At 33.7% G+C, this 57,671-nt stretch carries 47 protein-coding genes and 1 tRNA gene; 16 read left to right on the forward strand and 32 right to left on the reverse strand.

All coding sequences use genetic code 11. The features are described 5' to 3' along the window. Positions 1 to 88: 88 nt before the first annotated feature. Genes H0Z29_09190 through H0Z29_09215 form a run of 6 tightly spaced genes read right to left on the reverse strand, consistent with a single transcriptional unit; the run spans position 89 to position 6,433 of the window. Positions 89 to 1,114 carry a sugar kinase gene (locus tag H0Z29_09190; GenBank protein ID MBO8131672.1) on the reverse strand — a complete coding sequence of 342 codons (1,026 nt, stop codon included), beginning with the start codon at positions 1,112 to 1,114 and terminating at the stop codon, positions 89 to 91. Positions 1,115 to 1,134: 20 nt separating this feature from the next. Next, on the reverse strand, positions 1,135 to 1,791 hold the full coding sequence (locus H0Z29_09195) for a bifunctional 4-hydroxy-2-oxoglutarate aldolase/2-dehydro-3-deoxy-phosphogluconate aldolase (protein MBO8131673.1): 657 nt from the start codon (positions 1,789 to 1,791) through the stop codon (positions 1,135 to 1,137). Between the two features lie 24 nt (positions 1,792 to 1,815). Next, positions 1,816 to 2,154: a cupin domain-containing protein gene (locus H0Z29_09200; protein MBO8131674.1), complete on the reverse strand. Its 339-nt coding sequence runs from the start codon at positions 2,152 to 2,154 to the stop codon at positions 1,816 to 1,818. 19 nt (positions 2,155 to 2,173) lie between these two features. Further along, a complete protein-coding gene (locus H0Z29_09205; protein MBO8131675.1) occupies positions 2,174 to 3,451 on the reverse strand; it encodes an MFS transporter in 1,278 nt (425 codons plus the stop codon). Continuing rightward, positions 3,445 to 5,646, reverse strand: a complete 2,202-nt coding sequence (locus H0Z29_09210) for an alginate lyase family protein (GenBank protein MBO8131676.1) — start codon at positions 5,644 to 5,646, stop codon at positions 3,445 to 3,447. Before H0Z29_09210 ends, H0Z29_09205 begins: the two co-directional genes overlap by 7 nt. A gap of 19 nt (positions 5,647 to 5,665) precedes the next feature. Continuing rightward, positions 5,666 to 6,433, reverse strand: coding sequence for an SDR family oxidoreductase (locus H0Z29_09215; protein MBO8131677.1), 768 nt, complete (start codon positions 6,431 to 6,433; stop codon positions 5,666 to 5,668). Positions 6,434 to 6,737: 304 nt separating this feature from the next. On the opposite strand from H0Z29_09215, the gene H0Z29_09220 reads away from it, so the two are divergent. Continuing rightward, complete coding sequence (locus tag H0Z29_09220) at positions 6,738 to 7,055, forward strand: helix-turn-helix domain-containing protein (protein ID MBO8131678.1); 318 nt, start codon at positions 6,738 to 6,740, stop codon at positions 7,053 to 7,055. Beyond that, the gene (locus tag H0Z29_09225) at positions 7,039 to 7,320 is read left to right on the forward strand and encodes a hypothetical protein (protein MBO8131679.1); all 282 of its coding nucleotides are present in this window, start codon (positions 7,039 to 7,041) and stop codon (positions 7,318 to 7,320) included. Before H0Z29_09220 ends, H0Z29_09225 begins: the two co-directional genes overlap by 17 nt. A 687-nt stretch (positions 7,321 to 8,007) precedes the next feature. Here the strand turns inward: H0Z29_09225 and H0Z29_09230 are convergent. Then, a tRNA-Phe gene (locus H0Z29_09230) sits at positions 8,008 to 8,083 on the reverse strand. 106 nt (positions 8,084 to 8,189) lie between these two features. Here H0Z29_09230 and H0Z29_09235 point away from each other — a divergent pair. Together H0Z29_09235 and H0Z29_09240 are read left to right on the forward strand one after the other, a co-directional pair. Further along, positions 8,190 to 9,224: a hypothetical protein gene (locus H0Z29_09235; protein MBO8131680.1), complete on the forward strand. Its 1,035-nt coding sequence runs from the start codon at positions 8,190 to 8,192 to the stop codon at positions 9,222 to 9,224. Continuing rightward, positions 9,221 to 11,629 carry a penicillin acylase family protein gene (locus tag H0Z29_09240; GenBank protein ID MBO8131681.1) on the forward strand — a complete coding sequence of 803 codons (2,409 nt, stop codon included), beginning with the start codon at positions 9,221 to 9,223 and terminating at the stop codon, positions 11,627 to 11,629. The genes H0Z29_09235 and H0Z29_09240 overlap by 4 nt, the downstream gene beginning before the upstream one ends. A 4-nt stretch (positions 11,630 to 11,633) precedes the next feature. Here H0Z29_09240 and H0Z29_09245 read toward each other — a convergent pair whose 3' ends face one another. Both H0Z29_09245 and H0Z29_09250 read right to left on the reverse strand, forming a co-directional pair. After that, positions 11,634 to 12,866 (reverse strand): aminotransferase class I/II-fold pyridoxal phosphate-dependent enzyme, encoded by a 1,233-nt coding sequence (locus tag H0Z29_09245; protein ID MBO8131682.1) that lies wholly within the window; start codon positions 12,864 to 12,866, stop codon positions 11,634 to 11,636. Then, positions 12,853 to 13,827 carry an NAD-dependent epimerase/dehydratase family protein gene (locus tag H0Z29_09250; protein ID MBO8131683.1) on the reverse strand — a complete coding sequence of 325 codons (975 nt, stop codon included), beginning with the start codon at positions 13,825 to 13,827 and terminating at the stop codon, positions 12,853 to 12,855. The genes H0Z29_09245 and H0Z29_09250 overlap by 14 nt, the downstream gene beginning before the upstream one ends. Before the next feature lie 199 nt (positions 13,828 to 14,026). Between H0Z29_09250 and H0Z29_09255 the strand changes: the two genes are divergently transcribed. Then, positions 14,027 to 14,866: a DUF4835 family protein gene (locus tag H0Z29_09255; GenBank protein MBO8131684.1), complete on the forward strand. Its 840-nt coding sequence runs from the start codon at positions 14,027 to 14,029 to the stop codon at positions 14,864 to 14,866. 8 nt (positions 14,867 to 14,874) lie between these two features. On the opposite strand, the gene H0Z29_09260 is transcribed toward H0Z29_09255, so the two are convergent. From H0Z29_09260 to H0Z29_09295, 8 genes are read right to left on the reverse strand one after another with little or no spacing between them, the layout of a single operon-like run. Continuing rightward, entirely contained in the window at positions 14,875 to 15,882 is a 1,008-nt protein-coding gene (locus H0Z29_09260) for a glycosyltransferase family 2 protein (GenBank protein MBO8131685.1), read from the reverse strand. A 48-nt stretch (positions 15,883 to 15,930) separates the two neighbouring features. Further along, the gene (locus tag H0Z29_09265; GenBank protein MBO8131686.1) at positions 15,931 to 18,747 is read right to left on the reverse strand and encodes a DUF2723 domain-containing protein; all 2,817 of its coding nucleotides are present in this window, start codon (positions 18,745 to 18,747) and stop codon (positions 15,931 to 15,933) included. A gap of 8 nt (positions 18,748 to 18,755) precedes the next feature. Continuing rightward, positions 18,756 to 19,136 (reverse strand): DUF1844 domain-containing protein, encoded by a 381-nt coding sequence (locus H0Z29_09270; GenBank protein MBO8131687.1) that lies wholly within the window; start codon positions 19,134 to 19,136, stop codon positions 18,756 to 18,758. Between the two features lie 21 nt (positions 19,137 to 19,157). Beyond that, entirely contained in the window at positions 19,158 to 21,254 is a 2,097-nt protein-coding gene (recG, locus tag H0Z29_09275; GenBank protein ID MBO8131688.1) for an ATP-dependent DNA helicase RecG, read from the reverse strand. Between the two features lie 8 nt (positions 21,255 to 21,262). After that, positions 21,263 to 22,627: a hypothetical protein gene (locus tag H0Z29_09280; protein MBO8131689.1), complete on the reverse strand. Its 1,365-nt coding sequence runs from the start codon at positions 22,625 to 22,627 to the stop codon at positions 21,263 to 21,265. A 10-nt stretch (positions 22,628 to 22,637) separates the two neighbouring features. Next, positions 22,638 to 25,301, reverse strand: a complete 2,664-nt coding sequence (locus tag H0Z29_09285) for a valine--tRNA ligase (GenBank protein ID MBO8131690.1) — start codon at positions 25,299 to 25,301, stop codon at positions 22,638 to 22,640. A 14-nt stretch (positions 25,302 to 25,315) separates the two neighbouring features. Then, complete coding sequence (locus H0Z29_09290; protein MBO8131691.1) at positions 25,316 to 25,852, reverse strand: cyclic nucleotide-binding domain-containing protein; 537 nt, start codon at positions 25,850 to 25,852, stop codon at positions 25,316 to 25,318. A gap of 6 nt (positions 25,853 to 25,858) precedes the next feature. Beyond that, positions 25,859 to 26,995: an ion transporter gene (locus tag H0Z29_09295; GenBank protein ID MBO8131692.1), complete on the reverse strand. Its 1,137-nt coding sequence runs from the start codon at positions 26,993 to 26,995 to the stop codon at positions 25,859 to 25,861. A 131-nt stretch (positions 26,996 to 27,126) separates the two neighbouring features. Here H0Z29_09295 and H0Z29_09300 point away from each other — a divergent pair, with 131 nt between their 5' ends. After that, complete coding sequence (locus H0Z29_09300; protein MBO8131693.1) at positions 27,127 to 28,728, forward strand: tetratricopeptide repeat protein; 1,602 nt, start codon at positions 27,127 to 27,129, stop codon at positions 28,726 to 28,728. A 104-nt stretch (positions 28,729 to 28,832) separates the two neighbouring features. On the opposite strand, the gene H0Z29_09305 is transcribed toward H0Z29_09300, so the two are convergent. After that, complete coding sequence (locus H0Z29_09305; protein MBO8131694.1) at positions 28,833 to 29,987, reverse strand: hypothetical protein; 1,155 nt, start codon at positions 29,985 to 29,987, stop codon at positions 28,833 to 28,835. 38 nt (positions 29,988 to 30,025) lie between these two features. On the opposite strand from H0Z29_09305, the gene H0Z29_09310 reads away from it, so the two are divergent. Genes H0Z29_09310 through H0Z29_09320 form a run of 3 tightly spaced genes read left to right on the forward strand, consistent with a single transcriptional unit; the run spans position 30,026 to position 32,765 of the window. After that, on the forward strand, positions 30,026 to 30,820 hold the full coding sequence (locus H0Z29_09310) for an RNA methyltransferase (GenBank protein MBO8131695.1): 795 nt from the start codon (positions 30,026 to 30,028) through the stop codon (positions 30,818 to 30,820). After that, positions 30,786 to 31,637, forward strand: a complete 852-nt coding sequence (locus tag H0Z29_09315) for a CPBP family intramembrane metalloprotease (GenBank protein MBO8131696.1) — start codon at positions 30,786 to 30,788, stop codon at positions 31,635 to 31,637. Before H0Z29_09310 ends, H0Z29_09315 begins: the two co-directional genes overlap by 35 nt. A 3-nt stretch (positions 31,638 to 31,640) precedes the next feature. Beyond that, positions 31,641 to 32,765 (forward strand): glycosyltransferase, encoded by a 1,125-nt coding sequence (locus tag H0Z29_09320; GenBank protein ID MBO8131697.1) that lies wholly within the window; start codon positions 31,641 to 31,643, stop codon positions 32,763 to 32,765. A gap of 5 nt (positions 32,766 to 32,770) precedes the next feature. Here the strand turns inward: H0Z29_09320 and H0Z29_09325 are convergent, their stop codons facing one another. Together H0Z29_09325 and H0Z29_09330 are read right to left on the reverse strand one after the other, a co-directional pair. Then, positions 32,771 to 33,868 carry a glycosyltransferase gene (locus H0Z29_09325; protein ID MBO8131698.1) on the reverse strand — a complete coding sequence of 366 codons (1,098 nt, stop codon included), beginning with the start codon at positions 33,866 to 33,868 and terminating at the stop codon, positions 32,771 to 32,773. Positions 33,869 to 33,870: 2 nt separating this feature from the next. After that, on the reverse strand, positions 33,871 to 35,550 hold the full coding sequence (locus H0Z29_09330; GenBank protein MBO8131699.1) for a hypothetical protein: 1,680 nt from the start codon (positions 35,548 to 35,550) through the stop codon (positions 33,871 to 33,873). A gap of 60 nt (positions 35,551 to 35,610) precedes the next feature. Between H0Z29_09330 and H0Z29_09335 the strand changes: the two genes are divergently transcribed. The 3 genes from H0Z29_09335 to H0Z29_09345 are packed head-to-tail and all read left to right on the forward strand — an operon-like array spanning position 35,611 to position 37,533. Beyond that, a complete protein-coding gene (locus H0Z29_09335; GenBank protein ID MBO8131700.1) occupies positions 35,611 to 36,141 on the forward strand; it encodes a cobalamin B12-binding domain-containing protein in 531 nt (176 codons plus the stop codon). Beyond that, positions 36,110 to 36,976, forward strand: coding sequence for a radical SAM protein (locus H0Z29_09340; protein ID MBO8131701.1), 867 nt, complete (start codon positions 36,110 to 36,112; stop codon positions 36,974 to 36,976). Before H0Z29_09335 ends, H0Z29_09340 begins: the two co-directional genes overlap by 32 nt. A 2-nt stretch (positions 36,977 to 36,978) precedes the next feature. Further along, complete coding sequence (locus H0Z29_09345; GenBank protein MBO8131702.1) at positions 36,979 to 37,533, forward strand: DUF4416 family protein; 555 nt, start codon at positions 36,979 to 36,981, stop codon at positions 37,531 to 37,533. On the opposite strand, the gene H0Z29_09350 is transcribed toward H0Z29_09345, so the two are convergent. The 8 genes from H0Z29_09350 to H0Z29_09385 form a co-directional block, all read right to left on the reverse strand. Continuing rightward, entirely contained in the window at positions 37,530 to 38,306 is a 777-nt protein-coding gene (locus H0Z29_09350; GenBank protein ID MBO8131703.1) for an ABC transporter ATP-binding protein, read from the reverse strand. The genes H0Z29_09345 and H0Z29_09350 overlap by 4 nt on opposite strands. Then, the gene (locus H0Z29_09355) at positions 38,296 to 39,033 is read right to left on the reverse strand and encodes an ABC transporter ATP-binding protein (protein ID MBO8131704.1); all 738 of its coding nucleotides are present in this window, start codon (positions 39,031 to 39,033) and stop codon (positions 38,296 to 38,298) included. The genes H0Z29_09350 and H0Z29_09355 overlap by 11 nt, the downstream gene beginning before the upstream one ends. After that, a complete protein-coding gene (locus H0Z29_09360; protein MBO8131705.1) occupies positions 39,014 to 39,826 on the reverse strand; it encodes an ABC transporter permease in 813 nt (270 codons plus the stop codon). Before H0Z29_09360 ends, H0Z29_09355 begins: the two co-directional genes overlap by 20 nt. Beyond that, positions 39,819 to 40,787: an ABC transporter permease gene (locus H0Z29_09365; protein MBO8131706.1), complete on the reverse strand. Its 969-nt coding sequence runs from the start codon at positions 40,785 to 40,787 to the stop codon at positions 39,819 to 39,821. Before H0Z29_09365 ends, H0Z29_09360 begins: the two co-directional genes overlap by 8 nt. Next, positions 40,787 to 42,514 (reverse strand): hypothetical protein, encoded by a 1,728-nt coding sequence (locus H0Z29_09370; protein ID MBO8131707.1) that lies wholly within the window; start codon positions 42,512 to 42,514, stop codon positions 40,787 to 40,789. The genes H0Z29_09365 and H0Z29_09370 overlap by 1 nt, the downstream gene beginning before the upstream one ends. Next, positions 42,459 to 44,006 carry a response regulator gene (locus H0Z29_09375; GenBank protein ID MBO8131708.1) on the reverse strand — a complete coding sequence of 516 codons (1,548 nt, stop codon included), beginning with the start codon at positions 44,004 to 44,006 and terminating at the stop codon, positions 42,459 to 42,461. Before H0Z29_09375 ends, H0Z29_09370 begins: the two co-directional genes overlap by 56 nt. A gap of 63 nt (positions 44,007 to 44,069) precedes the next feature. Continuing rightward, entirely contained in the window at positions 44,070 to 45,299 is a 1,230-nt protein-coding gene (locus H0Z29_09380) for a tetratricopeptide repeat protein (GenBank protein ID MBO8131709.1), read from the reverse strand. Between the two features lie 6 nt (positions 45,300 to 45,305). Then, positions 45,306 to 45,908, reverse strand: a complete 603-nt coding sequence (locus H0Z29_09385) for a hypothetical protein (GenBank protein MBO8131710.1) — start codon at positions 45,906 to 45,908, stop codon at positions 45,306 to 45,308. A 202-nt stretch (positions 45,909 to 46,110) separates the two neighbouring features. Between H0Z29_09385 and H0Z29_09390 the strand changes: the two genes are divergently transcribed. The 4 genes from H0Z29_09390 (at position 46,111) to H0Z29_09405 (ending at position 51,787) form a co-directional block, all read left to right on the forward strand. Next, positions 46,111 to 46,701, forward strand: coding sequence for a TetR/AcrR family transcriptional regulator (locus tag H0Z29_09390; protein MBO8131711.1), 591 nt, complete (start codon positions 46,111 to 46,113; stop codon positions 46,699 to 46,701). A gap of 62 nt (positions 46,702 to 46,763) precedes the next feature. Continuing rightward, on the forward strand, positions 46,764 to 49,667 hold the full coding sequence (locus tag H0Z29_09395) for an MMPL family transporter (protein MBO8131712.1): 2,904 nt from the start codon (positions 46,764 to 46,766) through the stop codon (positions 49,665 to 49,667). Further along, complete coding sequence (locus H0Z29_09400) at positions 49,664 to 50,401, forward strand: outer membrane lipoprotein-sorting protein (GenBank protein ID MBO8131713.1); 738 nt, start codon at positions 49,664 to 49,666, stop codon at positions 50,399 to 50,401. Before H0Z29_09395 ends, H0Z29_09400 begins: the two co-directional genes overlap by 4 nt. Positions 50,402 to 50,419: 18 nt before the next feature. Then, positions 50,420 to 51,787, forward strand: a complete 1,368-nt coding sequence (locus H0Z29_09405; GenBank protein ID MBO8131714.1) for a hypothetical protein — start codon at positions 50,420 to 50,422, stop codon at positions 51,785 to 51,787. 6 nt (positions 51,788 to 51,793) lie between these two features. Here the strand turns inward: H0Z29_09405 and H0Z29_09410 are convergent, their stop codons facing one another. The 4 genes from H0Z29_09410 to H0Z29_09425 all read right to left on the reverse strand — a co-directional run bounded on the left by H0Z29_09410 (position 51,794) and on the right by H0Z29_09425 (position 57,495). Then, the gene (locus tag H0Z29_09410; protein MBO8131715.1) at positions 51,794 to 52,447 is read right to left on the reverse strand and encodes a hypothetical protein; all 654 of its coding nucleotides are present in this window, start codon (positions 52,445 to 52,447) and stop codon (positions 51,794 to 51,796) included. A gap of 97 nt (positions 52,448 to 52,544) precedes the next feature. Beyond that, entirely contained in the window at positions 52,545 to 54,740 is a 2,196-nt protein-coding gene (locus H0Z29_09415; protein MBO8131716.1) for a Na-K-Cl cotransporter, read from the reverse strand. A gap of 261 nt (positions 54,741 to 55,001) precedes the next feature. Then, the gene (locus H0Z29_09420; protein MBO8131717.1) at positions 55,002 to 56,123 is read right to left on the reverse strand and encodes an NADP-dependent isocitrate dehydrogenase; all 1,122 of its coding nucleotides are present in this window, start codon (positions 56,121 to 56,123) and stop codon (positions 55,002 to 55,004) included. A 172-nt stretch (positions 56,124 to 56,295) separates the two neighbouring features. Next, positions 56,296 to 57,495, reverse strand: coding sequence for a T9SS type A sorting domain-containing protein (locus tag H0Z29_09425; GenBank protein MBO8131718.1), 1,200 nt, complete (start codon positions 57,493 to 57,495; stop codon positions 56,296 to 56,298). Positions 57,496 to 57,671: the final 176 nt, after the last annotated feature.

The following is a 57,671-nucleotide window of genomic DNA, read 5'->3' on the forward strand; positions in this document are numbered from 1 at the left end:
ACATAACTCTCTGAAGGTATTTACACAACTCAGAAACAGTAAGAAAAATATTCCTTTATCCCATTTACACAAAAATCGGGACACTCCCTCATCGCTGAACCCTACCCGAAACATCACCTTTCATTATATTCAATACTTCATCTTCATACACTAGGTTTACATCACCTGGTATTGTTTGTTTTAAAGCTGAGGCTGCTACACCAAACTCAACCGCTTCCCTTTTACTTGAAAATTTGTTCAACCCGTGTATTAATCCAGCTACAAAACTATCACCTCCACCTACTCTATCAACCAAATGCAAGTGGTATTTCTTACTCAAAATAAATTCATTACCATCATAGAATAGCGAAGACCAATAATTATCAGATGCTGATAGACTTTCCCTTAATGTTATAGCCACCATACTTGCACTTCCAACCTTTAATAACTGGGAAGCTACTGATTTATAATGTTCAACATCCAATTTTCCAGAAATTACATCAGTTTTCTCTGCTTCTATCCCAAATACATCAGCAGCATCCTCTTCATTTGCTATTATCAAATCAGTATATTTTACTATCTCTCCCATTATCTCCCTTGCTTTTTCTCTGTTCCACAACCTCTTTCGATAATTCAAATCACAACTAACAGTTAGTCCCTTCTCCTTCGCTATTTTCACTGCATCTATACTTATCTCAACTAGTGAATCACTTAACGCTGGTGTTATCCCTGATATATGAAACCATATCGCCCCTTTAAATATCTTTTCCCAATCAAAATCCTCTCTCTTTGCTTCACATATTGCAGAGTTTGCTCTGTCATATACTACCTTGGATGGTCTCACTGACGCTCCATGTTCCAGAAAATATATACCGATCCTCTTCCCCCCTCTCTTTATAAAAGATGTATCGACACCTAAACTTTTAAGATACCTACACGCAGCATCACCTAATGGATTATCTGGTAGCTTTGTAACGAATCTAACATGATTACCAAACATAGCCAGTGAAGCTGCAACATTCGCTTCACTTCCACCATAATTCACTTCCAACACATCAGCTTGTAATAGCTTCTTAAAATTTGGTGGCGACAGCCTTAACATAATCTCACCAAAAGTTATAAACACTTTTTCCATACTTTACCCCCAATACCTTTTTATGAATTCAACTCCTTTCTTGCCATTTCTACTGCTTCGGTAAAATCTTTTGCAATCGCTGTTAATGATTTCCAATCTCTGTTCTTTATATATTCTCTATTCAACAATGAAGTCCCAACACCAACAAAACTAGCTCCATTCTTAATAAATTCAGTGATATTTTCTAAATCTATACCTCCTGTTGGAGTTAATTTAATCCATGGGAATGGACCTCTTAAATCTTTAAGATACTTAGGCCCTAATCTTGAAGCAGGAAATATTTTTACTGCATCTGCTCCATTTTCCCAAGCAGTTAGAACTTCTGTTGGGGTAAATGCACCGGGAAACACAGCACAGTCGTATCTATGTGCTGTTTCTATTATTTCCTTCTTGCAAACTGGGCTTACAATAAATTTAGCTCCAGCATAAATCACTGAGCGCGCCGTCTCGGAATCCAAAACAGTCCCTGCACCTATTATAAAACCCTCGGGTATTTCATCAGATAATTTTGCAATAACATCAATTGCCTTAGGAGTAGTCATAGTTATTTCTAATGCCTTAACGCCACCTTCCATCAGAGAATTAATAATACCTGCTATATCCTCACCATCCTTTGCCCTTATGACACCTATTATCCCCTTTCCTTCAAGCGCATTTATTACTTCATATCTATCCATACAACCTACCCCAAAATTTTTATCTTATTTTTTGATAAAATCTTCTCTCATAGGTGAAAAGGTATCGATCAAAGTTCCGTCTTCCACACAAACCGCCCCATGCAACACATTCGGTGGAACTACAAATGCATCCCCCTCTTCAAGAATTTCCTTTTTATTATCTATCTCTACCTCAAATTTACCTCTTAAAACATAAGAAATTTGCTCATGAGGATGTCTATGTGGAGCTCCCACGGCCCCTTTCTTAAAATTAACCTTTACAATCATTAAATTAGATTGATATCCCAGTATTTTCCTCGAAACTCCTCCACCCAGATCCTCCCACTCTACATTCTTTTCTTTAACATGATAATCTGTTACCATTACAAGTCCCCCTCACGTTTCATTTACAAATTCCTTTTTCACATCTTGTTATTTTTCCACCAAAAACGAAAACACAGAGTATACTAACAGGAACCAAAGCAGCGCCCATAACGAAAAACCAGGTATAGGAGGTTTTTGTCAGAAAGGGAACTAGATAAGTTGTAATAATTACTCCTATAGCTGCTGTGGTACCACCTAAACCTGCTACAGTTCCAACGTTTTTCCCAACGTAAAAATCACTCGGTAATGTTTGAATATTATTAATAGATACCTGAAAACCAAACAAAGCAATCGCAATAAGAATAACAGCAATAGTTGGACTACTAGCCAACGAAGTAAGTAATAGAGAAGGTATCATTATAATACCCCCAAGGGTGATAGCGGTTTTTCTAGCGGTGTTAACTGTAAACCCCAAATGCATTATCCTTCCTGCAATCCATCCTCCTGCTATTGCTCCGGTAGCTGCACCAACATAAGGAAACCACGCGAACAATCCTATCTGTTTAATATCAAAATCAAAACGTTCTGCTAAATAAATTGGTAACCAGTTTACAAAAAGCCACCAGATAGGATCTATAAAAAACCTCGACGCCAATACAGCCCATGTCTGCTTTGTAGCAAGAAGTTCAGTTAGGGGTAGAACAATTCCATCTTCTTCGCCTTTCCCATCTATTTTTTGACCTTCAATTATATATTCTTTTTCTTCTTCAGTTATCCATGGATGGTTTTTAGGTAAAGCCTTATTTATAAAAAGCCATGGAACTATCCACAACAGGCCAATAAACCCAAGAACAAAAAATGTAGCACGCCATCCAAAAATCAAATAAAGAAAAGCAATAAATGGCGGCGCAATTATTGAACCAATCGAAGCGCCAGCATTAAATATCCCTTGAGCTAATGCACGCTCTTTTATTGGAAACCACTCAGCATTCGATTTTGTAGCCCCTGGCCAGTTGCCTGCTTCACCCAATCCTAGAATAAAACGGAATACACCAAAGCTATATATGCCACGCGCTATACCATGAAGAGCTGCAGAAATAGACCAAACCACAATTGATATCACAAAGCCCAATCTTGTACCGACCCAATCATATAGCCTTCCAGACAGGCTCTGACTCAATGCATAGGCTATAGTAAAAGATATAGCAATTCTTGAATAATCGATTTTATCAAGCCCTAGATCAATACTAATAGAAGGCCATAAAATAGATAATGCACTTCTGTGAATGTAGTTAATGACAGTTGCCAAAGCAACCAGTCCGATTATCCACCATCTCAATCCTTTAATTTTCACCATATTTTACTCCCGTTCTTTAAGACACTATAATTTCCTTTCCACTTATATACAATTCCATTAAATATCACTTCTCTTTCTCTTTCTTTATCGCCTTCCTCATTTGTAACAATTATGGTCAACTTTTCTTCGTTTTTCTTCCTAAGCTCAACTACAGTTGCTCTTTTATTATTACCAATCACTTTTACTGATTCAAAAGTAGGATAAGGATTATCTGATATTTCTTTCGCTTCACTAAAATATCCATGTCTTTCTACTATAGACGCAAATACTGTTGTATCTCCTTTTATCCTGTATATCAAACCCGGCTCTCTTCGTAAATTAAATTTTGGATCGTTGGCCCCTATTCTTACAAAATACACCTTATCTCCAGAATTCCTATAATCAGTAACGAAAGAATAGTACCGATTACCACTCAACCATGTAAACATAAAATCTTCAGCCCCCTTTGCCTCCGCTTCTTTCCATAAATGCTGATAGCCAAAATCTTTACCAAGCGGTTTTAGTACCCTTGAGTAAGATTTTAATTTCCAATTAGTATTTATAAAATAGCCATTGTAATGGAGACTATAATCATAGGTATGTTTATCCTTCGAAAACAACCTGTATATATCTACTACAAAATAATTCTCAACAGCGTTTTCGGAAATCAAAAACATTGTCCTAATCATCTTGACCCCAGGGTATTGATCCTCTGCAATCGCACTGACAACCTGAATTTCCGGATTGCTTGAATCAAAAAAATGTCTCTTTGCGTAAAATTTTTCAGCTTCTTTCCTATTAGCCCTATTCTGTGATATCATATCAACAACCACAACATTATGGGCCACCGTCTGCTTAGCATATGAACTGTTTTCAGGTAAGTACCTCCCACCGAATTTCGGTTCAATATTTATCCATCTAGCAAAGCCATAATCCGGAATCACCATTTTCATCTGATCGTACAGAATAAAATGTAATTTATCGAAATGGCCATGACCCCCACCCTGAACTCCATACTTCATTAATAACATTATTTCATCACTACCTTTATACCTTCTTAATACACCAAGACCACCCATTTCACCATTGTAACCATCTCTAAATTCTACGCTTGGTAATCTAGGATAACTCACATCTAAGCCATCTCCAAATCTCCTTGCAACTTCATATCCACATTTATTTAGTATAACACTATTCTGATATTTCTTTATACCAAGAATCAACGTATCTATACCATAACGATATGATGCAATGTCAGTAGAAATTGCCATACCAACATCCCTTATGTCCATAGTAAGTGACGCATCATTAATTGGAGGGAAGATCCCATCAGGAAATATTGTCAGGACAGCTGAATAGCAGGCCTTTCTAAGGATACTATCTCTGTATGCAAAAATTTTTAACTCAGGCCTGTTTCTTTCCAAGGCCTCAGCGAAAAAGAAAAAAGGGCGCAATGCATATCTAACATAATAAGGCCCTTCCATATAATAACCATCAGGCGAAAAAAGCAAATCAAGCTGCTTCAAAAACCCACCATTCCCATCTTTTTCTGTTCCGTATAAAGCCATTTGCACAAAATCTTCATTCCCAATAACCAAACCTGTCATACCTACTGCGGTTACTGCCCAGGTACCATGATTGTGTATTCTATTAAACTCCTCTGGATTTTCCAATGATAGCCATTCAGCCATTGGAATAAAAATATTTTCTTCAAATAACTTCCTTTCCTCAGGTTTTAAATAACTATAAATACAATCATAAGATTGAATTGAGTATGTTAACCAAACACATTCATTTAGAGCTTGATGAAAAATTTTACCCGGAGCCTGATTATAAGCATAAGGACTGGGCCCCAATTTAGGATACATTTCCGCATATTTTTCTAACATTCTCTTTATAAACTCAGCATATTCCTTATTGCCAGTAATTTGATATAAGATACCTGCCGCCCACATTTCCCTGTAGTTATCTTTGTGTCGCTCATGTTCATATCCACCAGCTTCACCAGGAGGAGGAACCTCTATAGGCCTTTTCAATACATCATCCATCTTTTTTCTTAATTCCATGTAACTTTTTCTCAACAGAGGAAATTTATCGATCTCACGTTTTATAACTTGAGATTCTTCTTTACTAAGAAAAATACACGGATGTTCTTTAGATATACCCAGGCTAACTACAAACAAAACTGCTAAAATAGCTGAGAATATTTTTTTCATGCATCCCCCAATCATAAAATTATGGCATATAGAGCCCGCCATTAACCTCCACAGACTGCCCGGTCATATAGTCTGATAACTCAGAAGCAAGAAATAGCACAACTCTTGCCACATCTAATGGTGTTCCTACCCTTCCTAATGGAATTAATGAAGGCATTTTTTCGTGTACTTCCTTAGGAGTAAACTTGTTATGAAAATCAGTGTAACCAATAAATCCTGGAGATACACAGTTAACATTAATATTATATGGTGCAAGCTCCTTAGCTAGTGATTTTGTGAAAGTCCAGATACCACCTTTTGATGATGCATATGCGGCGGCACCTTTCCCACCACCATCATGAGTTGCTTGAGATGAAAAATTAATAATTTTACCACTTTTTTGTTTCTTCATATATGGCATTACCAGATGGGACATTAAAAATGCGCTTTTCAAGTTCACATCAATGACAGTCCTAAAGTGACCCTCATCAAATTCTGCAACAGGCACCCTACCAACCAGTCCTCCCGCATTGTTAACAAGAATATCAATTGACTGACCCATTTCTAGAGCAGCGTCTATTAATTTTTGCGCCTGTTCCTTAACCGTAACATCCGCTATAACTGACTTAACATTCGCACCAGTCTCACTGGAAATTTCTTCTGCTACTTTTTTTAATCTTTCTTCATCAGTATGATTATTAATTACTACATTAGCTCCACAAGAAGCTAATATTTTCGCAGTTTCCTTACCTATTCCCTGAATACTTCCAGTAATTATCGCTGTTTTGCCTTTCAAGGTAATTTCCATTTTATCCCTCCTAAGATTAGTATTACGTATTACATATAACTTATTTAAATATATTAACTATCTGAGATTGTGTCAATGAATTTTTGTAAAAAACTGGGAAAATCCATGAACACAATGGTATAATAGAATTGTTAAATTAAGGGTAATGAGTGATGAGAGCATAGCCCGTGGACAGGCTATACACTGTGAGATTTTTGGAAAAGGAATCAAAGATAAGAAGAAAAAACATGACCTATCCCGATTAGGGATCCTACGGATAGTATCATAGCAAATAACAAGTTAAAAGACAATCCCAAGGATCCCTGTGGGAGAAAATATTGTACAGCTTCAGAAAGGAAATGGTTTTCTCAGAGGGTTCCTATGGAAAAAATATTATGAAATCAAGTCATACAGAAAAACAGCCTGTGAGTTTGGTGTAAATGTAAAAGCGGTTCTGAAATGGTTGAAAAGATATCAATGCATGGGACTTACTGGTTTAAGAATTTTACCTCGAAGTCCTAAACTTGCCAGGAATAAACTCTCACAAGAAAAGACTGATTTGATAGTAAAGTTAAGAAAGATAATCCGTAGGGTCCCTAATCGGGACAGGACTTGGAGCAAGAAGATTGAAAAAGGAGTTTAACCTTCGAAAAGAAAAAGAGAGATTAAAACTGTTTGAGGTGATACAGATGGATGTAAAATATCTTGATGATATACCAGAGTTTTTTAAATACTACTGCAAATACAGACTACCAAGATATCAAATCACAGCAAGGGATGTACGCTCTGGAACACTCTTTTATTTCTATACATATGAGAAAAGTGTAACATCGACAATAATCTCTGTGAAATTATTGTTTGAGCATCTCCCGATTAGGGATCCTACGGATATCCAAGCATGGAATTGATCCAGAAAAAATAACAATTCAAGTTGATAACGGCTCTGAGTTTAGTGGGATAAGAATACATCACAACAGAGGATTTAAAAAATATGTCGAAAAGAATTGGAATGCTAAGGTGAAATATATACCTCTCCCGATTAGGGATCCTACGGACACATTACCCCAATGCTAATGCCGATATAGAATCTTCTCACAGATTAATCGAAGACGAATTCTACTGCATAGAATCATTCAGCTCAGTAAAAGATTTCCTTGTTAAAGCTTCATCCTACCAATTCTATTTCAATTTCCTGAGAGAAAACTCATATAAAAAATTCAAAACCCCGGTAAATATCCTGAAAGATTATAAAATATCCCCGAGTATAGCATTCATGCCTCCTCTCCCGAATAGGGATTCTACGAATAATAGTCGATAAATTACTCGGCAAAAATCCATTAACCTTTCCGCTTAACCTTAACTATGGCCTGTACCACCATGTACCTGAACCTCCCGATATCCCAGCGTATAATTGCACAAATCAATATTACTAAATATGATAGTAATAATTTATGCAATTAGTATGGACAAATTACTTCAACTTATTGATTATCTATTTATTTACCTCATCGGTAAGAGACGGAATCCTTTAAACGCATCTATATGAAAGTCAGCCACAAATGTTCTTTTCAGGATAATAAATATTTAATGGATTTTGGTGGCGGGGGACGGAATCGAACCGCCGACACAGGGATTTTCAGTCCCCTGCTCTACCGACTGAGCTACCCCGCCTGACCAGCTCATCTTAAAATAAGCATCGAAATTTATCACAATGAGCAAAAATTTGAAATAAAAATTTTTCAATATTATCTTATCGAACACTTTTTTAAATTTAATTGTGTTTAATCAGCATAAAGATGACAAAGAAAATAGGGAAAAAATTCCGAAAATAAATTTTAAAATTATTGATAAGACAGTAGCTGTAAAGTCCATTAGAAATACGGACTATTTATTACCACTATTACAATTAATAATTTTATCTGGTAATATCCTTGGGTACACCAACATAAACTATCTTGGATGCGCACTAACTCTATTTGGAATCTGGAACCTAATAAAATTAATCAACAATGATAAAATATTATTCTATAGCTTGCTACCTAAAAAAAGTGTGAAAGTACCTGTAACTATCAAAATAAAAAATGACGATGAAAGTATAAATAGGAAAACTTTAGTGTATATATTAAATCATCTGAAAAAATCCGAACTGATCCATAATAAAGCTTCCAAAATATTCCATCAAAAATCCTTTATTCACATAACCATAAACTTTATACTCGTAGTCTTTATTTTCCTTAAAATTCACTTTAAAAATCAGGATATATATGGCATACTATTGAGTTTTTTCCTTGTTTACAACGTATTCTCCTTAACAGTATCCCTTGTATATATCAAAAACCTCAGTTACAATGCTGATTCATCATTAAAGAAATTCAAATCAGAGCTGATAAGGGAAGCTGAAAACATTGAAAATGGGACAATAAACATCCTGATAATTGAAAATGTAAGCTTGCAACCTTATGAGCTTCTGGATGCTATAATGGAAATTGATGAAATACGAATTAATAAAAGAGAAACAGTTTTTTTATCTATTCACCAAACTCAATCTGAAAATTTTATACTCATCCCAAATGAAGGTTATCTTTTCAATATTAGATATGATAAGCGTATTTTGGATATTTTTAAAAATGAAATAGAATTAATAGGCTCAAGTTATGAAATAATGGATAGGGAAAGATTAACATTCAATAACTATTACCTTTTAAAAAAGGGTTATACATGCTTCTCAATTTTCATACCATTTAAAAACTTCGAATCAACTGCCAGAATGATAATTAGTTGCACAAACAAAATAAAAAAGACAGTGGAATGAAGAAGAAAATATTAATAATCTCAGCACTAACTATCTCAATAACAATAATAATTCTGGTTATCTACGCTATTAGCTATTTCAATTACAAAGAGTACAATAGTTCTATTGTAGACACTGGTAAATTATACGAACCAGTAGAAGTATTCGTCGATAGCTTTGGCGTCCCGCATATTTTCGCAAACAATAACCATGACTTGTTCTTCGTTCTCGGTTGGCTACATGCAAAAGATAGACTGTTTCAGATTGACATGAATATTCGTGCTTCACTTGGTAGATTATCTGAAGCATTCGGCAAGAAAACATTAGATATTGATAAGTTTTCACGCATCATTGGTTTCTATCGGATTGGTAGAAAAATATATAGGGACCTCGACGACGAATCCAGAGCGGTATTAGATGCCTATGTCGATGGTGTAAATACTTTTATAGAACAAGCAGGGGATAACCTGCCCATAGAATTTAAAATCCTTCGATATAAACCGATAAAATTACACCCGGAGTTTTGTCTTGCCTATCTAAGAACAATAGGATGGACACTTTCTCCATCATGGAGTATTGAACCATCTTTATTTATTCTATCAAAATTTTATAGCCGCGATAGAATAGAGGACTTATTAAACTTATACAGTGATAAGTGGCCTATTACAATAACAAACCCTGAAACAGATAAAAAACTTACAGAGGGCATTAAAAATTTTCTCGAATATTCGGATAATTTCAGGAAAACAATAAAAATAGGAGGCGTAACCTCAGGAAGTAATAACTGGGCAGTCAGCGGTAAAAAGACCGTTGATGGCTACCCAATCTTATGTAATGATCCTCATTTAGGATATTCTCAACCTTCAATATGGTATGAGGTACATCTGGTTTCTCCAGATTTTGATGTTTATGGAGTTTCATTTCCAGGGTTACCCGGTATCGTAATAGGTAGAAATCGCTTCATCGCATGGGGTTTAACAAACATGATGCTCGATGATGTAGATTTTTACAGGGAAAAGCTTGGCCCTGATGGGAACTATTATTTACATAACGGGAATTGGCATAGAATTACAACAATAAGAGAAATAATCCCTGTTAGAGGTAGAAAGAGTGATCAAATTGAAATTAAACTCACTATTCACGGTCCCATAATAAATGATATAAATGAAGCTTTAGAAGAAACAAAAGAAGCTCTATCAATCAAATGGACAGGGTTTGATATATCAAACGAAATAAAAGCAATGCTTCAGATAAACAGGGCAAAAAATTTTAAAGAATTTGTAAGCGGAGCATCTCTTTTTAAAATACCTGGACAGAACGCTGCTTACGCAGATATTTATGGAAATATAGCTCTTGTCCCAATGGGAGGTATTCCCAGAAGAAATCCTGGCAACTATATACTTCCAGTTCCAGGTAATGACCCATATTACGACTGGGATAACTATATTCCCTTTGAAGAGATACCTTATGAATTTAATCCACCATCTAATTTTGTTGCATCTGCGAATGCAAAAATATTTGATGATAGATTCAAATATTATATATCAGCACATTACGAACCTCCTTACAGACTTATGAGAATAAGGCAGTTTCTTTCAGATAGCAGAAAGTTCAATATTGATGATATGAAGAAGTTACAGCTTGATGTAAAATCACTCTTTGCACAGGACTTCCTAGATATATTCTTTAGTATGGTTAAAGAAGAAGACATCAATGAAAATTACCTGCAACCCTATAAAATGTTAAAAAACTGGGATTATCTAGAAAAAACTAACTCTATCGAGGCTACAATATTCAATTTTTTTCTCATAAAAATTATTGAGAATATTTATAAGGATGAAATGGATCTTGCAGGCGAGAAAATATTCGATAAGTTTTTATCATATACAAATTTCAGTATAAGAAATTCATACCTGCTGATAAAAAAGGGCAATTCAAAATGGTTCGATGATATAAATACAAAGGGAAAGATAGAAACAGCTCAGGATATCCTTATAAAATCATTTGAAGAAGCAGTGGACTGCTTAAGAAACAATTACGGAAAATCCATCGACCAGTGGGCATGGGGAAATATCCACCGGCTAAGATTAACGCATCCAATCGGTGAAAATTGGTTCCTGAACTGGCTATTTAAACTAAATATTGGCAATTTTCCTGCTCCAGGGTCACAAAATACCGTCAACTGTGGAGCTTATGAAATACAAAATCCTCAGACAGATAGCATCGGTCCTTCCGTCCGATTCATATTCCCCTTCGATGATGTAGAAACAGTCTACTCTGTAATCCCTGGTGGACAAAGTGGCAATCCAAAAAGTAACAATTACGCTGACCAGATTGAGTTATATCTTACTGGAAAATATAAGAAGGAAACAATCGATAAATTAACAATAATAAGAAAATGTAAAAACTCTATGCTTTTCCGATAGATTTTTAGCTTACTTTTGCCTTATATCGCCTTAATACATCAAGCACATAGTCTATATCAGTCATTGTGTGTTCACAGGATATCTGGAATCTAATTTCTTCATCACCTTTAGGAACCACAGGGTAATTTAACCCGGTTACCAGTATCCCATTCTCAAACAGGAAATTAACGAGTTCTTTTGTTTTTTCCGTATCTCTTATCATTACAGGAACTATCGGATGATCACTTTCTATTATTTCATAGCCTATCTTTTTCAATCCATTTTCAAATCTCTTTGTCAACGTCCTTAATCTTTCCAGCAATCTTATCCCCTCATCTGAATCGATTATATCAATAGCTTTTATTGCTGCCGCCGCTTCTGAAGATGTAATTGGATTCGAATAAATATAAAAAGGTGACTTTTCTCTCAGGTATTCAACCAGCACAGATGATCCAACCAAATACCCTCCATTTACACCAAAGGCTTTGCCAAGGGTACCAATAAGAATATCTACCTTTGTACCTGTATACTCCTCAGTACCCCTGCCCGTTTTACCAAAAACTCCTACCCCGTGGGAATCATCAACTACCACTATAATATTCCCAGAAAATTTGTCATCATACTCAATCGCCAAATTCATTATAACATCTAATGGTGCGTAATCACCACGCATACTGAAAATGCCATCTGTAATTACAATAACCCTACTACACTTTCCGAGCGAACTTTTAATATGATTTTCCAGCTCTTCCATATCAAGGTGTTTATAAATCAACTTCTCCCTGGGACGTGACAATTTAATTGCGTTGATTATACAATTATGGTTTAGCTCATCACTTATCACAATCGTATCAGAAGTTATTATTGGACTTAATATACCCATAACTGTGGAATACGCTGAGCTAAAGATTATACAGTCATCTCTTTTGTGAAATCTGGCAAGTCTTTTTTCAAGTTTTTTATGATGGATGTATGTTCCACTTATAAATCTAACAGCACCCGGTCCTACCCCAAAATTTTCGGCTACTTCTTTTTCCTCCTCAATTAGCTCATCCCTTAAGCTCATTCCAAGATACGAGTTTGAATTCATTCTAATAAATTCTTTTTTATCATTATTCTGTATATAATATCTTGCTCCCTTATCAACATATCCTTTTTTTATACCAACTACAACTTTCTCATCTCTCTTTGCCCTACCAGAAGATTTTAGTTCATTCAATTCACACTCCAATGCTTTTAAAAACCTATCTAGGGACATTGCTTCCCTCCATTTTTAATTTCTTGCTAATTTTCTCGAGCATATCGTCAGTCATAGCGTCAAGATCATAACGAGGTTTCCAGCCCCATTCTTCTCTCGCGGCGGTATCATCAATAGAATCTGGCCATGAATCCGCTATATTCTGCCTTTGCTTATCTACCTTATACGTAACCTCAAACTCATTAATTTTTCTCTTAATGGAATTAGCTATATCTTCAGGTGTTACACTCATTGCAGCTATGTTATAGGCATTTCTATTAACTAATTTATCTGAATCTGCCTCCATTAGCTCTATTATCGCTCTTATTGCATCAGGCATATACATCACATCCAATCTTGTATTCCTACGTAAATAACAGCGGTATTTACCATCTCTTATGGCAGCATAATACATAAATACACCATAGTCAGTGGTACCACCTCCCGGTAAAGTTTTATAGGATATTAAACCGGGGAACCTTAAACCCCTCGTATCCACATTGTGTTTGTTAAAATAGTAATCGCACAACAGTTCTCCTGTAAGTTTAGTAATCCCATATACTGTTATGGGTCGCTGGATCGTAATCTGCGGAGTATTTACTTTTGGAGTGTGAGGACCAAACACACCTATACTGCTGGGGAAAAATACAGCACATTTCTTTTCTCTTGCTATCTCAAGTATGTTGTATAATCCATTAATATTTATTTTCCATGCTAATTGTGGATTTTTCTCCGCAACCGCCGATAATATCGCAGCGAGATGAAAAATGATCTCTACATCGTAATCAAAAACTACCTTTCTGAGTTTAAAAAAATCCAGCACATCAACAGTATTATAATTCATACTACCAATTTCTGAACATTCAACTTCACTTTTTACATCAACACCAATCACATTATCAATACCATACCTATTGACCAGTGCTTGATATAACTCCGACCCAATTTGACCTAACACACCCGTCACCAACAATTTTCCCATTTCACATCTCCTTACAATAAATATAAAAATTTCATATATAAAATAATCGGCATTAAAAGTAAATAATTTTAATAATAATAGGCAAATAATTAAATTATTACTAACACATAAATCAGTGGAAATTGAACTAGCATAAAATCTTACTATTGAAATTTCTTTAAAAAATGTTATATTTTGCTAAGAACGTATGAGGTATTAGATGAAAATCATTAAATCTGTCTTAGCAATGCCATTTTTAACATTATTACTTTTCGCTCAATTTGTGGATGTACAGGTAGAGATAACTTCAGACAAATTACCTGAGCGAGAAAGAGCGGATCTTTTAGTCTTAGAACAGCAGCTTCCCTCTTACTTTGAAGACTACGACTGGATCGAAAACAACTTTGGTATAGAGATCCCTTTGAGGATTAAAATTTATCCACAATCGGTTAACAATAGCGGATTCCAGAGATCTTTTTCAGGACAGTTCTACATTTACAATGAATATGGTGATACAAGATTTCTGGAAAAGAATTTCTTTTTCGTCTACAACACAAATCAACCATTAATACATTTAGAAATGACTGATCCACTAACAAGTCCCTTTGACTTTTATGCATATCTATTTATAGCCTGTGAAATGGATACATACGATCCGCTGGGCGGTAATCCATACTTTGAAAAAGCCCGGGAAATTGCATCACGAGCATTAATCTCAGAGTGGCCTCAAGGATGGCAAGATAGAATCAAAAGACTGGATGAGGTAAGGAATTTAAGAGACTACAGGATGTTTAAATATTATTACTGGCAAATTGTGGATCTTATCGACCAGGGCGAAGTTGAACAAGTTCCCGAGATAATAAATAAATGCCTATCTTCTCTAAAAAAAGTTTTTGAAGTTAATGAACGAGAAATATATACCCACAGGTTTCTTGATGCACACGCAAGAGAATTTATTACCTTTCTAAAAAAATATGGAAATGAACAGCAGATAAAAACACTCTTAGAACTTGACCCTGATAACAAAGAAATTTATAATGCTATATTAGAGGGGAAATAAAGGTTAGTCTATAATAACTGAGAATATTTCTTTTTACCCAGTAGATAATACATAATAGAAACAGGGAATTTTAACATTCTCTTCATTACAACTCTGTCTTTCACCTGCCTTATAAGTCGCACCCTTTTCCTGCCTTTAGTAATGCTTAATGGATGTGTTATAATCCAAAAGTGTGCATTAATTATTGCTATAAATCTTTTTATATCCAAAGAAAAGATGGAAAAGACCAGCGATAAAAAATCAAGAAATAATCTTATTGGATACAGATAAATAATAGTAAAAAATCCATAATTTAAAATAATTGTTAAAAGGCTATTGCGATGATTCAGGTATTTTTTTAGATAAGTTTCTTTATCAAGAGTATAACCAGACCTATGATAAATGACAGCTTCTGGAACAATTCGTATCTCATATCCCATCAGATGCATTCTCCATTGCAGGTCAATCTCTTCCATATGAGCAAAAAAGGTTTCATTAAAATATCCGGCTTTTTCTATAACTTCTTTTCTAGCTAACATACAGGTGCCGGATGCCCAGAATATACTATCATGTAAATCATCATATTGGCCATAATCATACTCAATAGATTCAAATAGTCTGCCTCTTGCGAAAGGGAAACCAAAGATGTCAATTTCTCCACCACATGCACCGGAATAATCAAATTTTTCTTTTTCATAGAATGATAGAATTTTCGGTTGAACAGCTGCTACCTCTCTGTTCTTTTCAATTACTGTTAGCATTTTTTCTATAAATCCCGATTCATGTATAGTGTCATTATTTAAAATGAGTATATAATCAGCACACGCTTCCATTATACCGGCGTTACATCCTCCCGCAAATCCTCTATTTTCATTTAGTCTTACAATTTTAACAAACGGGAATTTATCTTTTATGAATTCTATACTGCCATCTGAAGAAGCATTATCAACAACAATTATTTCTAGAGGAGCTTTTGTTGACTTAATGAGTGAGTTTATACAATCGAAAATTATCTCTTTACCATTATGATGAGGAATTACAACGGATACTTTTACATTATTATTCAATTTACCCTTTTTGTATAATTACTGTACTAAGGTATCCTTTTGCGCTGATTTCATCATTGAATCGAATTTGTCTCTCATCTTTCGAGCGGTATCATCTTCAGGATGTAACCGTAGCCACTGATTAAGTATAGCTACAGCGTCCTTGTATCTACCTGCTATTTCATATGACTTTACAAGAAGCCCGATAACATCTGGATTAGATGGGTTTTGCGCTATTAATCTCTCCAGGATATCAATCGCATTATCATGATCATTTAATTGATACAAATATATTGAAGCGTATTTTATCAAATCATTAGCAGTTACATTCTTTCTGTTCCTTAAATTTTCCAATCTTCGGTATAGCTCATCAGGTCTCCCACATTCACTGTATAAAATACCAAGCTGAATATATACTTCCTTATTTGTTATTGGTATAATCTCCTCTGGCATTTTTGCCTGCATGGAATCGAGAACTGTAACAACTGAATCCCTTTTACCCTGATAATAATACTCAAGTGCTAGCTGGAAAAAGCAGGATCTATAATTACCTAACAGTCGAATTACATCGTCATTGTAATAAACAGTTGGATCATCAAGATTTCTATATTTATAAACGTGAAATAGATTATGTTTTGTTCTTTGTATGTCTATTCTTTCTTTTACTTTATAAGGATAAACTCTGAATGCTAAACCCTCAAGTTTCATGTAATCATCAAGACCAAGCTTATTCTCTGGACTCACCGTTATAGCAAAATATATTGGCTTCTTCCATTTATTAGCCTCAAGTATTTGTAGTATCATGATATCTTGCACACGTAGAGCTCTGCCCAAAATAGTTGGCTTTAGCTCCCATTCAATTGGCGGCAAGTCATTACCTGGTGGGGGAGATATTTTGACTTTACGTGCTTTCCAAGGTATTACTGTTAATTTTTCTATATCTTCGTCAGTTAGATTACCTATTGGGACTTTTGGCTCCATATCACGAAGCTGTTTTATGTACCAGTGGGTATTCAATAAACTAAGATTTACAATTCTTACATCCTTTCGTATCTTTTCTACCTCCTGTAAATACCAGAGAGGAAATGTATCATTATCTCCATTCGTAAAAATTATTGCATTAGGAGAACAGGTCTGTAATATGTTGTATGAATAATCCCACGGAATATAATTTCCCGATCTGTCGTGAGTATGATAGTTTGCTCTTAAAACATTTATCGGTAGTACAAGAATGAGTACAACAGTTGTTACATATACAAGTGCCTTTTTCAGCTTTTCTTTTTTAACTGCCTCGGCTATTTGAGAGATGATAGCAGTTGCACCTACACCTATCCAGATAGAGAATGCAAAGAACGATCCTGTGTATGAATAATCCCTCTCTCTCGGTTGTGGATCTTCTTGATTAAGGTATAATACTATCATTAATCCTGTAAATAGAAATAACGCAAGCACGGCTAAAGCTTTCTGTTTATCTTTTTGGAAATGTGTTAAAAGCCCGTATAATCCGATCAAAAATGGAAATGGCAGGATAAATTGAAATGGGTCGACTCCTGATTTGTATCTACCAATGAATTGCCAGTTAAAATACCTAATATACATTTTATTAATCTGATATTTCCAGAAAAAGTCCCATCCACTCTTATAAAAACGTTTTGTTTCAGCTGTCCATCTTCTTCTATCGAAGATATCTGTGAAACTTCTTTGACCATATTGCTCTCTTTTTAAATATGCAACAGCCTGTTTTGTAGTCTCGGGGTCATTTTCATCTATAGCAGGGTCTTTTGCACTTCTTATAAATATAGTTGCATATGTTGAGTATCCCACAACAATCAAAACCATGGATACAAGAGCAAGTGATATCAGATTTGTCTTTCTTCTTGCCACACTACTTGCCGCCGCAATAAATAGCAAAGATACAAGAACCACAACAGTTGCAAGACCAAATCTGTTTGCTATTTCTGGTAACCCCTGTATTATACCAGCATTGATTACAAGAAATATAATAGATGCAATGTAACCCATCAGGACATTTCTGGCATGTTCAACAACCCTTTCTGATCTACTCTTCTTATATAAATACCAGTATAGTAAGGTAAAGGAGGCAAGTGTTAAAATTGCCTGGATAGAAAAAGGTCCACCGAACAGTCTGAATAAAAGAAATAGTAAGCCAGCAACCATTACTCCTATTATTATATCAACTACAAGCCAGCCTACAGTGGAAATCTTGTATCGTTTAAAATAAACTATTAACGCAACAAAAAATATTGTTAAAAGATTGAGTAAATGAACTCCAATTGCAAGACCAATTAAATAAGCAATAAGTAATAAGTACTTTTCATGCCCTGGATTTTCAGACTTTTCCTCCCATACAAGAATCAACCAGACAACTAGCGAAGTAAAGAATAAACTCATTGCATATACTTCAGCCTCTACAGAATTAAACCAATGACTATCAGTGAAAGCAAAGGTTAATGCACCGATAAATGCCCCGGTATAAACAGCAACTTTATGTTCCAGTTTTTTTGGGTCTCCCCATGATTTTAAAAACTTCAATATTATAAGAAATAACATCATATTTGTAAGTGCAGAGACAAGGCAAGAGATGAAATTGACTCTTACTGCAATAGACGAATGTGTGGGAAGCAATGATGCAATTCTACCAATCAGTATAAATAGGGGGCTACCAGGTGGATGAGGTACTCCAAGAATATAAGATGTTGCAATAAATTCACCACAATCCCAGAAAGGAACAGTTGGCTGAACGGTATCAATATAGACAATGAAACTCACTAAAAATATCGCTAATGCCAGCAAAATCTTCGGTCGGTTCTTTTTAAAATAATCTGTGACCACCATATGCATAACTATCCTTTATTTTTATCTTTTTTATTTTTCTCTCCAGATTTTTCTCCCTTTTTATTCCGATTATCTTCTTTCTTTTTCTCTTCTTCCTGCTTTTTTGATGCCTCCTTCTCCTCTTTCAATTTTTCATCAACATAGTTCATTTTCAATTCTGAAATAGTCTTTTCAATAAATAACGACTCCTCATTATCAAGATTACCTTTTGTTTTAATTCTTATCATATCAAGTAAATCGATAGTAAAAGAAGCTTCCTGAAGATTTTTCTCCAGTTTCCCCGAGATGGGATTGATATGCTTACCAAGCTGTATCCAGCAGTTTGCAGCAAGAGACTGCACAAGACTTAAAAATAATGCTTTGTTCTTATCATTGGGATCATTACTCATAGCTGCACCCCTCATAATCCCTTACAATACATCTATGTATTCCATATATTCAGAATAAAATTTTAATAAGTGCTCTCTTATATTGATGTTTTCCTGCCTTCTTAAATGAGGGTCTTCTTCGAGTAATCTAAAAGCCTCTTCCCTTGCCTTTTCCAAAATATCACTATCCTGAATTATTTCAGCAATTTTCATTTTCGGAAATCCATGTTGTTTGGGACCAAAAAACTCTCCAGGACCACGTAATTTAAGGTCTTGTTCAGATATTTCAAAGCCGTTGTTAGTCGATAGCAATACACTCAATCTTTTCTCTGAGTTTTCTGTCCTTTTATAAGGTACTAGTATGCATATCCCTTTTCTTTTACCTCTACCTACCCGACCTCTTAATTGGTGAAGCTGAGTAAGTCCAAATCTCTCGGCATTTTCAATTAACATTATAGTAGCATTGGGATTGTCAATACCAACTTCGATGACAGTTGTACATACAAGTATTTTTATTGTTCCATCCATAAACTTTCTCATCATCTCATCTTTTTCAACCGATGACATTGCACCATGTAATAAGCCCACATTTATATCTCTGAATACTTCGTTTTTTAATCTTTCATACTCAGCCACCGCTGCTTTTAACTCAATTTTATCTGATTCCTCAATCAATGGATAAACTATATATACCTGTTCACCTTGAGCTACTCTTTCTTTAATAAATTCATATACAACATGAAGTTTATTTTTATATACAAGTTTTGTAACTATCTTTGCCTTATTTACTGGCATCTCATCAATTACCGATATATCCATATCTCCATGTACAACCATACTCAAAGTTCTTGGTATTGGAGTTGCGGTCATAATAAGAACATCTGGATTAAGTCCTTTTCCTATTAACCTGCTCCGTTGTGCCACACCAAATCGATGCTGTTCATCAATTATTACAAGAGATAAATTCTTGAATTTCACTCCCTCCTGTATCAGTGCATGAGTACCCACTATTAACTGAATTTCACCTTTCTTGATATCTTCAAGTATTTCGTTTTTCTCTTTTCTCGATTGACCGCCGATTAAAATACCAACTTTAATCCCCACTTTATCACAATAGTTTCGTAATGTTCTGTAATGTTGTTCAGCAAGAATTTCTGTAGGTGCCATAAAAGCTACCTGGTATCCATTACCAATTGCTATACCAGCTGTTAAAAGAGCTACAATAGTCTTTCCAGAACCTACGTCCCCCTGGAGAAGTCTATTCATAATCTCATCAGATTTCATATCATTCCATATTTCTTTTAAAACCCTTTTTTGAGCACCTGTTAATTCAAATGGCAGAGAATCATATATAGACTTAACATAAGGTCCTACCGTCTTATATTTATAAGCTTTTTTATTCTTTTTAATACCTTTTCTCTTTAGTCCGAGCAACAGCTGAAGGAAAAATAGCTCTTCGAACTTAAATCTTGATATTGCCTTATCTAAATCTTCTCTGGAATCAGGGAAATGAATTTGGGCAAAAGCTTTATTTATTTCAGGGAAATCATACTTTTCAAGTATTCCACCAGGGAATATCTCTTTAATCGAATTGTTCAGATTTTCTACTAATGGTTTCATTATTCTTCTGAAGCCACGACTATCAAGTCCGCACTTCTTCAATGTTATTGTGGTAGAATATAAAGGTATTATTCTCGCCGTATGGATGGTATCGAGTTCATCCTTCTCAAGTTTATCAAAGTCAGGATGAGGCACAATTGGAGTATTGTAATATTCTACTCGACCGCTAAATGCAACTGTATCTTGGTTTTTGAAAACATTTTTGATATAATTTATACCATTAAACCAGACGCAGGATATAACCCCTGTCTCATCTCCAACAAGTATTTGGTAATATTCCCTCTTCCTCTTTATAAGACTTTGTGATAATACTTTCCCAATAAAAGTGACTTCTTTGCCTATAGGTAACTCTGAAATCTTTAATAGATTACTTCTATCAATATACTTTCGAGGAAAATAGTATAATAAATCGAGCAGTGTATTGATGCCCTCCTTCTTTAAAGCATTTGCTCTCTTTTCACCTATGCCCTTTAGGTATTTTACTGGAGTATCTGGATTGATATTTATCGTTTTCGCCACTTATCCTATCAATAACTGTGAGTGTATATATATTCTATAATAACTTCACCTTCCCCATTTATTGATAGTGGAAAAATAATTTGATCTTCCTGAGGCTTGGAGTATTTATGAGTTGATGATTTTATATAATTGTTGCCCGGAAGTTGATCTATAATTTCTACCTTCTGTTCTTTTTTACCTCTATTTATTACTTTTATTTGGACAGTTACTGTCTGTGATCTTGGTCCACTTTTAACTTTTTCCATTATTCTTCTATCCAGGCTGACGTCAAATGACTTTCCAGAACTGACAACAAGAGTATCGTTTACAGGTATATTTCCAACATTATCGCTTCCGAGAAATTCAAGCATACCATCTTCATCTTTTTTTAAAACTGATAGCTTACCTGCAGGTAAAGGTATACCAAGCCCTGACGATTTAATATTGTGTATTTTATAATACACATTAAGATTTTTTCTCCCCTGCCAGCTTATGCTATTAAATTCTCTGAGTAATTTATTAACTCTTACTTTTTTATATTCGAAATATGGAATTTCTTTTGTTTCATGTGGTCTTAAACTTATAGGTTTATCAATTTCAAAAATATAATTTTCCTCAATTTCTCTTTCCTCAATCTTAAATGGTTTTTGTACTGATTGCATAGCAAAGGCAGGAAGAGAAGCTGGCATTCTTTCTTCAGCTCTTCTTTCCTTTAAATTAATTAAACCTGCAATTAGCTTTACTTTAGAATTATAAAATTCCATATCGTTACCGTTTTTAATTACAAAGTATGACGAAAATAGCGCATCCTTATCTTCATTAGAGGGAATTTCAAGAAGGTATCTTGCAAACCAATTAACATTTTTTAAAAGGTAACTAACCTCATAAGGATATTCACCACTGACTTCACTAAAAACACGCCATTTTAGAACTGGTTTCAAAGGTAGCTTAGCATTATCCGTAGCCAAGATTATACTTCTTATATTTTTTTTATCTATTATTGAAATTTTCTTATTATCGCATTCCAGTATAAGCTCATTTCCCTCCTTTTTTACCAATTTGGCTTTTAATGACTTGCCTCCAACCAATTCCAGTTCAATCAATTTACCAGTAGCCTCTTCCAATAGTTCATAAATATTTAAAACTCTCTTTGACAAACTTTGCTCAATAAGAAATATATCTTTATTAAGAAATCTAATGTTTATGCTATTCTCTAAAATTGCATCTGTATATTTGTCATAAATAATTTCCATTTCACCTTTTTTAAAGGTCTCTTTTCTTCTCTCTCTGACCATTCCCACATTTTTATTATAGATTGTTACGTAGTAGTCAACTGGTAGTAAAATCGTCGTTAAAATGGAAAGAATAAACATTAAATAGAGAAGTTTTTTCATTTTTTAATCCCTATGAGCTTGTAAGCTCTTGCAGGTGACTTTTTAATCTCCTTAATTTCTCAGTCACTGATATCTCTTTCTCCTTTTCTTTTTTTACTACTTCCTTAGGAGCTTTTTTCACAAAATTCTCATTGGATAACTTTCTTTGAACACTTGAAAGGAAACCTTCAACTCTTGTTATCTCCTTTTTCAGTCTTTCTATCTCAGCTTTGACGTCAATAACGCCTTCAAGCGGTATATAAAACTCATTTCCTCTAACTATGACAGAAGTACATGGCAATGGTTTTCCAATATCTTCAGACATACTGATATCACTAACCTTAACCAATCTTTTTATATAATTCTGTACAGTTTCATCATACAGTATGGATGTATATTCATAATTTTCATCAGTTTTAATAAAAAGTTTTACTACCGTCTGGGGTGGGATATTCATCTCACTCCTGGCTGTTCTCAGTGAAACTATAACTTCTTTCACGAAGTCAAATATTTGCTCCTCTGCCAGATTAATAAAATCACCATTGACCTTTGGCCACTCCGATACGACTATATCCGGCTCATCTGATTTTTTTATTTTCTGATAAATTTCTTCTGTAATGAAAGGTGCGTAAGGATGGAGTAGTTTTAATAAAGTTTTCAGAACAAATATTCCGGTTTTTAATGCTACCTCCCTTTCAAACTCGATTCCTTCATATAGTCTTTCCTTTATTAGTTCAATATACCAATCACAAAAGTCTTTCCATGTAAAGTTATATATTATCCTTGCTACTTCATCAAATCTGTAATTTTCAAGACCTTTATTCACATTTTTTATTGTATTATTTAATCTTGACAGTATCCATCTGTCGGCAAGCTCGAGCCTCTCCAGTGCGATATCAAAATGGTTGTATTTATTTACATCATCAACATTCATTAATAAGAATCGAGATGCATTCCAGAGTTTGTTTATAAAATTTCTGCCCACTTCAATCCTTTCTTCAGAGAATAATATATCCTGTCCCTGAGGAGCTATAAGCATTGTGCCATATCTCAAAGCATCTGCACCATACTTTTCTATGAGTTCAAGTGGATCAGGCGAATTCCCGAGGGATTTGGACATCTTTCTACCTTTTATATCCCTTATAATCCCGGTAAAATATACATTCTTAAAGGGGATATCTCCGATAAATTCAAGCCCAGCCATTATCATCCTTGCAACCCAGAAGAATATTATATCAGGACCGGTAACAAGATCATCCGTTGGATAAAAATTCTTCAATTCAAGTGTTTCATCGGGCCATCCCATTGTCGAAAATGGCCACAACCACGAACTAAACCATGTATCAAGCACATCTGGATCCTGATACACCTCACCTCCGCATTCAGGACATCTCTGTATGTCTTCCATTAGAGCATCATACCAGCTACACTTCTTGCAATAAAATACAGGTATTCTGTGTCCCCACCACAGCTGTCTTGAAATGCACCAATCTTTTATATTTTCCATCCAGTGGAAGTATGTCTTGTACCATCTTTCCGGATAAAATCTTATTCTCTTTTCTTTTACTACCTCTATCCCCGGTTTTGCAAGAGATTTCATTTTTACAAACCACTGCTTGGAGAGGAGTGGCTCCACCATGACGCCAGCTCTCTCTGAATACCCGACATTATGGACGTAACCTTCGACTTTTTCGAGCAATCCCAGTCTTTTCATTTCGTCCACAATTATTTCCCTAGCAGCAAATCTATTCTTACCTTTTATTAGGTAACCGGCATTTTCATTCATCGATGCATCGGGATTCATTATTATAATTTTCTCAAGATTATGCCTCTGTGCAATTTCGAAATCAACAGGATCGTGAGCAGGTGTTACCTTAACAGCTCCTGTTCCAAACTCCGGTTCTACAACCTCATCGGCAATAATAGGAATTACACGATTGACAATTGGTAAAATCGCTTTTTTACCTATATACTTTCTATATCTCCCATCATTGGGATTTACTGCAATAGCTGTATCCCCTACCATTGTTTCAGGTCTTGTCGTTGCGACCACCAGATAGCCATCTTCATCTTTCAATGGATATCTGAAATACCACAGATGTCCCTTTGTCTCCTTATATATAACTTCCTCATCCGATAAAGCTGTCATTGTTGCTGGACACCAGTTGATAATCCTTTCACCTTTATAAATAAGGCTTTTTTTGAAAAGGTCTACAAAAACCTTTCTTACAGCCTTCGATAATCCCTCATCAAGTGTGAACCTTTCCCTCTCCCAGTCCAGTGAGCAACCAAGCTTTTTAAGCTGAGTCGTTATAATATTTTTATGCTTTAATGCCCAATCCCATACAAGCTTTACAAAATTATCGCGTCCAAGATCATGCCTTGTCTTCCCTTCCTGCTTTAACTTCTTTTCAACTACAACTTGTGTGGAAATACCTGCATGATCAGTCCCAGGTAGCCAGAGCGTTTCATATCCTTTCATTCTTGCTCTTCTTACCAAAATATCTTGAATAGTGTTATTTAATACATGCCCCATCGTAAGAATACCTGTAACATTTGGAGGTGGTATCACAATGGAGTATTTTTTCTTTTTACTATTTGGGTCTGCATGAAAATAACCTTTTTCAAGCCAATATTTATACCACTTATCTTCAATGTTTCTGGGATTATATACCTTTTCCATCTTGATGCTCATATTTTCTCCCCTCATTAGGATATTTCGTCAACCAGCAGGCTAAAGGCTGTAGATAATTTTAATATATTCATGTTTGCTTGTTTAAGCCTATCAGTCATTACAGTCGCAATATTCTTTATAACTTTGTAACCGACCTCAGGATTTTTCTCACATATTGAGAAAAAATCAACTTTTGTGATCCTTCCCACTATACAATCAGTCTTTGCTTTAACGGTAGCAGACCTTTTATCATCTTTTGTAAAAAGGCACATCTCGCCAAAAAATGGATATTGACTGCTGGATAGCTTAATCAAACCCTTCTCCCGGGTATCAACATCACTATTATCTATTTTTAAAGTAAGAGCCTGAGATATCTCTACCTCTCCCTCAAGAAGTAGCAATATGGAATGACCAATATCACCTTCTCGCAGTATTGTTTCATCCCTATCAAAGTGAATTAACTTCATTACAGAGAAAAAGGGATTAATTTCTTCTACATTTAATCCGCTAAAGATGAAGAAGTTTTTTAAATACTCTGGCGAATAATCTTCGTTGGCTATAACTCTACTCATATACTATCACTTTAGTATTATTACCTGTTCATTTTTTTTGACTATATAGTCACCATTTGGATTTAGATGCACGGCTTCCCTTTTTTCTTCCTCAAGTTTTTTACCTGCCTGCTTGAGTTTCTTTTCTATAAAAGCATCCAGAAATGATGTGTCTGCTGAGAGAAATTCAGATATCGATATGCTTTCTTTTTGTGTGATGAGACCAAGTGGTAAAATTGCTTCTTTATCAACAAGATAACTGAATAACTCTTTGTAAGGTTTACCAACAAAGCGAGAAGGTATTGATATTATTTCTATTCTATTTTTCGAATCAAAGGTCAAAAGATTATTTAATACTTCAAGCATAGACGGATTATATACCTGACTTGCTATTATAAAGCTTGAGAATTGATCTTTCACAAATACCTGATCCGCCTTTGCTCTTCTCACATGGGGTGCATTTTCTGCATCCAGTATACACGCAAAAACCCTTACTCTTGGCCACGTGGATTTAATGTTTAGTGTTGTAAGAATAGTTTTTTCATCAGCATCCTGGGGATCGCTGCTTATAAGATTTGGAAGTATTATGACAAGCTTTGCCCTTTTTATATTAGTCATCTCAAGCGACGGTATCTTTGTAATGTCACCATGAACAAACTTTATTTCTCTACCAGGGAACCTGCTTATAATACCTGATATCTCATGAGGCTGTAACTGGTTTAAAATAACTACCGGAGTTTTTTCTTCTGTTTTCAATTTAAAAATCATATCAAGAACCTCATCTGCCTTATCATACCATCCACAAATAACTATATGATTTTCCAGCTTTATCTTACCCAACCCTTGATCCTCCCTAATTCTTCTTGCCACAAATATTGACGAAATTGTGGCTGTTATTAATGAAAGGAGCGATATCCCGGTGAACATTATTAAAATAGCAACGATCCTTCCACCTGTTGTTATGGGCTTTATGTCTCCGTACCCCACTGTGAAAACTGTTACTAATGCCCACCATATAGAATCCCAGAGATTTCTATATTCCGATGAATTGTCACCTCTTTCAATTAAATAGACCAATATAGATGCCAGAGTTATAAGACAGAAAAATGTAATAAAAACATAAAATAGATTAGAACGAAATATAACTTTAATATTGTATTTCATATAACCTTATCTAAAATTCTAAGAGATATTAGTTAAATATAATTTGAAAGTCAATAAGGTAGACTTAAGGTAAAGTATTTGATTTATAAAATAAAATTTTAAAATTAAACGGAATAAAAAGTGGAGCAGTTATGAAGAAGGTTATTATATTTTTACTACTTGTCTTCGATTTAGTTTTATTTAGTCAGCAAACAAACAAAACCTTAGATTCAGTAAACACAAAATTAGACAGTATGATAAACTCCTTAATGGGAATAAACGAATACAAGTTCCAGAATTCAGTTGTACGAAAAGCTTATGGGGATGTAAGTACTTTGAGGCAATTCATTATAGACTCGCTGACTCTGGAGTTCCAAGAAGACATACAGACATTCCTTGACTCCATATCAACAGCTTTTCATGATTCTCTATCACAAATACAATCAGCTGTTGATAGTCTAAAGACCCTACTGGATTCACTAAGATCAAAATCCTTAAAAACAATGACTACAACATACTCAAAAGAAATAGAAGAAAAACATTTTAAATATATTGAGGATGTCCTGGCTATAAAATTTATTTCTAAAAGACTATTTAAAAAGTTTTTAAAACCAAAGGAAAATATATATGATTATCAGATTAAACTTATAAACAGTTATCTTGATCATTACTTTCCGATGGAGAATTCGGATAAAGTATACTACATGATGATCAAACACCAGATCGAACAATCAAAATTTGAGGATGCCGGGTTCAATATATTAAAATTTTTATTCATATTTACCGATTCACCTATTTACAGGGAAGCGAAAAAATACTGTGATAAGGTGATCAACTCAGAAAAATATTTCAGAGAATATCTGGTCAGCTACCGCAACTTAATTAAGACCATAAATCCTGAGGAACCTCTTGAGAAAAGATATTATAATTTCCTGATAGGAATATATTCTTTCACTGATAAAAACGTACAAAAACATTTTAAGTCTGAGGTAGATAGATTCTTTAACCTATTTCCCGAGTTAATATACAATTCTGATTTGATTATGAAAAAGGCAAAAATTCTTGAGAAAGAAAAAGCATACAAAATGGCAATTCTTAATTACAAAAAAATCTTAAGATTCTATCCAGATAGCCCCCATTATTCAAAAGCAATGTTTAATATAGCTCTAATATATGAAAAATACCTTGATGCACCTGACCTTGCGATCAATTACTATAAAAGGATAGAAACTCTAACACAGCAGGATAGTATTACAGCACTTGCAATTCTCAGGAAATCACATATTTTGAAAAACGTATACAAGGATTATATATCAGCATATAATGAACTTAAAAAATTAGTAGAGAGGATGCCCCATTCTCCATTTGCCCCAAGAGCCTTAATTGAATGCGGAAACCTGCAAAGTGTCTATTTTGGAGATACAAAAAAAGCTTATGAGGATTACTATATTGTCTATAATCACTATCCTAATTCAATCGAGGCTCCCGAGGCATTATACAATTGCGGGAATCTCCTCTTAAATCAAAAAAATTATTTTGATGCCTTAGAGATATTCCAAATTCTATACACGGAGTATCAAGGCACGAAATACGCATTATCAGGACTAGCAACCTCAGGGGAGATTTATGATAAATATCTAAAAGATATTGATAAAGCTCTTGAAATCTACGCAAAAATTATTACAGACTATCCAGACTCAAAGGAATCAAAACGTGCAATGAAAAGAATGAAAAAGCTGAGTAAAAAGAGATAGCGAATATATTGAGAACTAATGAATATTAAAAATTTTATAATCCTGACTTAGAATTAATAAATCTAACATTTCCAACTGGCAATTTTCAATTTACATTATGATATCTACTTCGATCCTTCCAACATTGTCATGGGATCATAAAACGATTCAGCCAGCATAATAACCTTTGAAAGTCTAAAAATTTCTTTTCCCCATTCACCAGGATTTTTCCATAATTTATAGAATTTTAATTCATTGTCTAAAATTGAAGTTGTACAAAGGTAAACGTTGCGATAATATTTCACAATCTTCTTATAAAAATGCATGCTCTGTTCATAAGAAATAAGACCATCGTTTATACAATGTAAGAGAAAAAAAGGCACTTTACTTTTAAAGTCCTCTCCAGATGTGGATAAATTAGCTAATATATTCATTAAACTTTCCTGATTTGGTTTGAAGTAGTTATAATAAACGCTATCTTCCCCATTGTAAAAGCTTAGAAATAAGTTCTTTTCGTTATCACTCAAATACCTATATTCCTGTAACCCTTTTGCAATATTTCCCTTTAAAAAAGAGAGAACTACACTTTGTATAGATGGAGATAGCTTTATCCCGAGCTCTTTCTTAAAACTATTCAAAAATAGCAACCTATTAAATCTTTGGTTAATGTCGATTCCGTCATCAATTCTTTTTCTTTTAAAATTCCTCATAATTACATTTCTAAAATGTGCATAAAGATCAAAGCACCCACCTATAAAAAATAAAAAACGAAGATTACTCAGGTTTTCTACCCTGCCAAGAGCTTTTATTACAGCGGGAGCAGAATAATGGAATACAAGAATACCGACTTTATAATCGATAAGTTTTTTTAATAAAATCTTTAAACCTATATTTATGTTTTCATAAAATTTTCTATCTATCTTATAGTTAATTGTACGGAATATCTTCGGTAAAAATATTCTGTATCCTTCTGACGCAAGAACATATGCAAGTGTAAACAATCTATTATCAGTAAAGCCCTCCCTGCTAAATCCAGGGATAAGAATTATTGCTTTATCACTTTTCTTTTTTCTATCCTCAAAATAAAAACACTCAATAGGCTTCCCATTATAGCTAATCGAACGAATATCCCTTATGATTGTCGATGTAATACTCTTTATACTTGAAAAACTCTGCAATTTTAATAGTACCCTGACGGAACTGTAAAAAGAAGTGAAGAGTTGTGGATAGTTTCTTATATTATGTGTTATTTTGAGCTTGTTTTCACTATTAATTAACATATATGAATTTATTAAAATTGGATTTAAACAAAAAGGAAATGAAAAGTTCTCTATCAAAATCTGAATTAAAGAAGATAAAAAAATTAGCTCAGAAAAAATACAGACAGATTTATAAGGAGTATATTGCTGAGGGGATAAAAGTTGTTTACGAAGCTTTGAAAGCTAATTCCGAAATCAAGCATATAATAATTTCAAAAAATGCTAAAATTGAAGATAAGGAAATAAGCAAAATAGAAAGTCTGGCTCAAAGTAAATCCATTTCTATTATTACAGTAGATAAAAAAGACTTTAACTACATATCAACAATGGAAAATCCTGAAGGAATAATGGCTATAATTAAGATAGGAGATTATAACAAATCAGGTGTGATAACTCTTCCAGCTATTTACCTTGACAGAATAAACGATCCTGGAAATCTCGGAACAATTATCAGAAATGCAGTATGGTTTGGTATCCCGGCTGTAATAACTTCTCTTGAATCGGTTGACATTCTAAATCCAAAAGTTGTAAGAGCTTCAATGGGAACTATCTTTTTTATTAATTATCTGCAAAACATAAATTTCAACTTTTTCATCAAAAAATATTGCAACAGCGGTACAAAACTTTTCATAGCAGATATAAACGGGCAGGATATATCCGAAGTCAACGTCGATGATAATAACTATTTATTAGTTCTTGGAAGTGAATCACATGGTATTTCAAATGAAATAAAAAAATATCCACATCAAAAGGTTACTATTTCATTACTTGGAAAGGGTGAATCATTAAATGTAGGTACAGCAACGGGGATAATTTTATATGAATTTTCAAAAAAACTCGGAAGAAGAAATTAAAAATCACCAAGGTGATAAGCTACCACGTTTTATAACAGCAATTCTTTTGTCCATTGGAGGAATGGTACTCGGCATAATCTTCTCATTGGTTTTTGTATATTTTATTCTGGAAGATGTATCCGTAGAAAATGCAAACAAAATTGGACTTCTTGTCGGAGAAATTTTTATTCCAGTTCCAATTATAATATGGGCTGCTAAAAGAAAAATAAATTTTATGTACCTTTTCCGCATTAAAACTACCGGCATTAAAGGCAGATTTATTGTTTATACAATAATACTTGGAATTGGACTATCTATAATTACAGATGAGTTAGACAGAATCATTCAGAAAATATTTCCGGCGTCTGCTAAGCTATCCTATATCGAGCAATTTATGAAAATTGATAGTTTTGCAACCGCCGCCTATCTAATCATACTTGCGCTGATTCTGGCACCGCTGATTGAAGAGATGATTTTTAGAGGATTTTTATTAAAAGTATTTGAAAGAAGTTTCCGAGATATTACAAAAGCCGTTCTTTTTAATGCTTTACTATTTGCAATCTTTCATTTTAATCCATGGTGGTTTGTTCAAATATTTGTTATTGGTATATTTATGGGTTACTTAGCCTGGAAAACGGATTCAATCGCTCTATCATTCTTTTTACATTTTTGTATTAATGCAATGTCTCTATTATACATAAACGCTGGCAGTAAGATTATATCTATTTATGAAGTCAATGGTCATGTCAGTCCTGTTTTTCTCGTGATTGGACTCTTGCTAACTTATATAGGAATAAGGTCAATAAATAGTAAAATACCCTATATTGAACGGGGTTAGAATATGGTATATAAAATCGTGCCTATAATTTTTCTGGCTTCACTATTCATATATTGCTTATCTGTTTTGATATACATCATTGGAGCACGAGTTCGTGAAAATAGAAACTTATCTACAAAGACACAGAGAGTAAGCGTGATAGTTTCTCTGAAAAACGAAGAAAATCGAGTTGATAAGCTGGTGGAATATTTAGTCAATCAGGATTATCCCAAAGAATACTACGAAATAATAATCATAGATAACAACTCAACCGATAATACATACAACAAACTATTGAGCTATCAGAACAAATTTCCCAATCTGCGAGTTTTCACAACAAGAAATATAAACTCTAACCTGAGATTCAAGAAACAGGCAATCGACCTAGGAATAAAAAATGCATCAGGAGATATTATACTTTCCACTGATGCCGATTGTCATATCAAAGAAAAATGGATATCCACGATGGTAAAATATTTCAATGACGATATAGGATTTGTCATAGGCTGTTCACTATTAAAACATAAAAACAATCTATTTACCATGCTCCAGTCACTTGATTTTATGCTACTTATGAATGCAGCAAGATCAGTTGCTAATCTTGGTATTCCATGGGCGTGCAACGGACACAATATCGGTTTTAGAAAATCACTTTATGAGAAAATAGGTGGATATTCTAATATAGCAAGACTTGTTGGGGGCGATGATTCTGTTTTTATGAATCTTCTAATAAAAAAAACTAAAACTAAAGCTGTTTTTGCTGATGATAAACACTCATGGATTACAAGTGATACACTAACAAGTCTTAAAGATTTCCTTTTTCAAAGAATCAGGTGGTCTACCGATGCCAATTATATGCACAAAATAAACCCAGTATTTTTTACTGTAATATTAGCAACTTTTTTATCCAATCTATCCTTTTTAATCATGCCAGTATTTTCATCATTTATACCATATTTTATTGGCGGAATACTTTTAAAATTCTTTCTGGAATTCATACACTGTTATCAATCGCTTAAATTCTTTAATGAAAAAGGGTTAGTTAAAGTTTTTCCTCTCTGGTTTATTCTTGAGATTCCGTATATAGTATTTATGGGTATATTAAGTTTCTGGGGCAATAGTATAAGCTGGTACAGGAATCGAAAGTAAGAAATCTATCTCCAAGATGAGAGTCTGAAGATAGAGCCAATAAAAGCAGAGGTTATCATAACTATAGGATATAATACCCAGAGAATAGGGTAATATTTTATCAAATCAGTGGCTTGAAAAATTTTTACTCCTCTATAAACTGGTAAAAATTCAATTAAGAATTTTACCGCTAAACAAACAACTGGTATCACTACATAACCCGTTAGAAAAGAAAGCAATAGAAATAGATGGAACAGGAACGCGTTTGCCGCAAATAAAAAATAATCCATGGGCAAATAAAAGGCTTTGCTATTCCTGCGTAACTGCTGAAAAAAGTATTTTATTCCAAACTTTTCCGGTTCAGTTATTACAAAAGAATCAGGAGATGTATTATAAACAAATTTATAGTTGGTTTTTTCTAAAATGCTCTTGGATAAAAAGAAATCATCACCTGAGGCAATATGTTTATTATCCTCATATCCTCCAACTTCATAAAATACTTTTTTTCTATAAGCCAAATTTCTGCCATTAGAGTGAAACGGTTTATTTATATTAGAGGTTGCCAGAGCCACTATTGACTCACATACAGCATCGAATCTTTGTATTTTATTTATAATACCTCTGCCTTTTCTAACCGGACTATGACCCAGAATCATTCCTACATTTTCATTATCAAAAAATTTTACCATACTGTGAATCCAGCCACGAGGGACTATACAATCGGCATCAGTCGTAAGGATTATATCTCCTTTACACTTTTCTATACCAAAAGTTATAGGTCTCTTTTTTCCCTTTATCGACTTGTCAGTAATTTGATTTCTATAACAGAACCAGTTTGCATTTTTTTTAACATATTCCCTCATAATATCAAAAGTATTATCCTCTGATTCATCATCAATTAATACAACCTCGTATTTATCTTCCGGATAGATGAGCCTTGTAAGACTCTCCAGCAAATTTTTTATAACACTCTCCTCATTCTTCGAACAAACAAGAATTGATATAAAACCATTAAATTTTTTCTCTGTGCTTAATTTAGTACGTTTTCCCGCCAAAAAATAAATAGTCATTAATGTAATAAAGTATAAAGAAGCTGATATAATCAGAAAATAATTTACTATCATTACTAAAAATCTAAAATGAAACCAAAGGAAAAATAATGGTCTATATTAATCTCACCTTTAAATTTACTATTTACCAGTGAATATTTAAAATATAGTATTTTCTGATTAAATATCTCGTAATTATATGAAATATTTAAAATGTTCGTTCTTTTAAGGGAACCCATCAGCCACTTCGTTTTATAATCCAGTTCTTTATCCCTCAGCTCATAATTAATTCTCGGATCACCTCCATAGTATCGTTCCTCAGTGTCTTCTCCATGCAGTACTCGGGTAAAATCCAGATAGACCTGGCTCCTTGGTCCTGGTAAAATCTCAATCATGGAGAATATCACCTGTGAATTTGGTCCATAGGGAAAACCAAGACAATATCCAGCATTTGTATAGTTTGTTGTAATGGTTTTATGTGAATAGGTCCAGGGATGTACTGCTGTATATTCTAAATTCAGATTCACAGGTATCTTATAAATATAAAAGATTTTAAATATTCCAGCTTGTATTGCAAATTTATTTGCCCACCAGTCCCTCATCATATAGTAAAATGATAATTCATCCAATAAAAACGAAAAATAAAATATTTCATTTTTAAATGCCGATATTTTAATATCGAATGAAAGAAGAGCATTATCTCTATCTTGCAGGTGATGCTCAACAGCACGGAAAAAACTAACAGGATTTAGATAACCAAGATCAATATTTCTATCTCCATATACGATAAAGTCGTTCAATCCAATATTTGTCTTCAATACGGGAATAAATATATCAATTCTATGACCGACAAAATACTTTGATCTACTCCTTGTTTCAATCGACGCAGTCCTATAAACGGTGCTATCATTTAACAAAGAGCCATGCATATACGACAATTTCAACTTCTTATATTTAAACTGGAAAAAAATATAGGGCAATTCAGGTACATTTCCTGACAATAATATGCTATTTGACTTTGACACCCCCCATACTGGAGAATGATAGAAAAGTCCTACTTTTAGATTTTTACCATATATTATGAGAGAACTTTTCAAGTTATCGAAATGTCCAATTTTACCCTCAGGATCGGTAGTTTCATATGCCCCTTTTTCTTCAGGCTCCAGATCGGTATAATTTTTATTTATCAGTTTATTAAACGCGCCAAAATTGAGATAAGCATCGATATATCTGAAAAAACCAGCTCGCAATATCCCATATCCTCCCAGGATTGTTCTGAAATTCCCATTTTTCCACTGATTTCTACTAATAAGTCCAAAATCAAACCATATAAAGCTTGTGTCTGTCTCATAAATAAATAAATGTCCTTCCTCCTGATATTTTTTACGAGAAAAGCTACCCTTTAAAAATTTTGAGAAACCTCCGTGCTGGTAGACTGGAATAAAATAATTTGTTTCTTTATTCAAATCAGGATGATAAGCATTTTTTAATTCATATCTATAGTCTGCCATCAATTCTAAAAGCATTTCCTTTTCTTTCTCATTCAACATCTGTGAATTATCAAAGGATTCTTTCAGATATATTGCTATTTCATCACGACTCAATGGCAAAACCCCATCATCAAAGGTCTCTATAATTCCCTTTGCCTCCATCCTTTTAAGAAATACATATACGGGATCACTGATATCCACTGGAATTTGGGAAGCAAAAACTGAGGGTATAAATAATATCAATACCCAAAAAAACAATCTTTTCATGGTGAAAATATAATTTTATGTATCGAAAATAGCACATGATAAATTAACTTTTATATGGATATGAAAACTAAAAGGTGCAAAATACTACTTGTAAATCCATGGATCTCTGATTTTACCGCCTATGACTTATGGTCAAAACCCATCGGTTTATTATATATTGCTAAATTTTTGATAAAATATGGTTATGAAGTAGAACTACTCGATCTAACTGACCGTGCCAGATGGGGCGGTTTAAAGGATAATAGATACAGTGATGGTAGAGGAAAATACTTTAAAACAATAATAGAAAAGCCCGAAGCCGTAAGGCATATACCGAGAAGATTTGGTCTTTATGGAGCAAGACCTGATGATGTTATGAATTATTTAGGAAAAGCTGAAAAGCCGGATATAGTACTTATGACTTCAATTATGACATACTGGTACCATGGTATAATCTATACGGTTAATTTATTAAAACAGTATTTTGGTAGTTTCAAATTAATTCTCGGTGGTATATATGCTACTCTTTGTCCAGAGCATGCGAAAAATGTAATAGTGCCGGATTTTCTTGTAGCACATTATGGTGAAAAAAAAAGCTTTGCAGATAATTGACAGTTTAACGAACGCTGAAAGAGATTATTCAAAAATACCTGAATTTGATGACAGTGGTATGCTGCCATGGTTCTTATATAATAATATTGAATATGCCGTAATCCTAACATCTCGTGGATGCCCTTTCCATTGTTCTTATTGTGCTACTCGATTTCTAAATACTGCATTTACCCGCAGGAATACTGAAGATGTAATTGAGGAGATTGTTTACATAAATAACCATTATGGAGTAAAAGATTTTGTCTTTTACGACGATGCGCTTTTATATAGAAAGAAAGAGCACATATTTCAAGTATTAAATGGATTAAATAAAAGGGGGATAAAGGTTCATTTTCATACTCCAAACGGATTGTTTGTCAGGGAGATTGACCAAGAAACAGCTGAGTTGATGAAAGAAAGTGGATTCAAAACAATAAGATTGAGCGTGGAGACAGTTTCAGAAAAATTTTTACAAAAATCTTGTTATAAGATAAACCGAAATCTTGTTAAAGAGGCTATAGAAAATTTAAAAAAAGCGGGTTACAAAAATTCACGTATTGAGGTTTATTTGATGGTTGGTATGCCGGGGCAAAAATTTGATGACGTAATCGAGAGCATAAAATTTATATCGGATCTCGGTGCAGTTTCTCGCCTATCATACTATTCACCCATTCCACATACTAAGGATTGGGATATTATTCTGGAAAATACATCAATACCGCTCAATGATGACCCAATATACACAAATAACACTGTCTACCCATACTATAATAATGATTTAACCTGGCAAGAAATAGATCAATTAAAACTGATAGCTAACGAATTAAATAAAAAAGCCATTGAGAGTGAGGTATAGCTATGGCAAAAATAAAAGAGTCCCCTTTTGCTCATCCATTTTTCGCAATAATGTATAACAAAGTTGAAGATTTTAATAAAACAGTTTCCAAAGTAAAATCTAAATATGGTGAGATACTTGCGATTGGTGATGAATTCAAAGTCATTGATTTTACTGATTATTATGTAAAAGAATTCGGTGAGAATTTAAAAAAGCGATTTATGATATTAAAAAATGCTGTGAAAATAGATAATTACTATCGAACAAAAATATGGTCAAATGAGCTGGAGTATAACCTGTATGATGAATGGATAAGCGATAAAAGAATAATAAACCTTGATCCGGGCTACTTCACTCCCTCCAAACTCATCCTGTACTCAACTAAAAACTATTCCCATAGGATGTATATCAATGACGGTATATATGCTGAGGTAACACTTATATACGAGCACAATGATTACAAATTTCTACCCTGGACATATCCGGACTATAAATGGGAAAAGAATATTCAATTTTTAAAAACATACAGGAATAAAATAGTCGAGATGTCACGAGATAAAAATTATTCCATATATTAGTAAACATTATCCGGATTAATTAAAGATAACAGCTTGGATATATAAAGATTATCTGTGCTATTTAAAACATATTCCTTTTTACCTGATACTATAATCAGTCCATCCTCAATAATCGAAATATAATCTGAATATCTAAAAGCAAAACTTATATCATGTGTTACCATGAATATCCCTGTATTTTCATTCAGCACAAGTTCTCGAAATGTATTTCCAATTATTTTTTTATCTGCATAATCAATCCCGGTTGTTGGTTCATCAGCAATAAGAAACTTAGGCCTTCTCGAAAGAGCAAGTATGAGCGAAAACTTTTGTGCCTGACCTCCAGATAATTCATAAGGATATTTTTTAAGAATTTCATTGTGGTTTTTAAAACCGAATTTGTCAAATAAAAATTCTACCCATTCGTTATTTCTATAATCAACAAGATCTTTTAAATGGTCCCCACATCTTAGAACTGGATTTAAAAATCTCGAAGGTTCCTGAAAGGATATAGAAATATGACTGCCCCCTATTCTGGAAATCTCTTTTTCATCAAGCAATAGCAAATTAACAAAATTCCCATTGCAATTAAAATTTATATTCCCTTTAATCTTATATCTTTTATCAAGTAATCTCGCTATTGCATGGCAAAGGGTTGTTTTTCCGCTTCCACTTTTCCCAAGCAAAGTTGTAATATATCCAGATTTTATTTTTAGTGATAAATCTTTAATAATTGGTAAATCTCTATCATTTAATCTAACATTTAGATTTTTTATCTTTATTTCACAATTCACTGCCAAAATCCTTCTTAAATTCATCAATAGAGTAATGCTTTTTAATAGCACCATCTTCAATTTGAATAACCCTATTCGCCATTGCTATTATTGTAAATATATCATGAGTTATTAGAAGGTAACTAAGATTGTAGTCTATCCTGATACCATTCAATAGTCTTATCAGTTCTATCTTTGTGAAATGGTCCTGTGCAGTAAATGGCTCATCAAGAATCAACACATCTGGTTCAGATAAGAGAGCCCTTGCAATACAAACTCTCTGAAGCTGCCCGCCACTGAGTTGATAGGGACATTTATCAAGGTAATCTTTTTTGATAGAGAGTTTGATTAATATATTATGAAAATCTTTATCCATATTATTTTTGTATGCATCAAGAAGCTGTTTACCTATTTTCCTTGTAGGATGTAGAGACTGAAAAGGGTCCTGAAAAATTGGTTGTATTTTCCTCATTAGCGAGATACGTTTTTTGCCCCTGATTTGAAAAAGATTGTAACCCTTAAAAAAAACATCACCCGATAACGGTCTTATATGACCAAGTATTATTTTCATTATAGTCGATTTTCCGGCAGCAAGCTTACCAAAGATTGCAAGGCATTCTCCAGAGGATAGCTCAAAGGAAATATTATTAATAGCCTGAAAAAATTCCCTTCGAAAGATTCGACCTCTTCTCGGATAATATGCTGATAAATTATTTACCCTCAACAAGCTATCTTTGAATGAATCCACCAATTTCCTCCTCAAGATTATCAGAAATTTGAGAAAGGGAAATATTAATTAGCAAAATAGTTATACCTGTAAAAATAGTAATCCAGAATGTATTAACAGGATCAATAAGAGTTTGCCTTAATAACGTTCCAAGACTTGCCTCAGGTGATTGAAACCCAAGTCCAAGAAAACTTAAACTGACCTCGACAAGGATAAATGTTGCCAGATTAAGTGTGAAAGAAACCAATATCTTACCCCTGATTAATGGAAAAATATAGTTCATCAATATCTTAATCCTATTCAGTCCAAGCGAAAGAACAGCTTTATAAAATAGTTTCTCTTTAATAATCTTAACTTCGCTCCTTATAACTCGAGCCGTATCCACCCACGAAAAAAAACTTATAAACAGAAAGACTATATAGACCTTACCCCAAAAAATACTCGATAATAATAAAATTATAACTAATTTTGGGAAACCAAGAAGCATATCTACAATTCGCATTATTATCTCATCAAACATTTTAGATGTAAAACCAGAAAGTAAGCCAAAAGTTGTTCCCAGAAAAACAGACATGAACGCAGCAAGAGCTGCAACTTTTAGCGTATTACCTGTTGCTCTTGCCAATCTCGCTAGTAAATCACGTCCATAAATATCAGTTCCAAGAGGATGTGTTTTTGATGGAGTAGATAAGGTTTCAGATAAATTCTGTGTGTATGGACTCTTTTCATAAAAATAAGGAAATATAAAAACAAAAACTAAAATTATAGTTAAAATAGATATTTGGATCTTTAGCCTGGAGAAATTATTACTCATTCAAACCTACTCTTGGATCTATTTTGTACAAAATAATATCAATAAAAAAGTTAATCATAATCACAGCCATGAAAACGATTGTTGTTATAGCCATAATTACTGGATAATCTCTCGACAAAGCTGAGGAGACCAGTAATCTACCCATGCCAGGCAGGGAAAAAACCACCTCAACTGTAACAGCACCGCCTATAATAAATGGAGTAGCAGTGCCAATTAAATTAATAATTGGAATCAAAGCATTTTTAAAACAATATTTAAAAAGTATTCTCTTTCTGTTTATACCTCTTCCAAGGGCACCTACTACAAATGATGAAGAAAGCGATTTGATCATCGATTCGCGAGTGTATTTTGCAAAAACTGCCATGATGGAGAGTCCAAGTGACAAAATGGGTAAGGTAGCATGATATAAGTAATCCATAGTTCTCTCTAATACGTTCAATTGGTCATGATAAAGGCTTTTTAACTGTGATGATGGAAATAATCCTAATGTATATGAAAATATTAATGATAATAGTACCCCGGTCCAGAATGAAGGAAGACTATAAAAAACTATAACGAATATGTTAGATAGTTTATCAAAAATAGTATTTTTTCTAACTGCACTAAAGACTCCTAGTATACACCCAATAACAGTACCAAAAACTAGTCCTGATGTAGTGATAAAAATTGTCGGGAGTAAAGCATTTTTAATCAGTAAAATAACAGGCTTAGAATAAACAAGTGAGTACCCAAAATCTAACTTAAACAGATTTAAGATCCAGTTGAAATATTGTATAATTAAGGGTTTATTCAATCCAAATGTCTCAACTAAATGTTGTTTCACTTCTTCCGGTAAATATGGATTCACATAATTGGAAACGGGATCACCCGGAATAATGTGTATTATAAAAAATACAACTGTTATTCCCGAGAAAAATATTATTATGGAAATAAGGAGTCGCCGAAGAAAATAGGCGACCATTAAAATCTATCCCTTTTTAATCTTTCTCCAACAGGTATCCACCAATCTTCAATATTTATAATTGCTCCACGAACATCAAATTTTGTGTTCTTATACCTTTTATCAATAGCTATACATTGATATTCGTAATATAACCACGTGTATGGTAGCTCATAGGAAAGTTTCCGAGATATTTTATTCCAGTATTTTTGTGATTCCTCGTAACTCATTGCACTAAGCGCCATATCTTCAAGATAATCATATTCTTTAGAAAAATAACCCGTAAAGTGAAATGGGAAAAAAAATGTTTTACTGTGAAATAAAGGTGTTAAATATACTTTTAATCCCACACCCCATCCTATAAGGGCAGCATCATACTGTCTGGTTGGCAAAATATATCCAAATAGATATGCAGGTTCTACAATTTTCGGGATTACCTTGACACCTATTCTGGACAATTGATCCTGTATAATAGTAACCGCCTGTTCACGATTGGTATTCCCCGCATTTGTGTATATTTCAAAAGAAAACTCTAAATCTCCCTTCTCAAGAACATTATCTCCATCCTCATCAATCCAACCTTCTTCTTTCAGAATTTCCTTTGCTTTCTCTGGATTATATTCCCATTTATATACTGCAGTATCATTGTAAACAGGCCAGATGGGCGGTATAGGTCCATCAATTGCTCTTGCCAGTCCCTTTAACACTACCTTTCGAATTTCCTCTCTATTGATTGCCATTGTTAATGCTGCTCTTACTCTTTGACTTGAAAATAGTCTATGGGGTTCTAAATCACCTATTTTTTTGATGTCCTTTTTATTATTTTCATTGAAAACTGTAATATAAGAATCAGGTTCATATAAATTCCAGCCAATAAAATCATATCTTCTACCAAGAATACGCCTTAATTTAATATGCGACCTTTTATTTATGGATAATTTTTCAAGCATTACATAATATCCCTGGCTAAGGTAATATGCCATATCAATTTCTCTATTTCTCAACTCGTTAAAAATAGTTCGTTCATCTGGCAAAATTTTGAAAATGACCTTATCTAGATAAGGTTTATTCTCTTCATAGTAATTCTGATTTCTAACAAGAGTGATTGATTGCTGGAAATCCCACCTTTTAAATACGAAAGGTCCAGTCCCGACTGGATTCTCACCAAATTTTGAATTCCTAATTTCAGAAGGAGTCATATCTTTTAATAGATGTTCAGGTACAATATAACCCTCTACAGCATCCATTAACATTGTGTTATATCTTTTTCTAAAATGATATATAACTGTAGAATCATCTGGAGCTTCTACACTTGCTATATAAGTTTTATAAGTAATACCATTCCAGCCTATTTCCGGATTGGTCTGCAGTTTATGAGTAAAAATAACATCCTTAGATGTAAACCTAACACTATCATGCCAGAAAACGTTTGTATGAAGATGAAAAATAATACTTAAGCTATCTTTTGAAAACTCCCAGCTTTTTGCAAGCCGTGGATGAAAAGTTCTTAAATCTTCATTTATATCAGCAAGTTTATTAAAAATTAGAGATATAATGTCATAGGATAACTGGGAAACTGCTAATAATGGATTTAGGGTCTCAGGGTCTGTCCTGATCCCAATTATTACGCTACCACCCTGCTGAGGTGCGGTCTTTTTCTCCTTTTCTAAGATTTGCTTTCTGTGGCATGAACTAACCAGTGTGATTATCAGTAGTAGAAGCAGACTTATTTTTAGATTTTTTTTCACTCTTTTCTCTTATCCTCTGAACCACCTTCCTTGACGATTCACTAATCACAGATACTAAATTATCGATTGAAAATGGTTTTCTCAATACATAATCGGCATAATCAGTAACTTTTTTATCATCTTCTTCCTTAATATTCCATCCAGTTAATAAAATGACAGTGGTATTTTTATTGATTGATTTTATTTTTCTTGCGACATCAAAGCCTGACATTACAGGCATCCCAAGATCCGTCAGGACTACGTCATACTGCTCATTTTTAAACTCTTCGATTGCCTCCTTTGGATTTTGAAAAGTAGCGACATTGTGTCCAAATTCCAGCAATATATCCCTAATAACCTCAAGAATATATTCTTCGTCATCAATTGCCATTACGTTCAGGGGGATGGTCTCTACCTTTTCTTCTTTTACTATTTTTTCCCTTTCAGTTTTCTTTCCAGTCGGAAGTGTTAAAATTATGGTAGTGCCTTTACCAACCTCACTTTCTATTTCGATCATTCCGTTATGACTTCTTATAATACCATATACCTCGCTCATGCCAAGTCCAGTACCCGCATGTCCTTTTGTGGTAAAGAAAGGATCAAAAATCTTTTCCTTGACTTCATCGGACATCCCCACACCTGTATCTCTAATATAAATCTTAACAATATTGTTAAAATCTTCTGCCCTTATCTCAATAATACCCCCCTCTGGCATCGCATCAACTGCATTGAAAATAATATTTGTAAAGGCGTTCCTGAGGTCTGATTCATCACCGATTACATGTATTTCATCACTCATCTCAATTACTGGCTCAATTATCATTCCTTTTTTATCTGCCAGCTCCTTCCATTTCGGTCGAGTCATCTCTATTACATCAGTTACCAGTTCTTTTAAATTAATTGTTTTGAATTCTTTTGACTTCCTTGTTCTGGAGAATTCCTGAATTTTTGCCACTTTTGATGCCCCATCGAGAGCTGATTTTTCAATCATATTAATTTGTTTTAACAGATTCTTGTCTTTAACAGTTCTTTTCAATAACTGTATCCTTCCAAGGACTCCAGTCAATACATTGTTAAAATCGTGGGCAACACCAGAGCTTATCTGACCGAGGGCAATGAGTTTTTTGGCAAGATATGATTTATTTTCTATTTCTAATGTTGTAGTGACATTTCTTGTAACAATAATGAAACCAACAAGTAATCCATTATCATCAGTAATTGGGTACGTTCTTTCCTCAAAATGCTCGCCTATCTTTTCATCATAAAAAGTTATAGAAACCACCTTGCCAGTTTCATAAGAAGCAAACAAAGGACAATCAACACACGGACTTTCACGACGATGAAAAATCTCATAGCACTTTTTACCCTGGATTGATAATCCCATACCAAAAACAACTGTAGCGGACCTATTTGCCTCAACAATGTATAAATCCATATCCACAAGAGCTATCTGATCAAAAGTCTTATCAAAGATAAATTTATATTTATCTGCTACACTTTCCAGATACTCCATACGAAATATAAGTTAATAAATAATTTGTATTTTAAAATAGTTAATTTTAGAGCAAAGGGGTAATTATAGGAGTTTATTTAATTCTTCAATTCTCTTGTCGGCAAATATTTCCTTGTAATTTTTTATTGCAAGCTCTTTATACTTCTCTTTATTTTCCTCATCACCCATTTTTTTGTATAATTTTGCAAACTCGACGTAAGTTTCTGCAAGATCATAATATTTTTCGTATTCCATATTTATATTTTCAGCAGTATTCAGGAAGGAGAGGGACATCTCATAGTCCCCTTCCTCCCTTTTTATTATCCCCATTATCCTGTAGACATCCGCAATATGAGGTCTATTATTGATCTGGCTATAAATAGCGAAGGAAGTCATAACCAATGCAGTAGCCTCGCTAAGTTTACCGAGATTTACAAGCATTTCAGCTTTTAAGGATAAAGCAAGAGCTTTTAGTAATTTGTTTTTAATTTTACCTGCTATCGATATTGATTCGCCAAGTAACTCTGCTACAATTTTATAATCCTGATTTTTCAGATGAACTAAAGCGAGATTGTAGTATAGCAATCCTTTTGTAAGATGGACATCAGATAAACTACTAATTAGTTTTTTAGATTCATTATAATAATTTAATGCTTCATCCCAATATCCACGTATAACATTTACATTGCCTAAATTTGTCATTATACCAGCATATGATCTTATATACCTTTCATCATCTTTATTAAGATCCTTCAGTAACATTAACGCTTCCTGAGCTAACCTTTCACCTTCATATATTTTACCCATTTCTATATTAACAATTGCCTGAGCATTCACTTGTCTTACTATGCCTAATCTATCATCAATTTTTCTGCATATTTTAAGAGCATTTTTAAAATAGCTTAGCGATTTTTCTAAATCATTTACCCAAAAATATGCTTGACCACATTTATTAAATATATCAGCAATTTCCTTTTCTTCAAAGTGGGATTTATATTTTTCCAACAGTAGCTCATATAGTAATATAGAGTTTTTATACTCAGAATGCATCAGAGATATATCGCCTATTTCCAAAAGTATCTTAGCGAGCTTTGGAACTTCAACTTTGTTCAGAATATTATAGTATATCAAATCAAAGTCAATAGAACGTCTTACAGAAGTTATCAGTTCACTTTTATCAAATAGGTCACTATTCCACACATTATTTAAAAATTTCTCCCTCTCTTCACGAAGTGAATATATAATATTAAGGAATTCTTCCCCTAACTCTCGTTCAATTACTTCTTCTACTGCCGATATGTATTCTTCTTTCATCTTACTTTAAAATATCCATCCAAACTTACTAAAGTGATCCGTATAGAAAATAACCGTCTGGTCTTCTTCATTAACACTTGCGATCGGTACATTATACCAGACACCATCTTCTTCATTGAAGTAGTAAACCTTGAGATCATGAGGGTCTCCACTGAAATCAAGCTCAGCATATGAAAGAGTTACCTTAACTTCCTTGTCAAATTGCTGATTTGGTAAAAATTCAACTACAGCACCTGCATCTTCCCTGTTTGGAAGAACCAGAAGTATTTCCATCCTTTTCTCTTCAGGGAATGCAAATGGAGGAAATTCAACCATATTGCCAAATGTTTTTTCTCCACCAACTACTCCACCTTCCTCTCTTGTCACAATCTTAAAGTCAATACCAGGTAATGTTGATTTACTCAAATTCTCAAATGCCTTAATCTGCTGCAGTCTGGCATTAAACTCTGGTTTCCATTTAACAAATTGAATTTCATTACTTTTTAAACCTTTTTCAAGTGCTAAATTTGATTTTGATTCAACTAATCCTGCATTTTTCTCACAAGCAACGAAAAAAGCAACAATGATTGAAAAAACGATCAATGTGCTAATTAAGGCTAACCTCCTCATCTTTCATCCTCCCTTTTTTATTATTTACATTTTTAATTAAAAATTTCTCATTTCTATTAAATTTTATTCAATATTGTATGATAATACAAAATTTTTTATAATATTATTAAAGTTTATACAGAATTTCATGAGCAAAAACTGTTGACAATAGAGTATAAAAACTATAAATTAATTTGAATATTTGAATAATTTGTTCAAATGTATGAATAGAAATATTTTAGATGCAGGTAAAAAGGATCAGATCTTAAAGGTAGCACAAGACCTCTTCGCTAAATTTGGCCTATCCAAAACTACAATTGAAGATATAGCTAAAAGTATGAGAATGGCTAAGGCAAGTATATACTACTACTTCAAAAATAAAGAAGCTATTTATGAGGAGGTAATAAAAAAAGAGGGAGAGGAAGTTAAAAGAGAAATAACCAAAGCTGTTGATAAAGCTACTACAGCAAAAGAAAAGCTTAGAACTTATATATTATCAAGAATAAACGTTTTTAAAAAAATGGCGAACTATTATACGGTATTCAAAGAGGAGTATCTAAATAATTATCGTTTTGTAGTAGAAGCTCGAGATAGATACACCGATTTTGAATTAAACCTCATTAAAAACATCTTAAAATTTGGTATTGAAAACGGGGAATTTGAAATAGAGAATCCCGACCTGACAGCCGAGGCGATACTAGTTGCTATGAAAGGATTTGAATATCACTGGACTTTTGATATCCCTGACGATCAAATTGAACACAATCTGGACATTCTATTAAATGTTCTTTATAAGGGAATTGAAAAAAGGTAAAAAATTTTTTATACCACTTTCGAACAGAAAACGGAATTGTTTGAAAGTTATAGGAGAATAGCATGAGAAAAGTTGCTCAGTGGGTGGTCAAATTTAGAGTACCTCTACTTATCGCAATCATTATTATAACATTATTCTTTGCTTACCAGATAAAAAATATCAAAATCAATAGCGACTGGTCTACCTATCTTAAGAAAGATGACCCAATTATAGAACTTTTTCACTACGTAGGTGAAAGATTCAATGGTAATGTCACAGCGGCAATTGCAATTGAGACCGAAAATGTATTTTCATACGAGGTTCTAAAGGACATTGCTGACATGACAGAAAAGCTAAAATCCATTCAGGGAATAAATTCAGTTACAAGTCTTGCTGATATAATAGATATAAGAAGTGTAGAAGGAATCCTCGAAGTAAGGAAGCTTATTGATACAGAAAGTATACCTGAAAATAAAGAAAAGCTCGATTCACTAAAACAGTATGTACTTTCCAGAGATATGTATAATGGACGAATTGTTTCAAGTGATTCAAAAGTTACAATAATTATATGTGTAATTAATCCCGGCACTGATGAAGAAAAATTATCCGGCGAGATAAAAAAGATTTGTGATGACTATAAAAACAAATACAAAATCTACTATGCCGGTATCCCGATGCAAATGCTGGAATTGTCCGAAATCGTAAAAAAGGATTTAATCAGGCTGGTTCCATTTGCCATAATTGTACTAATATTAATGCTTTATTTAAACTTCGGCGATTTTAAAAGTGTATCTTTACCTCTAATATCTGTTGTTATAAGCACAGTATGGTGTATCGGATTTATGGTTCTGGTTGGTGTGGAATTTTCCATTATTTCTAATGTTTTACCGGTTGTACTGATTACCGTCGGTTCTGCCTACGGAGTCCATCTTGTTGCACATTTCAGAGAACTAAAAAAGGAAATAAGGGATAGAGAAAAATTGGTTATAGAAACCGTAACCCATGTTGGAATACCTATATTCCTTGCAGCATTAACAACATTGATCGGATTTCTTTCATTTATCGGCTCTTATGTAACAATTGTAACGGAATTTGGAATTTTCTCGGCGATTGGTGTGTTCATTGCACTTGTAATTTCGATCGTGTTCATCCCGATTCTATTGTACTACATGAGCAGGAAAAAATTCATAGAAAAAAGCCTATTCGATAAACCTCTGGAAAAATTTCTGTTACAGATAAAAGCACTTGTTCTAAGGCATAATAAATGGATCGTAGCATTTGCTCTGGCAATAATAATCATTTCTATTATTGGATTACCATTACTGCGAAGAGATAGCAACATAATGAAGTATTTTAAAGAAAACACAGATATAAGAATTGCTGAAAGAGTCATGAAAAAATATTTTGGTGGATCATATACTATACAGGTTCTGGTCAGAGGCGACATGAAACATCCTGCTGTTTTGAAAAAAATGATAGAAGTTGAAAAATATCTCAATTCCATTGAGAATGTAAGCAAAGCTCAGTCAGTTGCCGATTATATATGTGAAATGAATCGTGTAATGAATGGACATTACACTATACCAGAGACAAAACAGGGTGTTTCAAACCTCTATTTCTTCATTGAAAACGAACCGATCATAAGCCAGATGGTAACCAGCGATTTTAAAGAAGGTCTTATTCAGGCACGGATATATACACTAGATACAAAAAAAATAATTCAACTTGTAGATTCTGTTGATAAATATATAAATAGCGAAATAAATAGCAGGTTAACCTATGTTGAAAAAGCACACATTTTAAAGAATTCTCCTATTGACAGCTTCATTACCAAGAAAATAGTTGAAAATATAATATTTGACATAAAAAAGTACTATCCACATAAAAGCATAGATTTTGATGGAGTTTATAAGAACATTATAACTGCAGGTAGTAAAGAAAATTTCCCTTTCAGTAGCTATCTGAAAAAAAGGCTAATAAGTAGACTAAATGACTTTTTCAGTTATGAATCGGCAATTATAATTGATTCCGACAATCTAATAAGAGCACTTACTGATGAATTAACAGAGATTATATCAAATGGCTCTCCACCATTGCAGATAGTTGTTGAAAATAAATTCAAGGAGCATAAACTATACGAACAATTCTCCAAGGAGGAAATAGATGCTACAGTAGAAGCAATACTTGACATCTGGGACGAGTTTTATAAAAATGCAAAAGCGGATTATATCGCAAATGTACTTATATCAAATTATGATCTCGGCAGAAACAATACCGAACTATTTCAGGACATAAGAGATGATCTGTGGATATTAAATGAAGACCATTTTATAATACCTTACTCCCTTTCCCAAAAATTTAATATAAAAGGTGAAGAAATAAATATAGACATGTCGCAAACAGGTACTCCATCGATATTCAAAAGGCTTGACGAGAGTATAGTAAAGAGTCAGATAATTAGCCTGGCTATTGCAATCGCTTTGGTGTACCTGCTCTTGGTGATTCAATTGAAATCATTCATAGGTGGACTATATGCGTTAACACCTATTGTGATAACAATTTTGTTTAATTTTGCCCTGATGGCATTTTTCAATGTACCACTTGATATGGTAACAGTAATAATTGCAAGCATCGCTATTGGAATAGGGATAGACTACTCCATTCATTTCATAAATAGATTTAAAATGGAATTTGATGAACATGGTAGTATTGAAAAAGTACTTGAATCAACTCTACTAACAACGGGAAAAGCAATTATGATCAACGCAATCTCTATAATTGCAGGATTTTTAATACTGGCCTTTGGCGAATTAATTCCGGTTCAAAGATTCGGCTGGCTTATAGCAACAACAATGGTGATCAGTGTGCTTGGGGCAATAACAGTGTTACCATCACTCGTAATTTCAACAAGATCAAAATTTATTGGTGACTTCAGTAGCATGAAGATTTTTAATATGAACTCTTTTAAAATCGGAGGTAAAAAATGAGAGCTGGGAAAATTGTCATTGCTATTTTAATATTTATTTTATACCTATTTCCTGATCAAAAAGGGGATGAAATACTCAAAAAGGTAACTAAAACTGTATCAGCACCGAAGGACATGAAAGCTATTATAACAATTGAGCTAATTGATAAAAATGGAAACAAAAGGCACCGAAAGGCAGAAATGTATACCAAGGAAGATGAAAAGAGAATAATCCGATTTACAGAGCCTGCTGACCAAAGAGGGATAGCATTTCTTGCATTACCTGGAGATATACAATATCTATATATGCCTGCTTTCAGGAAAGTGAGAAGAATCGCATCGCATATTAAAAATACAAAATTTGCTGGCACTGATTTTACCTATGAAGATCTTGCAACATCAAAGTATGATAAAGATTTTAAGGCGAATATTTTAAAAGAGACAGACTCACTTTTTACGCTTGAATTGATCCCCAAACCTGGTGTTAATAAAAGCTACAGTAAACTTATCATGCATGTCCGTAAAGACATATACTTTCCAACAAGTATAGAATTCTATGATAAAAATGGTGAGATTGAAAAAATACTTTATAATAAAAAAATTGATAGACATGGTAACTACTGGCATGCAAAAGAAATGTTGATGGACAATCTGAAAGAAAATCATAAAACAAGGATGATATTTGACGAAGTAACTTTTGATACAAATATAAGCGATGATATTTTTACACAGAGACAACTAATACGATGGAGATAAAATTTGCGGAGGGTGGAAATGAAGAGAATTGTCATTTTTTCAATGATAATTTTTACCAACCTTTATCTCTTTGCTCAGGTTGATATCATAGGTAACTTAGAAACAAAAACAAGATTTGGATTTACCGGGGAGGATAGAATTACATGGAGTAGAAATATCTTGACTTTAAATCTAACAAGCAATATTACTGAAGGAGCTGGATTATTTTCAGACATAAGATTTGTACATGACGGCTTTCCTAAGCAAGAGAAAGTATCCAATTATCTCAAGAATTCTCTTGAATTAACTCAACCATTATCAATAGAATTCCGGGAAGCATTCATTGACTTATATGCATTCCCGCTCCATAATGTAGATATTAGAATCGGAAAACAAAGAATTGCGTGGGGCACTGCTGATAAATTTAATCCCACTGATAATATCAATCCCGATAAACTGGATGATATTTACGAATTTGGAGATCATTTTGGCTCCACCGCATTCAATATTAAATGGTACCCCGGACCATTCACTACACAACTTATTTACATTCCTACATTTACACCGGCAGTCCTACCAAGGGGAGACTGGATAAATGCCTTTATAAATTACAATGTACCTGATACTATTCTACAACAATTTCCACAATATAACCCATTGGATATATTCGATTACATTAATATAGACAATAGAGTTAAAAATACTTCAAGTTTTGCCTTTAAAATCTCTACTATGCTTTTTGGATATGATTTATCCCTGAGCTTTTATAAAGGCAGAGAAGATATCCCTGTTCTCGATTATAATAACGTATATAAATTTTTCGATACTATTTCAAAATACGATCCCAATACTCCTATTAGTTTTGAATACGGTCCACTTTTCTTATATCCTAGGAAATCAGTAATAGGCATTGACTTTGCAGGTTCGATTAGAAATATTGGAATCTGGGGAGAATTTGCCTATACAGACATGCAAGAAGTTTATCATTGGATTCCACTAATCAATCCACAAAAAGTAATAGATGCTGGAGGTAAGTTCATTAAATATGTCCTTGGTTTTGATTATACTACCGCATATAATCTTTATATAAATTTCCAATATATTCATGGTTTTTTACATGAGATGAAAAAAGATAACTTAAACGATTACTTTAGCTTCAGACTGGAGAAAAATTTTCCATACAAGAATTTTAAATTGATTTTACTTAGTGGACTTGCATCTGTATCTGACTGGGATAATATAAAAGAATCATATGGTTTCACTGTAGGACCTGGTTTAGAAATAAGACCCTCTGATGGAGTTGAACTAACCATCGGAACCTACATCATCGATGCAAAACCAGGGTCATTCTTCTATAATGTAAAAGACCTTGATGAAGTATATCTTAATTTTAAGTATAGTTTTTAAATATATCTATTTTTTGAATCTATGCCTGAAAATAGAATATATAGATATCCCATAGAATCGATAAACAGGTTTATTATTTAAGTAAATTGTTGAAATTGCAGGGATTATGTAAGAAGCGTTCCTAAGCTTAAAGGCAATTCCAAATTCAATTGTTCTAAAATATTGTGTATTGATATAGTCATAAATTTTGAAATTCAAAACTTCATTGATATCAAAAGAGTTATAGTAAATTGAGAAATAGGGGACAAATCTATACACTTCCTTGCTAATCGAACCCCCAAATCTTTTATTAAAGAGTTTTATTTCCTGAGAAAAGATATTAATGAAAATATTTTGACCGGCACCAATTGCCATATCAAAAAGGGTAAACTTCCTTGGTGTAACTTGATATCGTAAGCCGAATTCATATAGGTATGGGAAAAGAGAAGCTTTTATGAAGCCTTCAAAGTTATATCTCATTCCGCATGTTAATTTAAGGCTAACTCTAAATGAAGGTGGATTTTTACGATCAAATGTGTCTGCGGTTATATTTTCTACCCCTCCAGTAATTGCTAATTCTCCCCTATCAAGAGTTCTACCCAACTCAAAGTAATTAGTTATACAACGTTTAAATAAAAGTAATAAAATAGATAAAACAAAAATACAAATTTTTCTTTTCATTTTTTGTTACCTCTTATACATATTTAAAATATATAAAATACTGGATTTAATATGTATTATAAATTTTCATCAGTAAACGCTATTCAAAATGTGACTTTTAAACCATAACGCTTTCCTGACCAGAGTCTATAACAAATAAACAAGTAGAATTAATTGTCTCAGATACTTTATGCATAAAATCGCAGTTAATCTCCCGTGGCATACCAAAAATATTTATATCCCCCTTGTCGCATTTTTCTAACACCTCAAAAAACGCTCCCTCATAAATTAGAAGTTCTGTATTGGACGGCATTCGGGCGTAATCAAGAAGTCTGGCGAATATTTTTTCAGTCAATTTTCTTTCTTCCAAATTTTTCACCACTGAGATAATATTTATTATTCCCTCCCAATTTCGCTGAAGTTGAATTGCCAATAACAGAGATAGATTACGATTAGGACTTTTTGTCCTCATCCAGACATTGATCTTCTGCTTTTCACCAAATCCAATTTTTGGATGTAATGAAAGTATGCAAATTCCAAGGCTTTCTCTTTTACATATTGCTATCATCTGCTCCAGTCGCTCATCTTTTGATCTATCACTACTCATGGTCATAAATACCATATTGGGTGGGAAAAACATGCTTTTCAAAGTCTGTGTAATTATAGAAAATCCCTCTAAGAAGTGTTGGCTTTCGATAATACCGTATGAAGTAAAAATACCCTGGCTTTTTATAGGCTCTATTAATTCTTCCATATCTTTTTCAAGTTTTTCACTTTCCCTCAATTCATCATCGTGTATCACAATTTTTTCTTTCTTTTTAAAGTAACTAATTAGAGTTTTAATCCGGCTTTCGGGGGTCTTTTCTATAATATTTATTGAAAATAGCCTGAGTGTGCCACTGGGGAAAACAATATCTTTTATAAATTCCATCATACCTTTCCAGGTTGCAGGATCTTCTATAGGCACCATCATATTGGGTTTCCATGATTTTGCATGCTGAGGCATACGCGAAGCTGCCTTAGCAGCCCACTCAGCAAGAGCATTGAACAGACTTACTCTCACATCTCCCCATGGAGTTACGAGTCCTCTTTTTACCTGAATGATATAGAAAGCGATGATCAACACAAAAGCAATACCAGCAAAAACTGGATCAATCAAAAACATCACTATTACACTCCATATCGATCCAATAAGTGGGAAAATCAAAGGCGCACTAAATTTTGGTCTAAAAGATGGGATTTTTACAAGCTTTTCGATTGTTACAGCTACGTTTATAGTACCGTAGGTAATTAAAAAGAACATAGTCAAAAGGGGTGCTATTGTATTCAAATCCCATAGCAAAAGGCAGGCTTCAATAAAAAGAACAGTAAATATCAAAGAATTTCTTGGTTCACCCCCTTTTGTCTTTTTTGAGAAAAACTTTGGAAATGGTATTATTTTATCTCTTCCAAGTGTCATCAGTGTTCTCGGAGCACCCACAACACTTCCCATCGCTGATGAAAGTGTAGCAGAAAATATTCCTGCCAGCACCAGCTCCTTCCATTTCGCAATATCAAGCATAATCGTATAATTATTAAGTAACTCCTGTTCAGATGCATTCCTGCCAAGAAAAAAAGCCGATACCATATATATAATCATAGTAATAAAAATAGCTGATAATATTCCCAGCGGTAGAGATTTCTTAGCATCTTTCACATCACCTGACATTGCAGCGCCCGCCTCAATACCTGTTACGGCAGGGAAAAACAATGCGAAAACTTGCCAAAATGAAGCTTTTTCAAAACTACCCCAGAGGATTATATTACCATTATGCGATCCCCCTGCAAAAAATGAAATTAAAGATAGTGTAATTACTGCAAATACTATATAATAAATCTTTGCGACAAATTTCACACTGATATAACTTGATATAAAGACAAACAATAGAACCAGAGATGCAACAAGTTTTGCATTGTGATCAGGGAAAATTGATAACCAAGCCTCGGTAAAACCTGTGATATACAGTGCTCCACCCAGTGCTTGGGACATATAAAGTGGCACTCCAATCGCTCCACCTACTTCTAATCCAAGAGATTTCGAAATTATTGCATAGGATCCTCCAGAACCAATCCTCTCATTTGTAACTATTGAGGCAATGCTTAACCCTGTCGTTATTGTTACTACTTTGGCAAGAAGCACTATAATCAATGCACCGACAATACCTGCATTACCGACAACCCAGCCCATTCTTAAATAGAGGATAACGCCTATTATGGTCAAATAGGTAGGTAAAAATATTCCATTGAATGTACCCAGCTTTCTTTTCTCGTTCATTTAATAAATTTCTACCAATAGACAGGTTATTTTATATAAGTTTTTAAACTGTTCAAAGAAAAAGTTTCTTATAACCGATAAGTTTTTGGGATTTGACAGGTATATAAAAGTCTATACATTTCCTTAGGATATATGTTTTTCTATTTAATAAAGCAGAATAGTCTACTCCACTTAAACCTGTAGCAAAAATTTATCCTGCACTCTGTTATGCAAAACATGTATTAGTAAGCGATGAAGTTCTCTAACATGCGAAATATCTCATTATTCTAAATTCTTTATAACCATATCAGCAAATTCACTGGTTCCAAGCCAGCTACTAATTCCTTTCAACTCGGACAGATCTTTTGTTACTAATCCACTATTTATTGTTTTAACTAATGCGTTATAAATTTTTTTACTTGCCTGAAACAGTCCTATATGTTCCAGCATCATACATGCTGTTAGAATCATTGAAGTAGGATTGGCAATGTTTTTACCTGCTATATCCGGTGCAGTACCATGTACCGGCTCAAATAATGCCACTTCATCAGACATATTTACACCTGAAGTTAGACCAATCCCACCGACTAATGCAGCAATAGCATCCGACAAATAGTCACCATTCAGGTTCGTTGTAACAATGACATCGTAATTCTCTGGATGTAAAACAATCTGTTGAAACATATTATCGGCTATTACATCATTTACCTCAACTTTATCCTTTATCTTATCTTTATACTCACTTTCAATCAATTCATAAGCCCACTTTCTAAAGGCGCCCTCTGTATATTTCATAATGTTACCCTTGTGAACGATTGTTACCTTTTTTCTATTATTTTTTAAGGCATATTCAAGAGCTTTTCTAACTATCCTCTGACTGGCAAATCTGCTTATCGGTTTAACTCCAATTCCCGTTTCTTCTCGAAGTGTTATTCCAAAATTTTGCCTCAAAAACTCCTTAACTTTTTTAATTTCCTCTGAATCAGCTTCCCACTCAATACCAGAATACACATCCTCTGTATTTTCTCTAAAAACTACCATATCCACATTCTCTGCTTTTTTTATTGGTGAGGGTACTCCAGGGAGATACTTTACAGGACGAATGCATGCATAAAGATCAAGAACCTGCCTAAGAGTAACATTTAAACTTCTATAACCTTTTCCAACAGGAGTCATCAAAGGTCCTTTGATTGCAATTTTATATTTCTTTATTGTTTCTATAGTTTCAGCAGGTAATAATTCTCCAACTCTATTAAGCGCCTTTTGACCAGCTAATATCTCTATCCACTCGATTTTATGTTCCTTACCATATACATTAGAAAGCGCACTATCTACGACTTTCTTCATTGCGTAAAAGATTTCTTCGCCTATTCCATCTCCTGTAATATATGGAATTTGCATCATTATACCTCCGTATCTATCCTTTCAAAAAATTTAATGGAAAATTTAAAAGTAAATTTTCATATATAGAAAAAGTAAATGGGGATGATATAATATAGTTTTTCAATTATTAATAAAAGAGCCCGATACACCTGGTATCGGGCTTTTATGTTTGCAATGTGGGCTTTAAAATATTTTACTTTAGAAGCAGCATCTTTCCAGTAGCACTAAATTGGTTTGCTATAAGTTTATAAATGTATATTCCCGACGGGACAGCTCTTCCTGACTTGTCAGTACCATTCCATATAACTTCATAGTTCCCCGGAATTGCGTATTCGTTGACCAATGTTGTTACTTCATTACCAAGCAGATCGTAAATAGCTATTTTAACCACACTATTCTCTGGAATATAGTATCTTATTTTTGTAGCTGCATTAAATGGGTTTGGATAGTTATTATAGAGTCTATAACCCATGGGCTTGTCAATATTCTCTTCGAATTTTGTCTCAACCGATTCATCACCTTTCACTACTAGTGAGGTGAAATGTGGTACATTAGAATAGATTCTATTCAGATTAGAATCAACCGTTACGTATGTCAAACCCAACGTATCTAAAGTAACGCTATCATCTTCTATATATGCATAATATAGACTCAGTGTAGATGGATCGATACCCCTTTTATTAATTAGACCTCGTTTGAAAACCACCCCTACAATAATGTCTTTATTGAAATAAAATGGCTCAGCCAATGAATCATCGACAAATACTTTAAAATCAACACCATTAATTACTCCACGAAGCTGAAAAGTCAGACTGTCACCACGGATTTCTGCAAAAGGTGGAATATCTATATGAATCCGAATATCACTGTTTAAACTTTTAATAGGTATATAAATTTTGCTACCGTTCAAAATATTTAGTGGTTTGGGAAGTCCTGAAAGAACCCATATCTCGCCTTCTTGTAATTCTTTCATAACAGAATACCCATCTTTATTAGGCGCTGTTCTTGTTATTGTAACAGTATTTAAAACTGAATCAGCACTTGCAGAATCATCCACAATAACAAAAGCTGAACCTCTCAAATCCCCGTACTTAGCCTCAATAACGGCATAACCGTAGCCGGAAGCTTCTAAGGTACCTTCATCGGATAGTGTTCCGACATTCATACCTTTAATAGACCATGTAACTCCAGAATCCAGATTCGTAAAGGTGTGAGTGGAATCGCAATATTTCAATGCCTGAAAATGAAGATTCGAACCTATTACAATGACAGTATCCTGTGGAATAATCTTTAAACATCCATTTTCAACATAAACCGAGTCGTCTACCTGAGCGGTTAATGCTAATGAGAATAGCCAAACAACTACTAACCAAAGTAACAGTTTTCTAATCATAGTTTTACCCTCCTTATTTACACTGCCCTTTTTTAAATATCTCTAAATTAATTATAATGTGAAATTTCATTTTCAATTGTGATGCAAGTCAACTCAGATGTTTTAACAAAGTATCCACTTAAAAAATCTTGTAACTACATAAAAAGAAACCTATATTATAACCGACCGTTCGGTCA

The sequence above is a fragment of the Candidatus Neomarinimicrobiota bacterium genome, assembly GCA_017656425.1.
Classification (GTDB): Bacteria; Fidelibacterota; UBA2242; order UBA2242; family B5-G15; genus JACDNV01.

What these genes read in the sequence shown, in the direction of transcription:
- H0Z29_09305 (MBO8131694.1), bottom strand. Translation starts at nt 29,987, where the DNA reads ATGTTAATTAATAGTGAAAACAAGCTCAAAATAACACATAATATAAGA.
- H0Z29_09300 (MBO8131693.1), top strand. Translation starts at nt 27,127, where the DNA reads ATGAAGAAGGTTATTATATTTTTACTACTTGTCTTCGATTTAGTTTTA.
- H0Z29_09405 (MBO8131714.1), top strand. Translation starts at nt 50,420, where the DNA reads ATGAAGAGAATTGTCATTTTTTCAATGATAATTTTTACCAACCTTTAT.
- H0Z29_09325 (MBO8131698.1), bottom strand. Translation starts at nt 33,868, where the DNA reads ATGATAGTAAATTATTTTCTGATTATATCAGCTTCTTTATACTTTATT.
- H0Z29_09345 (MBO8131702.1), top strand. Translation starts at nt 36,979, where the DNA reads ATGGCAAAAATAAAAGAGTCCCCTTTTGCTCATCCATTTTTCGCAATA.
- H0Z29_09240 (MBO8131681.1), top strand. Translation starts at nt 9,221, where the DNA reads ATGAAGAAGAAAATATTAATAATCTCAGCACTAACTATCTCAATAACA.
- H0Z29_09390 (MBO8131711.1), top strand. Translation starts at nt 46,111, where the DNA reads ATGAATAGAAATATTTTAGATGCAGGTAAAAAGGATCAGATCTTAAAG.
- H0Z29_09215 (MBO8131677.1), bottom strand. Translation starts at nt 6,433, where the DNA reads ATGGAAATTACCTTGAAAGGCAAAACAGCGATAATTACTGGAAGTATT.
- H0Z29_09285 (MBO8131690.1), bottom strand. Translation starts at nt 25,301, where the DNA reads ATGAGCATCAAGATGGAAAAGGTATATAATCCCAGAAACATTGAAGAT.
- H0Z29_09420 (MBO8131717.1), bottom strand. Translation starts at nt 56,123, where the DNA reads ATGATGCAAATTCCATATATTACAGGAGATGGAATAGGCGAAGAAATC.
- H0Z29_09250 (MBO8131683.1), bottom strand. Translation starts at nt 13,827, where the DNA reads ATGGGAAAATTGTTGGTGACGGGTGTGTTAGGTCAAATTGGGTCGGAG.
- H0Z29_09270 (MBO8131687.1), bottom strand. Translation starts at nt 19,136, where the DNA reads ATGAGTAATGATCCCAATGATAAGAACAAAGCATTATTTTTAAGTCTT.
- H0Z29_09290 (MBO8131691.1), bottom strand. Translation starts at nt 25,852, where the DNA reads ATGAGTAGAGTTATAGCCAACGAAGATTATTCGCCAGAGTATTTAAAA.
- H0Z29_09380 (MBO8131709.1), bottom strand. Translation starts at nt 45,299, where the DNA reads ATGAAAGAAGAATACATATCGGCAGTAGAAGAAGTAATTGAACGAGAG.
- H0Z29_09415 (MBO8131716.1), bottom strand. Translation starts at nt 54,740, where the DNA reads ATGAACGAGAAAAGAAAGCTGGGTACATTCAATGGAATATTTTTACCT.
- H0Z29_09425 (MBO8131718.1), bottom strand. Translation starts at nt 57,495, where the DNA reads ATGATTAGAAAACTGTTACTTTGGTTAGTAGTTGTTTGGCTATTCTCA.
- H0Z29_09360 (MBO8131705.1), bottom strand. Translation starts at nt 39,826, where the DNA reads ATGAGTAATAATTTCTCCAGGCTAAAGATCCAAATATCTATTTTAACT.
- H0Z29_09245 (MBO8131682.1), bottom strand. Translation starts at nt 12,866, where the DNA reads ATGTCCCTAGATAGGTTTTTAAAAGCATTGGAGTGTGAATTGAATGAA.
- H0Z29_09205 (MBO8131675.1), bottom strand. Translation starts at nt 3,451, where the DNA reads ATGGTGAAAATTAAAGGATTGAGATGGTGGATAATCGGACTGGTTGCT.
- H0Z29_09210 (MBO8131676.1), bottom strand. Translation starts at nt 5,646, where the DNA reads ATGAAAAAAATATTCTCAGCTATTTTAGCAGTTTTGTTTGTAGTTAGC.
- H0Z29_09340 (MBO8131701.1), top strand. Translation starts at nt 36,110, where the DNA reads ATGGTGAAAAAAAAAGCTTTGCAGATAATTGACAGTTTAACGAACGCT.
- H0Z29_09190 (MBO8131672.1), bottom strand. Translation starts at nt 1,114, where the DNA reads ATGGAAAAAGTGTTTATAACTTTTGGTGAGATTATGTTAAGGCTGTCG.
- H0Z29_09330 (MBO8131699.1), bottom strand. Translation starts at nt 35,550, where the DNA reads ATGAAAAGATTGTTTTTTTGGGTATTGATATTATTTATACCCTCAGTT.
- H0Z29_09200 (MBO8131674.1), bottom strand. Translation starts at nt 2,154, where the DNA reads ATGGTAACAGATTATCATGTTAAAGAAAAGAATGTAGAGTGGGAGGAT.
- H0Z29_09395 (MBO8131712.1), top strand. Translation starts at nt 46,764, where the DNA reads ATGAGAAAAGTTGCTCAGTGGGTGGTCAAATTTAGAGTACCTCTACTT.
- H0Z29_09280 (MBO8131689.1), bottom strand. Translation starts at nt 22,627, where the DNA reads ATGAAAAAACTTCTCTATTTAATGTTTATTCTTTCCATTTTAACGACG.
- H0Z29_09410 (MBO8131715.1), bottom strand. Translation starts at nt 52,447, where the DNA reads ATGAAAAGAAAAATTTGTATTTTTGTTTTATCTATTTTATTACTTTTA.
- H0Z29_09295 (MBO8131692.1), bottom strand. Translation starts at nt 26,995, where the DNA reads ATGAAATACAATATTAAAGTTATATTTCGTTCTAATCTATTTTATGTT.
- H0Z29_09400 (MBO8131713.1), top strand. Translation starts at nt 49,664, where the DNA reads ATGAGAGCTGGGAAAATTGTCATTGCTATTTTAATATTTATTTTATAC.
- H0Z29_09335 (MBO8131700.1), top strand. Translation starts at nt 35,611, where the DNA reads ATGAAAACTAAAAGGTGCAAAATACTACTTGTAAATCCATGGATCTCT.
- H0Z29_09310 (MBO8131695.1), top strand. Translation starts at nt 30,026, where the DNA reads ATGAAAAGTTCTCTATCAAAATCTGAATTAAAGAAGATAAAAAAATTA.
- H0Z29_09365 (MBO8131706.1), bottom strand. Translation starts at nt 40,787, where the DNA reads ATGGTCGCCTATTTTCTTCGGCGACTCCTTATTTCCATAATAATATTT.
- H0Z29_09195 (MBO8131673.1), bottom strand. Translation starts at nt 1,791, where the DNA reads ATGGATAGATATGAAGTAATAAATGCGCTTGAAGGAAAGGGGATAATA.
- H0Z29_09385 (MBO8131710.1), bottom strand. Translation starts at nt 45,908, where the DNA reads ATGAGGAGGTTAGCCTTAATTAGCACATTGATCGTTTTTTCAATCATT.
- H0Z29_09315 (MBO8131696.1), top strand. Translation starts at nt 30,786, where the DNA reads ATGAATTTTCAAAAAAACTCGGAAGAAGAAATTAAAAATCACCAAGGT.
- H0Z29_09265 (MBO8131686.1), bottom strand. Translation starts at nt 18,747, where the DNA reads ATGGTGGTCACAGATTATTTTAAAAAGAACCGACCGAAGATTTTGCTG.
- H0Z29_09375 (MBO8131708.1), bottom strand. Translation starts at nt 44,006, where the DNA reads ATGGAGTATCTGGAAAGTGTAGCAGATAAATATAAATTTATCTTTGAT.
- H0Z29_09255 (MBO8131684.1), top strand. Translation starts at nt 14,027, where the DNA reads ATGAAAATCATTAAATCTGTCTTAGCAATGCCATTTTTAACATTATTA.
- H0Z29_09320 (MBO8131697.1), top strand. Translation starts at nt 31,641, where the DNA reads ATGGTATATAAAATCGTGCCTATAATTTTTCTGGCTTCACTATTCATA.